At 50.1% G+C, this 57,671-nt stretch carries 55 protein-coding genes (2 of these 55 cut by a window edge); 22 read left to right on the forward strand and 33 right to left on the reverse strand.

Annotated features, from left to right (window positions below):
- Nucleotides 1-2,659 carry the 3' portion of a proline dehydrogenase family protein gene (locus PQG83_RS08195; RefSeq protein ID WP_312748412.1) on the forward strand. The gene continues 332 nt to the left of window position 1, outside the view, so 2,659 of the gene's 2,991 nt are visible here — the last part of the coding sequence; its start codon lies off the left edge, out of view; the stop codon is at nucleotides 2,657-2,659.
- On the opposite strand, the gene PQG83_RS08200 is transcribed toward PQG83_RS08195, so the two are convergent.
- Nucleotides 2,552-3,388, reverse strand: coding sequence for a hypothetical protein (locus PQG83_RS08200; protein WP_312748413.1), 837 nt, complete (start codon nucleotides 3,386-3,388; stop codon nucleotides 2,552-2,554). The genes PQG83_RS08195 and PQG83_RS08200 overlap by 108 nt on opposite strands.
- A 356-nt stretch (nucleotides 3,389-3,744) precedes the next feature.
- On the opposite strand from PQG83_RS08200, the gene PQG83_RS08205 reads away from it, so the two are divergent.
- Nucleotides 3,745-4,506: an SDR family NAD(P)-dependent oxidoreductase gene (locus PQG83_RS08205; RefSeq protein ID WP_312748414.1), complete on the forward strand. Its 762-nt coding sequence runs from the start codon at nucleotides 3,745-3,747 to the stop codon at nucleotides 4,504-4,506.
- 31 nt (nucleotides 4,507-4,537) lie between these two features.
- A complete protein-coding gene (gene bioD, locus PQG83_RS08210) occupies nucleotides 4,538-5,284 on the forward strand; it encodes a dethiobiotin synthase (protein WP_312748415.1) in 747 nt (248 codons plus the stop codon).
- Here bioD and thiE read toward each other — a convergent pair.
- From thiE to rpoD, 15 genes are all read right to left on the reverse strand, one after another.
- A complete protein-coding gene (gene thiE, locus PQG83_RS08215; protein ID WP_312748416.1) occupies nucleotides 5,265-5,918 on the reverse strand; it encodes a thiamine phosphate synthase in 654 nt (217 codons plus the stop codon). The genes bioD and thiE overlap by 20 nt on opposite strands.
- On the reverse strand, nucleotides 5,915-7,264 hold the full coding sequence (gene accC / locus PQG83_RS08220) for an acetyl-CoA carboxylase biotin carboxylase subunit (protein WP_312748417.1): 1,350 nt from the start codon (nucleotides 7,262-7,264) through the stop codon (nucleotides 5,915-5,917). Before accC ends, thiE begins: the two co-directional genes overlap by 4 nt.
- A 91-nt stretch (nucleotides 7,265-7,355) precedes the next feature.
- Nucleotides 7,356-7,820, reverse strand: coding sequence for an acetyl-CoA carboxylase biotin carboxyl carrier protein (gene accB, locus PQG83_RS08225; RefSeq protein WP_312748418.1), 465 nt, complete (start codon nucleotides 7,818-7,820; stop codon nucleotides 7,356-7,358).
- Nucleotides 7,821-7,862: 42 nt separating this feature from the next.
- Nucleotides 7,863-8,423 (reverse strand): elongation factor P, encoded by a 561-nt coding sequence (gene efp, locus PQG83_RS08230; RefSeq protein WP_312642446.1) that lies wholly within the window; start codon nucleotides 8,421-8,423, stop codon nucleotides 7,863-7,865.
- A 39-nt stretch (nucleotides 8,424-8,462) separates the two neighbouring features.
- Nucleotides 8,463-8,915 carry a type II 3-dehydroquinate dehydratase gene (aroQ, locus tag PQG83_RS08235; protein WP_312748419.1) on the reverse strand — a complete coding sequence of 151 codons (453 nt, stop codon included), beginning with the start codon at nucleotides 8,913-8,915 and terminating at the stop codon, nucleotides 8,463-8,465.
- Between the two features lie 149 nt (nucleotides 8,916-9,064).
- Nucleotides 9,065-10,639 carry a DUF2779 domain-containing protein gene (locus PQG83_RS08240; RefSeq protein ID WP_312748420.1) on the reverse strand — a complete coding sequence of 525 codons (1,575 nt, stop codon included), beginning with the start codon at nucleotides 10,637-10,639 and terminating at the stop codon, nucleotides 9,065-9,067.
- 512 nt (nucleotides 10,640-11,151) lie between these two features.
- Nucleotides 11,152-12,324 carry a radical SAM family heme chaperone HemW gene (gene hemW, locus PQG83_RS08245; protein ID WP_312748421.1) on the reverse strand — a complete coding sequence of 391 codons (1,173 nt, stop codon included), beginning with the start codon at nucleotides 12,322-12,324 and terminating at the stop codon, nucleotides 11,152-11,154.
- Nucleotides 12,325-12,474: 150 nt separating this feature from the next.
- Nucleotides 12,475-13,191, reverse strand: coding sequence for an FAD-binding oxidoreductase (locus PQG83_RS08250; protein WP_312748422.1), 717 nt, complete (start codon nucleotides 13,189-13,191; stop codon nucleotides 12,475-12,477).
- Nucleotides 13,192-13,375: 184 nt separating this feature from the next.
- The gene (locus PQG83_RS08255; protein ID WP_312748423.1) at nucleotides 13,376-15,457 is read right to left on the reverse strand and encodes a S9 family peptidase; all 2,082 of its coding nucleotides are present in this window, start codon (nucleotides 15,455-15,457) and stop codon (nucleotides 13,376-13,378) included.
- Nucleotides 15,458-15,489: 32 nt separating this feature from the next.
- A complete protein-coding gene (gene arfB / locus PQG83_RS08260; protein WP_312748424.1) occupies nucleotides 15,490-15,921 on the reverse strand; it encodes an alternative ribosome rescue aminoacyl-tRNA hydrolase ArfB in 432 nt (143 codons plus the stop codon).
- A complete protein-coding gene (locus PQG83_RS08265; RefSeq protein ID WP_312748425.1) occupies nucleotides 15,905-16,072 on the reverse strand; it encodes a hypothetical protein in 168 nt (55 codons plus the stop codon). Before PQG83_RS08265 ends, arfB begins: the two co-directional genes overlap by 17 nt.
- 165 nt (nucleotides 16,073-16,237) lie before the next feature.
- Nucleotides 16,238-17,494, reverse strand: a complete 1,257-nt coding sequence (locus PQG83_RS08270; RefSeq protein ID WP_312748426.1) for a sigma-70 family RNA polymerase sigma factor — start codon at nucleotides 17,492-17,494, stop codon at nucleotides 16,238-16,240.
- Nucleotides 17,495-17,735: 241 nt separating this feature from the next.
- Nucleotides 17,736-19,190 (reverse strand): sensor histidine kinase, encoded by a 1,455-nt coding sequence (locus tag PQG83_RS08275; RefSeq protein WP_312748427.1) that lies wholly within the window; start codon nucleotides 19,188-19,190, stop codon nucleotides 17,736-17,738.
- Nucleotides 19,187-19,861, reverse strand: coding sequence for a response regulator transcription factor (locus PQG83_RS08280; RefSeq protein ID WP_312642465.1), 675 nt, complete (start codon nucleotides 19,859-19,861; stop codon nucleotides 19,187-19,189). The genes PQG83_RS08275 and PQG83_RS08280 overlap by 4 nt, the downstream gene beginning before the upstream one ends.
- Before the next feature lie 139 nt (nucleotides 19,862-20,000).
- Entirely contained in the window at nucleotides 20,001-21,824 is a 1,824-nt protein-coding gene (rpoD, locus tag PQG83_RS08285; RefSeq protein WP_312748428.1) for an RNA polymerase sigma factor RpoD, read from the reverse strand.
- Nucleotides 21,825-22,449: 625 nt separating this feature from the next.
- On the opposite strand from rpoD, the gene PQG83_RS08290 reads away from it, so the two are divergent.
- Both PQG83_RS08290 and PQG83_RS08295 read left to right on the forward strand, forming a co-directional pair.
- Complete coding sequence (locus tag PQG83_RS08290) at nucleotides 22,450-24,132, forward strand: two-component system response regulator (protein ID WP_312748429.1); 1,683 nt, start codon at nucleotides 22,450-22,452, stop codon at nucleotides 24,130-24,132.
- A gap of 715 nt (nucleotides 24,133-24,847) precedes the next feature.
- Nucleotides 24,848-26,797: an ATP-binding response regulator gene (locus PQG83_RS08295; protein WP_312748430.1), complete on the forward strand. Its 1,950-nt coding sequence runs from the start codon at nucleotides 24,848-24,850 to the stop codon at nucleotides 26,795-26,797.
- A 252-nt stretch (nucleotides 26,798-27,049) separates the two neighbouring features.
- Here PQG83_RS08295 and PQG83_RS08300 read toward each other — a convergent pair whose 3' ends face one another.
- A complete protein-coding gene (locus PQG83_RS08300) occupies nucleotides 27,050-27,244 on the reverse strand; it encodes a hypothetical protein (protein ID WP_312748431.1) in 195 nt (64 codons plus the stop codon).
- A gap of 96 nt (nucleotides 27,245-27,340) precedes the next feature.
- On the opposite strand from PQG83_RS08300, the gene PQG83_RS08305 reads away from it, so the two are divergent.
- The 4 genes from PQG83_RS08305 (at nucleotide 27,341) to PQG83_RS08320 (ending at nucleotide 32,221) form a co-directional block, all read left to right on the forward strand.
- Entirely contained in the window at nucleotides 27,341-28,726 is a 1,386-nt protein-coding gene (locus PQG83_RS08305) for a dihydrolipoyl dehydrogenase family protein (protein WP_312748432.1), read from the forward strand.
- Nucleotides 28,727-29,005: 279 nt separating this feature from the next.
- Entirely contained in the window at nucleotides 29,006-29,743 is a 738-nt protein-coding gene (locus tag PQG83_RS08310; protein WP_312748433.1) for a TVP38/TMEM64 family protein, read from the forward strand.
- A 35-nt stretch (nucleotides 29,744-29,778) separates the two neighbouring features.
- Nucleotides 29,779-31,329 (forward strand): mercuric reductase, encoded by a 1,551-nt coding sequence (locus PQG83_RS08315; protein ID WP_312748434.1) that lies wholly within the window; start codon nucleotides 29,779-29,781, stop codon nucleotides 31,327-31,329.
- Between the two features lie 118 nt (nucleotides 31,330-31,447).
- Entirely contained in the window at nucleotides 31,448-32,221 is a 774-nt protein-coding gene (locus PQG83_RS08320; protein WP_312748435.1) for a DUF3047 domain-containing protein, read from the forward strand.
- 114 nt (nucleotides 32,222-32,335) lie between these two features.
- Here PQG83_RS08320 and PQG83_RS08325 read toward each other — a convergent pair whose 3' ends face one another.
- The 5 genes from PQG83_RS08325 to PQG83_RS08345 form a co-directional block, all read right to left on the reverse strand.
- A complete protein-coding gene (locus PQG83_RS08325; RefSeq protein ID WP_312748436.1) occupies nucleotides 32,336-32,911 on the reverse strand; it encodes a thioredoxin family protein in 576 nt (191 codons plus the stop codon).
- A 128-nt stretch (nucleotides 32,912-33,039) separates the two neighbouring features.
- On the reverse strand, nucleotides 33,040-33,351 hold the full coding sequence (locus tag PQG83_RS08330; RefSeq protein WP_312748437.1) for an anti-sigma factor family protein: 312 nt from the start codon (nucleotides 33,349-33,351) through the stop codon (nucleotides 33,040-33,042).
- 5 nt (nucleotides 33,352-33,356) lie between these two features.
- Complete coding sequence (locus PQG83_RS08335; RefSeq protein ID WP_312748438.1) at nucleotides 33,357-34,034, reverse strand: RNA polymerase sigma factor; 678 nt, start codon at nucleotides 34,032-34,034, stop codon at nucleotides 33,357-33,359.
- Between the two features lie 241 nt (nucleotides 34,035-34,275).
- Nucleotides 34,276-34,917 (reverse strand): helix-turn-helix transcriptional regulator, encoded by a 642-nt coding sequence (locus tag PQG83_RS08340; RefSeq protein ID WP_312748439.1) that lies wholly within the window; start codon nucleotides 34,915-34,917, stop codon nucleotides 34,276-34,278.
- A 464-nt stretch (nucleotides 34,918-35,381) separates the two neighbouring features.
- A complete protein-coding gene (locus tag PQG83_RS08345; RefSeq protein ID WP_312748440.1) occupies nucleotides 35,382-37,043 on the reverse strand; it encodes a tetratricopeptide repeat protein in 1,662 nt (553 codons plus the stop codon).
- 260 nt (nucleotides 37,044-37,303) lie between these two features.
- On the opposite strand from PQG83_RS08345, the gene PQG83_RS08350 reads away from it, so the two are divergent.
- The 6 genes from PQG83_RS08350 (at nucleotide 37,304) to PQG83_RS08375 (ending at nucleotide 41,849) form a co-directional block, all read left to right on the forward strand.
- Nucleotides 37,304-37,633: a DMT family transporter gene (locus PQG83_RS08350; protein WP_312748441.1), complete on the forward strand. Its 330-nt coding sequence runs from the start codon at nucleotides 37,304-37,306 to the stop codon at nucleotides 37,631-37,633.
- A gap of 272 nt (nucleotides 37,634-37,905) precedes the next feature.
- A complete protein-coding gene (locus tag PQG83_RS08355) occupies nucleotides 37,906-38,922 on the forward strand; it encodes a molybdopterin-dependent oxidoreductase (RefSeq protein WP_312748442.1) in 1,017 nt (338 codons plus the stop codon).
- Nucleotides 38,923-38,940: 18 nt separating this feature from the next.
- Nucleotides 38,941-39,759 (forward strand): DUF547 domain-containing protein, encoded by an 819-nt coding sequence (locus tag PQG83_RS08360; RefSeq protein WP_312748443.1) that lies wholly within the window; start codon nucleotides 38,941-38,943, stop codon nucleotides 39,757-39,759.
- A 197-nt stretch (nucleotides 39,760-39,956) separates the two neighbouring features.
- Nucleotides 39,957-40,640 carry a hypothetical protein gene (locus PQG83_RS08365; RefSeq protein ID WP_312748444.1) on the forward strand — a complete coding sequence of 228 codons (684 nt, stop codon included), beginning with the start codon at nucleotides 39,957-39,959 and terminating at the stop codon, nucleotides 40,638-40,640.
- Nucleotides 40,641-40,662: 22 nt separating this feature from the next.
- Complete coding sequence (locus PQG83_RS08370) at nucleotides 40,663-41,358, forward strand: TIGR04283 family arsenosugar biosynthesis glycosyltransferase (protein ID WP_312748446.1); 696 nt, start codon at nucleotides 40,663-40,665, stop codon at nucleotides 41,356-41,358.
- Nucleotides 41,359-41,456: 98 nt separating this feature from the next.
- Nucleotides 41,457-41,849: a hypothetical protein gene (locus tag PQG83_RS08375; RefSeq protein WP_312748448.1), complete on the forward strand. Its 393-nt coding sequence runs from the start codon at nucleotides 41,457-41,459 to the stop codon at nucleotides 41,847-41,849.
- A gap of 14 nt (nucleotides 41,850-41,863) precedes the next feature.
- On the opposite strand, the gene PQG83_RS08380 is transcribed toward PQG83_RS08375, so the two are convergent.
- Entirely contained in the window at nucleotides 41,864-42,124 is a 261-nt protein-coding gene (locus PQG83_RS08380; RefSeq protein WP_312748449.1) for an outer membrane protein assembly factor BamD, read from the reverse strand.
- 130 nt (nucleotides 42,125-42,254) lie between these two features.
- Here PQG83_RS08380 and PQG83_RS08385 point away from each other — a divergent pair, with 130 nt between their 5' ends.
- Complete coding sequence (locus PQG83_RS08385; RefSeq protein WP_312748451.1) at nucleotides 42,255-42,488, forward strand: hypothetical protein; 234 nt, start codon at nucleotides 42,255-42,257, stop codon at nucleotides 42,486-42,488.
- A gap of 129 nt (nucleotides 42,489-42,617) precedes the next feature.
- On the opposite strand, the gene glgA is transcribed toward PQG83_RS08385, so the two are convergent.
- On the reverse strand, nucleotides 42,618-43,826 hold the full coding sequence (gene glgA, locus PQG83_RS08390; protein WP_312748453.1) for a glycogen synthase: 1,209 nt from the start codon (nucleotides 43,824-43,826) through the stop codon (nucleotides 42,618-42,620).
- 348 nt (nucleotides 43,827-44,174) lie between these two features.
- Here glgA and PQG83_RS08395 point away from each other — a divergent pair, with 348 nt between their 5' ends.
- The 5 genes from PQG83_RS08395 (at nucleotide 44,175) to PQG83_RS08415 (ending at nucleotide 48,118) form a co-directional block, all read left to right on the forward strand.
- Nucleotides 44,175-45,845: a fumarate hydratase gene (locus tag PQG83_RS08395; RefSeq protein ID WP_376753556.1), complete on the forward strand. Its 1,671-nt coding sequence runs from the start codon at nucleotides 44,175-44,177 to the stop codon at nucleotides 45,843-45,845.
- 165 nt (nucleotides 45,846-46,010) lie between these two features.
- Nucleotides 46,011-46,403 carry an outer membrane protein assembly factor BamE domain-containing protein gene (gene bamE / locus PQG83_RS08400; RefSeq protein ID WP_312748457.1) on the forward strand — a complete coding sequence of 131 codons (393 nt, stop codon included), beginning with the start codon at nucleotides 46,011-46,013 and terminating at the stop codon, nucleotides 46,401-46,403.
- Nucleotides 46,378-46,995: a hypothetical protein gene (locus PQG83_RS08405; protein ID WP_312748458.1), complete on the forward strand. Its 618-nt coding sequence runs from the start codon at nucleotides 46,378-46,380 to the stop codon at nucleotides 46,993-46,995. Before bamE ends, PQG83_RS08405 begins: the two co-directional genes overlap by 26 nt.
- Nucleotides 46,996-47,005: 10 nt before the next feature.
- Nucleotides 47,006-47,443 carry a hypothetical protein gene (locus tag PQG83_RS08410; protein WP_312748459.1) on the forward strand — a complete coding sequence of 146 codons (438 nt, stop codon included), beginning with the start codon at nucleotides 47,006-47,008 and terminating at the stop codon, nucleotides 47,441-47,443.
- Between the two features lie 156 nt (nucleotides 47,444-47,599).
- Entirely contained in the window at nucleotides 47,600-48,118 is a 519-nt protein-coding gene (locus tag PQG83_RS08415; protein WP_312748460.1) for a hypothetical protein, read from the forward strand.
- Between the two features lie 349 nt (nucleotides 48,119-48,467).
- On the opposite strand, the gene PQG83_RS08420 is transcribed toward PQG83_RS08415, so the two are convergent.
- The 8 genes from PQG83_RS08420 to PQG83_RS08455 form a co-directional block, all read right to left on the reverse strand.
- A complete protein-coding gene (locus tag PQG83_RS08420; protein ID WP_312748461.1) occupies nucleotides 48,468-48,902 on the reverse strand; it encodes a YMGG-like glycine zipper-containing protein in 435 nt (144 codons plus the stop codon).
- 422 nt (nucleotides 48,903-49,324) lie between these two features.
- The gene (locus tag PQG83_RS08425; protein WP_312744567.1) at nucleotides 49,325-50,278 is read right to left on the reverse strand and encodes an IS110 family transposase; all 954 of its coding nucleotides are present in this window, start codon (nucleotides 50,276-50,278) and stop codon (nucleotides 49,325-49,327) included.
- Between the two features lie 371 nt (nucleotides 50,279-50,649).
- Nucleotides 50,650-51,507 (reverse strand): GNAT family N-acetyltransferase, encoded by an 858-nt coding sequence (locus tag PQG83_RS08430; RefSeq protein ID WP_312748462.1) that lies wholly within the window; start codon nucleotides 51,505-51,507, stop codon nucleotides 50,650-50,652.
- 29 nt (nucleotides 51,508-51,536) lie between these two features.
- The gene (locus tag PQG83_RS08435; protein WP_312748463.1) at nucleotides 51,537-51,755 is read right to left on the reverse strand and encodes a tautomerase family protein; all 219 of its coding nucleotides are present in this window, start codon (nucleotides 51,753-51,755) and stop codon (nucleotides 51,537-51,539) included.
- Between the two features lie 119 nt (nucleotides 51,756-51,874).
- A complete protein-coding gene (locus PQG83_RS08440; protein ID WP_312748464.1) occupies nucleotides 51,875-52,387 on the reverse strand; it encodes a dihydrofolate reductase family protein in 513 nt (170 codons plus the stop codon).
- A gap of 71 nt (nucleotides 52,388-52,458) precedes the next feature.
- Nucleotides 52,459-52,809 carry a TfoX/Sxy family protein gene (locus PQG83_RS08445; protein WP_312748465.1) on the reverse strand — a complete coding sequence of 117 codons (351 nt, stop codon included), beginning with the start codon at nucleotides 52,807-52,809 and terminating at the stop codon, nucleotides 52,459-52,461.
- A gap of 78 nt (nucleotides 52,810-52,887) precedes the next feature.
- Entirely contained in the window at nucleotides 52,888-54,273 is a 1,386-nt protein-coding gene (locus PQG83_RS08450) for an FAD-binding oxidoreductase (RefSeq protein ID WP_312748467.1), read from the reverse strand.
- A gap of 523 nt (nucleotides 54,274-54,796) precedes the next feature.
- Complete coding sequence (locus PQG83_RS08455) at nucleotides 54,797-55,753, reverse strand: maleate cis-trans isomerase family protein (protein ID WP_312748468.1); 957 nt, start codon at nucleotides 55,751-55,753, stop codon at nucleotides 54,797-54,799.
- Between the two features lie 455 nt (nucleotides 55,754-56,208).
- On the opposite strand from PQG83_RS08455, the gene PQG83_RS08460 reads away from it, so the two are divergent.
- Nucleotides 56,209-56,580: a hypothetical protein gene (locus PQG83_RS08460; protein WP_312748470.1), complete on the forward strand. Its 372-nt coding sequence runs from the start codon at nucleotides 56,209-56,211 to the stop codon at nucleotides 56,578-56,580.
- A gap of 301 nt (nucleotides 56,581-56,881) precedes the next feature.
- Here PQG83_RS08460 and PQG83_RS08465 read toward each other — a convergent pair whose 3' ends face one another.
- Nucleotides 56,882-57,671 carry the 3' portion of an NAD(P)-dependent alcohol dehydrogenase gene (locus tag PQG83_RS08465; RefSeq protein WP_312748471.1) on the reverse strand. It continues 344 nt past the right edge of the window, so only the last 790 of its 1,134 coding nucleotides appear in the window; the start codon falls outside the window, past its right edge; it ends in the stop codon at nucleotides 56,882-56,884.

Below are 57,671 nucleotides of genomic sequence, written 5' to 3' on the forward strand. Positions count from 1 at the left end.
GTTTCTGAAAATGGCGTACACATTTATGGCAGGGGAAACCGTCAGCCACGCTGTCCCCACGCTCACACAACTTTGGCATGCAGGAAGTGCGTGTTCTCTTGATTTGCTTGGAGAATCCACAGTCAGTGAAGAGGAGGCTGATCATTATCACACGCGGTGCCTTCAGACATTGACCCAATTACAGGAAGTCATCCCACATTGGAAACACCAGCCTCTATTAGAAACCGATCATCTCGGCTCTCTCCCCAGGATCAATCTTTCCATCAAACTCTCCGCCTTATATTCGCAATTAGACCCGATTGATCCGGAGGGCAGTTACGCAGGCCTTGCCCCCCGTCTACGATCAATCCTGGACCTTGCCCAGGTTTTGCCTGCCTCCCTCACATTTGACATGGAGCAGGCCGAATTGGAGCCCCTCACTCTTATGGTCTTTATGCGTGTATTTTCTGAACCGGCCTATCAACACTTTCCGCATGCAAGCATTGCCATTCAAGCCTATCTCAAACGCACTAACAACACGCTGGATACTCTTTTAGCATGGGGAAAAGAACGAGACACTCCCTTCGGTATTCGCCTCGTCAAAGGCGCCTACTGGGACTCTGAAGTGATTCGCTATCAACAACAAGGCTGGCCCATTCCGGTTTATCTAAAAAAAACGGACACCGATGCGAACTACGAATACCTTGCTCACCGGATCCTGGCCCATCGAGACTTCATTCGCCCGGCTTTTGGCTCGCACAATATTCGAACATTAGCCGTGGTTCGGGCGATGGGAGACTCGCTCAACCTTCCGCCGGGAACATTTGAATATCAGATGTTGTATGGCATGGCCGAACCTCTACGTGATGCCGTGGTGGGACAAGGGTTTCGGCTTAGGGTCTATGCCCCCATCGGGGAACTCCTCCCGGGTATGGCCTATCTCGTGCGTCGATTATTGGAAAATACCTCGAATGAAAGTTTCATTCGACGCCAATATGAAACTGCCGAGTCACTTGATCATCTGCTATTGTCACCCTCGAACGGGGACAGGAATGGAGAGGAGGCGATGTCTCTGGAAAGTCAGTCGGAAGTCACATTACTCGATGGAGACAGTCCTGACAGATTCGCCAATGAACCGCATTCGGATTTTTCTCAACAGAACATACAACAAGATTTCTCTCTCGGCCTCGCACACATCGCCCCTCTCCTGGGACAAATCCATTTCTATCCGCTTCCGACCCCCATGCCTTGGCTTGGGCCAGAGCTGATCTCGACTAATCCCAGTTTTCCCGACCAAATCATTGCCAAATTTCCAACTCTGTCTCCTGAACAAATCGATCCCATTGTCCAGCGCGCTTACGACCATATGAGCACCTGGGGAAAAGTCCCTTCGCACACCCGTGCGCGGATTTTATTTCATGCTGCCGGGCTCATGCGACAACGCAAGACTGAACTAGCCGCTTGGGAAATATTGGAAACCGGTAAGCCGTGGCGGGAAGCGGATGCGGACGTCGCTGAAGCCATTGATTTCCTGGAGTTTTATGGACGGGAAATGATTCGTCTGGGCACTCCGGAGCGGCTAGGAACAGAGCCAGGGGAACACAATCAACGGATTTTCCAACCACGAGGGTTGGCCGTGGTGATTTCGCCGTGGAATTTTTCGTTAGCCATCCCCACCGGTCTTGTTTCGGCGGCATTAGTGGCTGGAAATGTGGTCTTATTTAAACCATCAGAGCGTTCACCGATGATGGGGTATCACCTCTTCATGCTGCTCATGGAAGCAGGGTTACCTGAAGGCGCCTTGCAGTTTCTGCCCGGTGGACCTGATGTGGGTCAGACCCTTGTCCAACACCCCAAGGTACACCTCATCGCCTTTACAGGATCACAAACCGTCGGATTGAATATCATTCAAGAGGCCAGTCACGTGTCGGCCGGGCAACGACATATTAAACATGTCATTGCTGAAATGGGCGGAAAAAATGCCATCATTGTTGATGAAACGGCCGATTTGGATGAAGCCGTGGTTGGGGCGTTAGCCAGTGCAACAGGCTACCAAGGACAAAAATGCTCCGCCTGTTCTAGAATTCTTATTTTAAAGGACGTGTACCCACAATTTCTTGAACGGCTCAAACAGGCGGCTTCAAGCATTCCGATTGGTCCACCGGAACACCCTGGAAACCGTATGGGACCGCTTATTGATCGACGGGCATTGGAACGAGTTCGGCACTTTGTGCACCTTGGGAAAACGGAAGGCACCTGCATTCTTGATCGCCAACTTGAGGGACCTGGGTACTTTCAAGGGCCGGTAATACTGGCAAATCTGCCACCTTCCCACCCGGTCGTACAGGAAGAAATATTTGGGCCGGTTATGGTTGTATTGAAGGTTTCCACAATTTCAGAAGCATTGGAATTAGCCAATGATTCCCCCTATGCCCTGACTGGAGGGATATACTCACGCAGTCCTGCCAATATTCAACTGGCTCGTGACACCTTTGATGTGGGGAATTTATATATCAACCGACCGATTACCGGATCATTAGTGAGCAGGCAACCATTTGGAGGTCATCGATTATCAGGAATCGGACGGAAGGCCGGAGGAAGCGGATATCTTGAGCAATTCATGGTGGAAAAGGTGATTACGGAAAACACGCTTCGCCGTGGCTTCGCTCCGACTCAATAAGGCAACATCAGATGCCACGGTTACCTTTTCTAATTCCTCAATCACTTCGACCATGCGTTCATTCTGACTACGGACGGAAGGAATGGTTTGGCGTTCAATGTATTTGAGCAAACCCACTCCTCGAGCAAACCAGGCCGTCATCGTATCCGTTCCTTGAATCGACTCTCCGCTCTCAGACAAATGCACCTTCATGATCATTTTGGCTTCAAGACGAATGGCATCCTGATATATGCCGGCAGGTACGACCACGGTATCCTTCCCCTGAACGGAGACGGTTGCCACAATATCCACCGTTTCTTTTTCTCCATCACGATCCACATCCATGCCAAAATCCAACCCGGTCCGGTGAAATTGTTCAAAAGAGCTGGGTACCTCTAAGGGAAATCGAACGATTTGATAGGGCACCAGTTGGCGCTCCAACGTCGTGCCGGGTTTCGACCCATAATACCGGATCCCTGCAACATCCCGGAAATAATAACTATCCGACGGCCCTTGATTACCAGGATTGGTATCGTTGAAAACGGTGACCTTCACTCCTTCTATGACTTCCGTCCCTATAACTTTTGAAACATTCGTGAACCGGGAATTCTCGTTCTTAATCTGGACCATGCCCCCTTCGATCATCGTGCCCTGATACACCCATTCATTTCCTACTTGATCAGGAAAATACTCATGACTTTTATCTATCACAATTTTCGTGGAATCAGCAGAATAGACCGTTCCTGGCATGAACACCAGGAAAAGGCTAAGGAAAACGAGGGTTCCAGCTGTGGAGAAAATTCCACACGATGTAAATGAATTTTTCATAGGCAGAAAGTGATGTGAACCTACCATAGGATCATTAAAACCGGCAAGACATCAAACAAGATCAACCAATCCTGGCCGCATTCAACCTGAAAACCCTTCAATTTGCCTTGACAGACTATTCGAGGATTGACAATTTCTTTTCCCTATGCAGTACTAGAAAACAAGGAGAGCAATGACAATCAATGCAGGACGGCACCAAGTCGGTCAAATACACCCCCTCATGCCGCTTCTTCACGTTATAATATGATGTGATGGGAGTGACACGTGGGCGTCCACATATGAAGGAGCCTTGTTGCCAAACACCTGTGGGCAAGGAGAATACTCGTTCGAACGTCATGGTGTTTGGAGGATCAGGAATCATCGGTGGAGCCATTGCGACGGTGTTCGGACGCCAGGGTTGGAGGGTAGGTCTTCACTACCATCAACATCAAACTGTCGCAAAAGAAACCGCCGCCGCGATCACAAAGGCCGGAGGGGAAAGTTATCTGTATCAAGCCGACGTCACCAACAGCTCACAAATTCGGGCTATTCTGCAGGAGTTCATACAGTCCCATCATTCTCTGAATGTCATGGTGTGGGCCGTGGGGATGGGCTCTTCGAAGCTCCTAGTCAAAACCTCCCCAGAGGACTGGATGCGGATTCTTCACATCAACCTGACCGGTGCCTATACCGTCCTTAAAGCCATGGCCCCCGTCTTTGAACAACAAAATAATGGGTCCGTCATATTAGTAGGCTCTCTTTCCGGTGAACAAGGAGTAGCAGGACAAGCCGCCTACGCGGCGTCTAAGGCAGGACTGGTTGGATTGATGCACACAGTGGCAAAGGAGTGGGGGGCCTTCAATATTCGAGTGAATATGGTATTCCCAGGCTGGCACCTCTCACCCATATCAAAACCGGGATGGCATGCGGCCATGGAGGTCCGCAACCACACGCTCCACAGAACTCCTTCTCTACAAGATGTGGCCACGTCTATCTATCACATGGCCTTATCGCCGGATACGTCCGGACAAATATGGAATCTGGACAGCCGGATTTGGTGATCCTTTCCATTCGTCAACCTCTCCATGACCCATGAGCACTCACCCTGACCATCTCGCCATATTCATAACCGCGACCGACACCGGGGTCGGAAAAACAACGATCACAGCGGCTCTGGTTCTGGGGTTAAAAAAAAAAGGGTATCAAGTGGGTGTCATGAAGCCGGTCGAGACCGGAATCGATCCCCAACAGACAGAAACTTCCGACACAGTCCGTCTTCAAAGTCTACTGTCCCCTCCTCCTTCTTTCGCGTCAATCTGTCTCTATGCCTTTTCTCAGCCTGTTGCACCGTTAACTTGCGCGCGCGCGACTGGAACCACCATTGATCTCGCGCGAATTGCCACTGCCTTTCATCTCCTCAGGCAACAGCACACCGTGTGTCTCGTGGAAGGGGCTGGAGGTTTACTTACTCCACTCTCACCAACACGCACCATTCGAGACCTGATCGCGACCCTGAATCTTCCCGCTCTCGTAGTCGGCCGGACAAGCCTGGGGAGCGTGAACCACATGCTTCTGACTTTGGAAGCATTGAAGGGCGCCGGGATTAGGCCGTGTGGAATCGTTCTGAATGATCCTCTGTCTACAACGCAAACCGAGAGTGTCATTCAGCAGCGAAGCTCCACGATTCGCCTGATTCAAGAATGGTCGGAAGTGCCGGTCTTCGGCCCCTTGGAGTTTCAAAAATCCATGCACAGGGATTGGCGAACAGGAGTGGAAAACCTAGCCGACCATCCTGAAATTCAACGATTGGTCAGGCATATTATTGAAACTGAGCCATAAACTGCGCCAGGATTTTTGGCCGATCAACCGCATCGAGTATGGCCGAAGCCACCGCCACGCCATTGGCCCCTGCGCCTTGGAGTGCCGGAACGGAACCGGGAACAATCCCACCAATGGCAATGATGGGAAGATCGGTCAGACTTCGAACATCAGCCAGTCCTTGAATACCAACGACCGGCTCATGATCCGCTTTGGTTCGCGTGGAAAAAATAGGGCCAAAACCTAAATAATCCGCACCTTCCGCCGTGGCCAATCGCACCTGTTCAGAGTTGTGTGTCGAAACCCCAATCAACATTTTCTGTCCGACGACTTTCCGCGCAAGAGGCAGGGGAAGGTCGCCCTGACCGAGATGTACACCATCGGCCTCAAGAGCTAACGCCAAATCACATCGATCATTCACAATAAACGTCATCCCCCTTTCTGACGCCACCTTTCGAAGGGCAAGGGCCCCTTCATAGGCCTGTTTCATCGATCCGGTTTTATTGCGGTATTGCACCAGGTTGACCCCAGCTTCGCCAGCCTGTTGAAGGACCTCCAGCAATGAACATCGCGAGGCCCAGTGGTCATCTACAATGAGGTAGAATCGTGAAAAATTATCAGGAGGAAAAATGCGCGGAGTATGGACTGCGGTCATGGGGACTGTAAAGCCACAAGCCGGTCCAAAAATCGAGTCGACACTGGACCCTTCTGGAAATCAGGATGATCAAGAATCCGTCGATGGAGAGGAATGCTGGTTTTAATTCCGTCAATGACAAATTCATCTAACGCGCGTCTGGTTCGAGCTATGGCTTCATTTCGATCTCGCCCAAAAGCAATAAGCTTCGCAATCATCGAGTCATAATAGGGATGGACAATTCCGGTTGTATCCATGGCCGTATCGACGCGTATTCCTGGTCCACCCGGGGGACAAAATTTTGTGATGGGTCCGGGGCTAGGGGTAAATCGGTCCGGACATTCGGCATTGATTCGGCATTCGATGGCATGTCCGGTCAATTGAATATCCTTTTGTCGGTAGGACAGTTCCTCCCCGGCAGCAATGCGAATTTGCTCCTTAATCAGGTCAACTCCCGTCACCATTTCGGTGACCGGATGCTCAACTTGAATCCGCGTATTGACTTCCATGAAATAAAACTTTCCACTTTGATCCATGAGAAACTCAACAGTTCCGGCGTTTCGATATTTCACGGATTTGATGGCTTCGACAGCAACCTGTCCCATTTTTCGTCGTAACGTGTCGTCCAACGCTGGAGAGGGGGATTCCTCCAACACCTTTTGATAGCGCCGCTGTATGGAACAATCCCGTTCATGAAAATGCACAACATGCCCATGGTTATCCGCCATAATCTGAAATTCAATGTGTCGTGGATCTTCAAAAAAACGCTCGAGATACACGCCCCCGTGACCAAATGCTGTTTGCGCTTCTAATTGAGCGGACTCGATCGCTTGGGTCAACTCTTCTTCATGCCAGACCACCCGCATGCCACGCCCTCCGCCACCGGCTGAGGCTTTCACAATGACCGGGAACCCAAGCTTTTTGGCAATTGCGACGCACATTTTGGAATCGTCAATTTCACCATCGCTCCCGGGCAATACAGGGATCCCCCGCTTCTTCATGTGGGCTCTGGCTTTTGATTTATCGCTGAGTAAGGCAATATGCTCAGAGGTGGGCCCAATAAAGGTAATCCCAATCGATTCGCAGACTTCCGCAAAATGCGCATTTTCAGCTAAAAATCCGTACCCGGGGTGAATCGCATCGACTCCGGTAATTTCGGCGGCACTCAAGACATTCGGGATATTCCGATAGCTCAGTCCGCCTTCGGCAGGTCCGACGCACACATGCTCGTCTGCATAACGGACATGGAGTGATTGAGCATCAACGTCGGAATGAATCGCAACGGTGCGAATGCCTAACTCCCGGCACGCTCGATTCACCCGCAAGGCAATTTCTCCACGATTGGCAATCAATATTTTTTTAAACACGTCGTTTCCTTAGATAAAAAGGCTTGAGGAAAACATCTTTTTCCTCAAGAGCAACCGACTTTTTTGCATTCCCCTTCAAAAAAATCAGAGTTCAAGACCCGGACAATGGATCAATTAAATAGAGTGGTTGGCCGAACTCAACGGGAGTCGTACTTTCCACGAGAATTTTTACAACTTTCCCATCGGTTTCTGCCTCAATTTCATTCATCAGTTTCATGGCTTCGACAATACAGAGAACCTGTCCTTTTTTGACGATATCACCTTCTTCGACATAAGGATCCGTATCGGGAGAGGGGGAACGATAAAAGGTCCCCACAATGGGCGAGGTCACAGTCAAGAAATGTGCGGGTTCGGAGGAGAGGAGAGGAACCGGCTTGTCCTGGGAAGAACCAGCCTCTACGGTCCTGGATACGTCTACCTGGTGTGAAGAAGCCGGCACATGATCCCGCCTAATGCGTATTCGCACACCTTTTTTTTCGAATTCCAACTCGGTCAGGTGATACCGGTTTAACACTTCGACAAGGTCTTCGATTTCTCTTCTGGATGAATCAGCCATAATCTCCTATTTCGTGTATATCTGTAGGAAAGGAATCCCGGATTACCGAGCCCGTTCTACATAGGTGCGCGTCCTCGTATCAATTTTAATAACTTCTCCGGATTCCAGATAGAGAGGAACTTTCACCGAGGCGCCGGTCTCGACAGTCGCCAACTTAGTCCCACCGGATGCCGTATCTCCTCGTATGCCGGGATCCGTTTCCACGACTTTTAATTCCATAAACACGGGCAACTCTACCGCGATCGGCTCATCATGATACAATAAAATTTTGACGACGGTATTTTCTTTGAGCAAATCGACGTTTTCGCCCAATTGGTTTTTAAGATAGGTAAACTGCTCAAAACTACTGATGTCCATAAACGCATATTCTTCCCCAGCGTTATAGAGAAACTGCATGTCGCATTCCTCAAGATTGGGCTCGTCGAATTTTTCTCCGGAACGAAATGTACGATCAATAACATTCCCTGTTTTATAGCCTTTCAATTTTGTTCGAACAAAGGCTCCGCCTTTACCGGGTTTTACATGTTGAAATTCCACAATATAATAGGGTTGCCCATCAAGCTCCAAGCGAGCCCCATTTCGAAAATCTGCAGTCGTAATCACGGCATCAAACTCCTCATACTATAAACGTGAACAGAAATGTTAACGGTGTGCTGGGATAGTCCGCTGAAGCGCATCCACCAACGCTCTCAGTCCAAGCAGATAACTTTGTGGTCCAAATCCCGAAATTTGCCCAAGCGAAACCGGGGCAAGGTAGGACCGCCGACGAAAACTTTCCCGGCGATGGATATTCGATAAATGCACTTCGACCATAGGAATTCCCACGCCCACAACAGCATCTCGCAGGGCAATACTGGTATGGGTATAGGCAGCAGGATTAAACACCAACCCCTCAAATTGTGCGTTGGCCTCCTGGATCCAGGTGACCAATTCCCCTTCCAGATTGGATTGACGGCTCTCGACCGAGACCCCTAGGTCCGTTCCCAATTTTTTCAGTGACGCATTCACCTCATCCAAAGTGATAGTTCCATAGAGGGTCGGCTCGCGAGTTCCAAGTAAATTCAGATTAGGCCCATGTAATACCAATATATTCACTAGGTATTTTCCATAAATAAATGGCGTTGGCGAGGATTCAGAATATCTAGGACACAGACATCGTTGGACTGGTGGAGTTTGGGAAAGACGGAATGCGTGAAATTCTAGCAGCGACGGAGGAATGGGTCAACGGAATTTGACGCACTTTCTTAGGTTAAGCGACCTCCTGCACGATCCAGAAGGACCCGTCTCAGCTCAACCATTGCCCATGTGTCCCGGCCACAATATTCATGTAAGGCTTGGGCAATATGAGCACGCTCCATTAAATCCGTTTCATGAAAGACCATTTTCTGGTACATGACCGCAGCCACCGCACCATTTTGAATCGTTAAATCATCGTAAGCCAAGGCAGGCACCAAAGCTGGCAGGACGGTTTTAATGGAGTAGGATCCGTGAAAGTCCGGATGATAATAATGTTCCTGGATGACCGAAAGAAGATCCCACAACCGGCGAACCACCTTCGAGAGGACGGGCTTCAACTGAGGCAGCACATCACCCAGGGCAAAAAGCAGAAATCGTTCATACTCCGAATACACACAAATGGTCCCGGCATCTCCTACGCTTTCCAACAGACTCAAGGCCACTTCTTCGCGAGGGTCACGGCCATCAGTGCAGAGATAATGATGATGGACGATTGTGCCATCAGGATATTCAATATGGTTGGACCACTGAAAGGGGATCGGACGATACGGACGAGTATGGGGAAAGGCCGGGATCGCCGGCATAAAAGTCTCAAAATCCAAATGATGAACCGGAAACCTGACCGATTGTAGCCGAGGCCGAAGCAGAGGTGAGATCCATTCCACATTATCCTTCACTCGTTGCTGAGTTGCAGACAACTGAAAATGGTCGGGAATTTCATCAATAGATTCAATTCCCTCCTCCAGCAGGAGGGTTTGCAATTTCGAGCTGCCAGGAAGATGAAACACCCAACGCGGAGACTTCTCTTTCGTACAATGGTTCCAAAAGGGGCATTCATAGGGCTGATGGCAATGGCTATCAGGGACAACGGGAGGTGGCGTCGGCTGTTCCAATGTCATCCACATATTTTCAAGCTGTGCCTGAATCAATGGCCGACGTGCTTCCACTTCCTCGGTCTTATTTTCCAAAACAAACATTTCTTCTAAATTCAGGTCTCCGCCAAGAAATGAATACTGAGTATTCAGATGCATCAAAAAACACCCGCTGATTTCAATGCCCGCGCCGTCCAGCACTGCAGCTTGAATGGCCAGATCGTCTAGATGCGTGGCTTTCACCTTCGATGTCGCCTTCACTTCAATCAAGCGCCAGCGCGTGGCATCAATTCGTTCTAAGATGTCAACCCGAACCAAAATGCCTTGCCAGACAAAGGCTCCTTCAAAAAGGGACGAGATGCCTCCATCCCTCACGAGCTCACTGGTGCGAAGGAGCGCTGCAGGAATTTGACGGTGTGTGTGTTCAACCAGAACGCCATGAGGAAAACATTGACGGGCAACGACCCCAACGTCGGTGCCCATATCCATGATGGCCCGGCGATCCGGTGTAGGCGGCGTAGCTAATTCTGGTGAATGGATTTCCAAATACAGCCGCTTGGCACATTGCAAGCCCGCCAGAAAGCGGCTTTTGGATAAACGATGTGTTGAAACGGATCGGTTCGATTTTTCCGGGCCGGAAATGAGGGGGATAGGAGAAATTGGGTTCATGGGATTAACGACGGCACACCAGAATAATGCCGAATATTCCATTCTAAAACGTCATTTTTAAGCATTGTTTGCACCCATCCAGGTCGGGGCCATAGATGACAGCATACTGCTCAATTTTCTCCTCCCATGCAACATGCCTGGTTATTCATCCTCCCGATACATTGCAGAGTAAAAATTCGAACAGATTATCTTTATCCCCATATCCTGTGGAAAACACCATTTAGTAAACCCAATAAACAATACTTCTAAAGTAATCTCTGGCGTTTTATTTCACCATACAATCCCATAACTATTTGTTTATTATCACCTTTAACATTATTCTCGCCACATATTCCGTATGACTTTACAGCAGATAAACATTTAATTCATTGCAATTTAAAAAATTCAAGAGGGTATTTTATCCACAAAAGCTGTGGAAGAACTCTGCATAAATCTGTTTATAACCCGACCAAATCCGCCATCTACGCCCCTCTCAGCAAAACGCCTCAATAGCAGGCACTTTTTCTCAAGTCGAAACCTCCGTTCACGATTTCGATTCAAATTCCACCACGTTTTTACAACAGCCGCATGCCAACCGTATCAGCGAATCGCCGTCCCTTTTGCGTTAATTGCACACGGGTGTCCGTCTGAAAAAGATAATCCTCTTTCACCATAGCTTCAAAAGATGTTGCCCATACTTCGTCTTGAGATGCCTGTTGCACCCAATCAATTGGCACGCCCTCAATCAGACGCAATCCGAACACAATACGTTCTTTCTCTTGCTGAGCCCGTGACAACCGTTCCCGGTTGGCAATGGGCAACTGTCCGGCACCCAGGCGCTTGGAATACTGTTCGATACTGGGCACGTTGCCATAGCGGCTTTCTGAGACATACGATTGGGCACTCGGACCTAATCCTAAGTATTCCAATCCCCTCCAATATCGAAGATTATGTTGACAGGCACCCCCCGGCTTCGCCCAATTTGAAAGTTCGTATCGAGACAACTGCAGCGGCTCCAGTTGGGTTTCAGCCTGCTGCAGAAAACACGCCTCATGGTCGGGATCCATTACCTGAAATAGCCCGTGCCGGAATTCCGTATAAAATCGAGTCCCTTTTTCAAGCGAAAGCGCATACAAGGACAAATGAGAAGGATCCAGCTCCAGAGCCTGGGTCAAAGTCATTTCCCATGACAGCACTGTTTGGCTCGGGATCCCGTAGATGAGGTCAAGATTGATATTGGCGAATCCGGCCTGTTTCGCTATCTGTACGCCGGAAATGGCTTCCTCCATGGTTCCTGAAAGTCCCAACATCGTCCGTTCCTGTTGATCAAAGGATTGGACTCCTATACTCACACGGGTCACGCCTAACTGCTGAAGAAAATCAGCATACTGCTCCGCGAGAGATTCCGGTGTCGCTTCGACGGTAATTTCACACTGTTCCGAGAGTGAAAACCCGGATCTGATGCTGGAAAAGATTGCTGCCAACTGTCCAGGACGTAAGACTGTGGGCGTCCCCCCACCGATATACACCGTTGACACGGTTCGCTCACGCATTCCGGGTTGGCTCGCATACAGCGCAATTTCTCGTTCTATGGCCTCTAAAAATTGTTCCACCCGTTGCTGGTCATGGAGGACAAGATAAAAGGCACAAAAATGACATCGCTTCTTACAAAAGGGAACGTGCAGATAAATACCGAGATCGGCGGTAAGCCCATCATGTTCCCTTGATTGCTCACGTTTCTGTTCCATACCACTCATCTCATCTTGTACTCCATCTACCATTCAACCAATACCACCCGAGAATCATCGCCTGGAACAAGAAGGAGGGAGATACATACAGAACGCGAGTTCCAACCCGGAAAAGTGAAGAAATAAGTATGGCAATTAGACACCAACACCCTATTTTCCGTCATGATGGCGTTCTCGATAGACAGGACCCACCCCCTTGTACTGAAGAAGGCTGGTGACCTCCGCAACCATTTTTCGATTGCCACAGACATACACCGCCAGATGATCCACATGTGGAAACTCCTGGAGCAGGTGCGTCACGCGTCCTCTTTTCCCTTTCCAATGATGAGAAGGTTGAGACAGCGTCAGGATAAAGGAAAAATTTTTATAGCAATCGGCCCACTTTTGCAACTCGTCCAAATAGTAGATATCCGACTCACTCCGAAGTCCCCATAGTAAGGTCATGGACTGAGGACAAGATTGCTCCAAGAGACTGGACAGCATAGACCATAAGGGCGCAATGCCGGTTCCCGTTCCAACAAATAACAGATCTCGTTCAGGGTCTTCATGAAGGTGAAATGACCCGAAAGGACCGGAACAGTCAAGTTCTTCACCAACCGAATGCTCCAACGCAAACGTCGCGCCCTTTCCTTTTTCTCCGGCATTAAAGAGTAGTACGAGCTGATGAGAGAAACTGGGAAGCGAAGCCAGCGAATAGTATCTCAGGTATGAGAGACCCGACGATTCATCAGGGATGGTTACGGAAATGGATTGGCCCGGGAGAAACTCTAAGGTCGGGGGATCCATTAACTCCAAAATCAATTCTCGAACATCCTGAGTCAAATGCCGAACGCGAAGAACCTTGGCCCGGAATCGTCTGGGGGTCATGCCATGGAATGTAGAGAATCTTGCGTGATCTGGCAAGAGCCTGGCAGCGAGGGTTGCTCCATCTGGTCAGAGAAATCAACACGGAGATGGTCCTGACGCTCGTTTCGCCTCACTTGTGAAAATGTTGTCTGGGGCTTCAGAAGTATGTGCTGGTTAATGAGATCCCTGAAAAATGGTGGGGACCTCACAGGTCAACGGAACCGGCGAGATCCAATAAAAATGCATAGATCATCGCGGTTTCCTCATAACGTTTAAACCGGCCTGAGGCTCCGCTATGACCTGCCTCCATATTCGTTCTGAGCAAAAGACGTTGATTATCGGTCTTCAACGCACGCAGTTTCGCAACCCATTTTGCCGGTTCCCAAAATTGTACTTGTGAGTCGTGCAAACCTGAGGTCACCAAAAGGTGAGGATACGATCGGGGTTGAAGATTATCGTAAGGCGAATAGGAAAGCATGTACTCATAAAACTGTTGTTGGTTGGGATCCCCCCATTCATCATATTCTCCCGTCGTCAGTGGGATATCGGGATCTAACATCGTGGTCACCACATCTACAAAAGGAACCTGGGCCACCACACCATGAAACAATTCAGGCCGCATATTCATAATCGCCCCCATTAATAAACCACCAGCGCTTCCACCGAGAGAGAATATTTTCTGAGGTGCGGCGTACCCCTGCTGAATAAGAAATTCGGCGCAGGCGATAAAATCCGTGAAGGTATTCTTCTTGTATAAGAGCTTACCGTTTTCATACCATTGTCGGCCCAGTTCCTCCCCACCTCGAATGTGGGCTAACGCATAGACAAACCCACGATCAAGCAAACTGAGACGGGGGGAGCTAAAACTTGCATCCATACTCGCACCATAGGAACCATAGCCATACAATAACAGGGGATGCGTGCCATTCGGGACAAAACCTTTTCGGTAGACCAGGGATATAGGAATGGAGATACCATCTGATGCTGAAGCGAAAAGACGTTCCGTCTGGTAGTGGCTAATGTGAAAATTCCCGAGGACCGGCTCTTGCTTGAGAAGAATTTTTTCCCGTGTTTCCATGTGATAATCATAGATGGTCATGGGGGTGGTCATCGAGGTATATCCATACCGTAGATAGGAAGTATCGGCTTCTAAATTATCCCCCAAGGTTGCCAGGTAAGCCGGCTCTCCAAAATCCAGTTCATGCTCAAAGCCATCCGTGGTCCGAATCATTCGAAGGTGGATGAGCCCCTGTCTTCGTTCTTCCAGCACCAGGAAATTCTCAAATAGCTCGAATCCTTCCAAAAATACATCCGGGCGGTGAGGAATAACTTCCTGCCACTGCGTGAGGTTCGTCTTATTCGTTTCAGTCCGCATCAAGCGAAAATTTTTGGCCTCATCATTGGTTCGAATAAAGAAATGATCGCCAAGATGATCCACATCGTATTCATGTCCGCGTTTCCGTGCCTGGAATATTTGAAAATCGCTTTCCGGATGATCCGCATTCACATACCGGTACTCACTCGTGATGGACTGATGCGATCCGATCATCAGATACCGTTTGGATTTTGTTTTTTCGATAGCAACCGAAAATGTCTCATCCGTTTCTTCATAGACCAACGTATCCAGTTCCGGATTCGTCCCCAAACGATGACGAAGGATCTGGTTTGATCGCAACGTTTCAGGATCCTGTCGGGAATAAAGAAGTGTACGATTGTCATTCCCCCACTCCATATTCCCAGTCACCGAAGAAATGCATTCATCAATTGTCTCGCCCGTTGTCAGATTTTTAAATCCGATAGTAAATATACGCCGTCCTTGGGTATCAATGGCATAGGCCAGAATATCTTGGCCAGGACTTACCGCCCAATTCCCCAAAGAAAAATAATCATGCCCCCGAGCCAATTCGTTGCCATCGACCATGATGGATTCGGGATTTGTTAAGGATTTTTCTTTCCGGCAGTAGAGGGCATATTCCTTTCCCTCTTCATATCGAATGTAATACCAAAAATCTCCAAGACGAAACGGAACAGATAAATCCGTTGGTTGAATGCGGCCACAAATTTCTTCAAATAGGGTCTGCTCCAAATCTCTGGTATGGCTTCTCAACGTGGCGGCATACTCATTTTCAGCCTGTAAATAGGCCAAGACTTCAGGGTTCTCACGATCTCTGAGCCAATAATACTCGTCGGTTCGGACGTGACCGTGATGTTCTAGCCGGTGCGGGACCCGTTTAGCACGGGGTGGAGTGGGCATCAAGGGTCTGGACTGGGAGGGACGCATGATCATGAATTTTCCCTATCGTCAAAATTTTCAAATTGTTACGTTTCGTCAAAGTTTTTGGGGTTTTGTCGTACCCGCTTCACGCGAGTGCGAAGTCTTTTCTCTTCCAAACGCTTCTCACGCACCCGGTGCGGCACTCGGGTTGCAACCCGGGGTTTTTCGGGACGCAAGGCGTCCTGCAGAATTTTTACAAACCTTTCCAATAAATCAGCCCGATTGGCCGACTGGGTGCGATGCCGTTGAGCCTGCAACCTCAGAACCCCTTCTTGATTCATCCGTTGTCCTACCATTTCGCTAATTCTTCGTTTTTGATAGGAACTCAGAACGGTAGTATGCTTGACATCAAACTCTAAAATGACCCGACTATTCACCTTATTGACATGTTGACCACCAGGACCTGCGCTTCGGGCAGCCGAAAATCGCACATCAGAATCAGGAAGGCAAAGATGGGAATTAATCACAATTGGCATACTGGTTCCGGTAAAAACGAGTCGGTTTTTTTTCTTGTGTCTCGGTGAGGGAATATTCCCACAACACCGAGTCTCCCTGCTGATACCAATCAATAAGCCCTATGCCCTCAACCTTCACTGCCTTGAATATTTCCCCGCGAAATGATGGCACACCTCAATCACTCTCGAGAAACCAAAATGGGGAAGTCTTACCCAAAAAAAGAAAAGCAGGAACCTTAAGATTCCTGCCTTTCAAAATCTTCCACTTTTTGAACCTCTACGTCAATCTGTTAGCATGGGACTATCTCCTGTACAATTTGACCTTTTCCAAAATAACTCACTGAATTTCAGCCAGCATGGCCTTGACATGGGACTCTTTGAGCTTTTTTAATGCCACAACCTCGATTTGACGAATTCGTTCACGAGTCACGGACATGGACCGCCCTACCTGCTCTAAAGTCCAAGCTTCATCCACTCCAATACCAAAGCGCAAACGAATGACTTGTTGCTCGCGAGCAGTCAAAACCTGAAAAATCTGATTCAACCATTGGGCATTTGATTTACGGGACACTTCTTCGTCTGGAGATTGGCACGCCAGATCAGGGATTAATTCTCCTAATTCAGTCTCTCCATCAACGGATGGTGCATCTAGAGATATGGGTTCCTGAAACGCTTCAATCGTTTCTTTCACCCTATCGCCCGTCATATCCAGATGTTGGCCGATTTCTTCAAAGGTAGGTTCTCGATTCAATTGCTGCGCGAGACGCTGCGCAGTTTTGGCGATTTTGGTGGATGCCTCATTCGTATGCACCGGCACACGAATGGTCCGGCTTTGATCGGCAACCGCTCGCGAAATACCCTGACGAATCCACCACGTGGCATACGTACTGAATTTAAACCCACGGGTGTAGTCAAAGCGTTCCGCCGCTTTCATCAGTCCAATATTCCCTTCTTGCACGAGGTCCAGAAAATTCATCCCTCGCCCTAAGTATCGTTTCGCGACATCTACGACCAGACGAAGATTCCGTTGGACTAAGGCATCTTTTGGTTCTTCGATATCTACTCGGACTTCACCAATCGACCGACGGATTTCTCCAAACTGCCGACTGAGCTTTTGTCCTGCCTTGCCAGACATCGCTGAGAGAGACTCGATGGTAGACAAACACTCCAGGATGTTTTCCACCACCGGAGCCGAATACCCATTGAGCTCTTTGAATTTCGTCAATTCTTCTTGAAGCGACTCAACCTCAGGCTGTGGACTCAGCCCTTTGGAAAGCTCTAGAGCCTGCTGTAACAATACCCGAAGATCGGCCGTTCCCTGATAGAGTTGGGTGGCAAGCGCCAATTCCTCCTGAGCTTTCAAAAGTGGGCGAGAGCGAAACCCTCGAAAATACATGGATTCTAAATTTACGGATCCTGGTTCAGCAATGGATTTTGAACTCTCCTCCTGATCCTGATCCTGATCCATATCCATCTGGTTTATGGAATTTCGATACCTTACTGGAGTCCGCTTCTTCGATCGGCCCTTATGCAAAGTCGATGTGTGATTTTTCTGTGTTTCCGTGAATTGTGAAGCCGTTTGAAGTGTGATCATGAATTCCCCCTCCGAACATTACAGGGTTAGAGCCCAAGCCTTGGCCGGTACATGAATTTGTCCAGGCAGATCAACCAGGATGGGAAAGGATCCAGATGTGCCCTTCAATTCAACCAAGGACTCAATTTCTGGCAAAAGGAGTTTCACTTTCCGTCATGCCCGGTCAAATGTCGCCTCCCTTAAGATTTGCTAGTACAAGGGAAATGTACCACCCAGAGATGAAAGAGAAATTAGGGGAAAATTAAAAATTTTTAATAGAGCGAGAAGTGTTTGTGTCTTTCACTTTCGCCGCGGAGGGAGCCAAAGGCAGGAAAACCGTAAAACAGGAACCACCATGAACGACACTTTGAACCTCAATGGTCCCATGATGAACTTCCACAATCCACTTACATATCGCCAAACCCAATCCTGTCCCTTTTGCCGCATGAGCACGCGCTTCATCCGTCCGGTAAAACCGATCAAAAATTCTGCCATGATCCTCAGGGGCAAGACCAATACCGTGGTCTCGAACCACTAGTTTTCCCTGGTTTCCGGCAACAATTAAAGACAGCTCCACTGTTTGTCCTTCTTGAGAATATTTCACGGCATTGTCAACCAGATTTAAAAGTAATTCCCGCAAACGCAGATCGTCTCCCTGGACAACGACGGGCTCAATGGCTTCGAGCACCGTGTGAATATTCCGTTCTTGGCCCAATACCAAGGCCTGCTGCTGGATTTCTCGCACTAAATCGTCCAACTGGACTGGAAACATCTTGAGCTTAATTTCTCCAAGATCGGCGCGTGATAGAAATAAGAGCTCATCCACAATCCGGCTCATGCGGTCAATCTCTTCCAAATTACTCTCCAACACCGCCCGATAATCTTCTGCTTGACGCGGTCGCCGCAACGCCAACTCAGTCTCCCCTTTTGTAATGGTTAAGGGTGTTCGGAGTTCATGTGATGCATCCGCGCTAAACTGCCGGATTTGCCGGAACGACACTTCCAACCGTCCAATCATGTCATTAAAGGTCGAGGCTAATTGTCCGATTTCATCGTTGGAATGGGGAGTTTGAATTCGTTGGGTCCAATCCCCGGCCGCGATACGTTGAGCCGCTTGCGTAATAGCATGAACCGGACGCAACGCCCGTCCGGCCAAAAACCACCCTCCGACCAAAGATACTAGTAAGGCCAAAGGAGAGGCGATATAGAGACCGGCTAAGAGCCGATGCAACATTCGTTCTGTAGGATAAAGGGATGTCCCAACACGTAAGATATTCACCAATTGATCATCTTGACGAATAGGAACCGACAGCAATCGCAGTGGAACCCCTTTTTCAAATTGGACAGATTCAAACGTTGATTTTCCATCAAGAGAGGCACGGAACGATGTCTGACTCAATGGAATCTCTCGGCTTTGAATATTAGCCGACTGAATCGTCACTTGCCCCGCCGGACCAAAAATTTGAAAAAATTTATCCAAAAGGGCAATCTCAGGAAAGTCCTGAGATAAATCTTCAAAAATCAAGAACGGGCCAAACCGATGTTCCCCCAACGTTCGAATCGCCACAGCAGCAGCCTCATCCAACGAGGCATCCACCTGTTCCCGAAGTGCGCGGGACATCACCAAATATAAAGCCACGGCAAAAAGAACCAGAATGAGAGCTAATGCAGATCCATACCACAAAGTTAATCGAACTCGAATCGAGGTCGTTTTCACCCGTCCGACCTCATCATATATCCGCTCCCCCTAACCGTTTGAATTAAACTTCGTTCTCGTCCTTTATCGATTTTATTTCGCAAGTAGCTAATATACACATCAATCACATTTGTAAACGTATCAAAATCCAAGTCCCACACATGTTCCGTAATCATGGACCGCGTTAACACCCGCCCGGCATTTCGCATTAAATATTCTAAGAGCGCATACTCTTTAGTTGTGAACTCAAGTCGCTGGCCAGCACGAGTCACCTCTCGAGTAACAGGATTTAATATCACATCATCCACCTGAAGAATTCCGGTTGGTGCCCCTCCAGCTCGACGAAGGAGCGCTCGAGCTCTGGCGAGCAATTCTTCGATCGCAAAGGGCTTCGTTAAGTAATCGTCAGCCCCCGCATCTAGCCCCTTAACCCGTTGGTCTACTTCCGAACGAGCCGTTAAAATAAGCACCGGAGCTTTGACGCCTGCAGCCCTAGCACGTTTAAGCACTTCTAATCCAGGCAATCCCGGCAACATTAAATCCAAAACAATCAAGTCATAATTGACGGCTTGAGCCCAATCCAACCCTCCTGGTCCATCTGCGCATACATCGACCGCATAGCTTTCCTCCTCCAGCGCACGCCGGATAAAGGAAGCTACCTTTGGTTCATCTTCCACGACTAAAATTCGCATCTTAGGAAAAGCTTACCATCTCCATACCCGGACCGAGAAGGGGAACACAAAATGAGGGAAGCGAGAATAAAGGATATGGTAAAAAAAAAGGCCCCGTCATATCCATGACGGGGCCTTATCCATTTATCATTTACTCAAATTAAAGATGATCCACCAAACTCCGAAGCTTGTGACTGCAACTCGGGTGACGAAGCTTCTTTAAAGCTTTGGCCTCAATCTGGCGAATCCGCTCACGAGTCACGTCAAAATCTTGGCCAATTTCTTCCAACGTATGGTCGGTACTATCACCAATCCCAAACCGCTTTCGGATCACAGTCTCTTCGCGAGGGGTCAGCACGCCCAAGGCATTCGCAATCTGACGTTGCAGATCATAACGGTTTGCCGCATCCATGGGAGAGACTGCATTTTTATCTTCAATCAAATCCCCTAACTGACTATCCTCTTTTTCCCCGATCGGCGTTTCAAGAGAAATGGTTCCCTTGGAAATATCCAACATCATGCGGACCTTCTCAGGAGTTAAGCCCATCCGTTCGGCAATTTCCTCTGGGGTAGGTTCACGTCCTAATTGTTGCACCAACTGCCTTGCCGTCCGTGCTAATTTTGTATTGGCCTCAATCATATGTACCGGAATACGGATAGTACGGGCCTGATCCGCAATGGCACGTGTTACACCCTGTCGGATCCACCACGTTGCATAGGTGCTAAATTTATATCCGCGCTGATACTCAAACTTATCGACAGCCCGCATTAATCCAATATTGCCTTCTTGGATCAAATCGATAAACTGCAATCCTCGATTTGTATATTTTCGCGCAATACTGACCACCAATCGCAAATTAGCCTCGATCAATTGGGCCTTCCCTCGCTTCACCTTTTCCTCAGCGGTCTCCAGAATAGTCAGAGCAGCCGTAAATTCTTCCATCGGCATACCCAGCACCTCATTCTGAAGGCGCAAGAGAGTAGCTTTCCCCGCTTCAACTTCTTGTTTTAATTTTTCAATTTCTTCCGGGGTCAATTGTTGCTTGCGTCTCAGGGAACTTCCCTTTGTGGTAGCACGTGATTTTTTCCCAATCACCTGAATACCGTCCTGCCCAGCAAGCCCAAGCCTTTTCGTATGACGGGCAGTCATCATTTCAACTGATCGAATTTCCTGACCAATGTCTTTAACACGTCTTAACATTTGATCTTTAACCCGCTGATGCAGATTAAGGGCTTCGATTTGATCCACAAATTGATCGGCCAAACTCATCCGGCGCTTCTCAAGTTGTGCCTTTGAATTTTTCGTTGTTTGGCCGTCCCGATTTTGGGTGTAAAGGGAAAGCAACCCACGCCCAAGCTTTCGAACCGTTGCCAGACTCTCTAGCGTGCGGAATCTGAGCTCCTCATCCTCCTGTTCGCTGGCCATGGCCTCTTCTTCAACTTCCTCATCCTCCAGGGTCTCCTGTAAGAGCACAATATCTCGAACACGGATCTCCTCAAGCTTTAATTGGTCGTGGAGTGATTCCAGGTAATGGATATTTAACGGCATGCCATAGACGGCACATGCCAACTCACGCTTCCCTTCTTCGATGTGTTTCGCAAGTTCAATTTCGCCTTCACGGGTGAGCAATGGCACCCGTCCCATTTCTTTCAAATATAACCTGACCGGATCATCGATACGAGTAGGTTCACCTGGGGTCAAATCAATATCCAAGGAAGAATCCGTTTCTTCATCGGAATCATCTGAATCCTCTTGCCCCGCGTTCTTTTTTAAAGCTGCCAACTGGGAGGCCGTCCGCTTAGAAGGATCGATCACTTGAAGATTGACTTCGTGCAACTCACTTAAAATCGTATGTAATTGATCAGAAGTAATCTGATCGGCAGGGAGAATGTGCGTTAGGTCTTTTATGGTGACATGCCCTTTGGGCTTGCCAATCTCAATTAAACGCTGAATCACCTCCGGCAATGACGCTGTCTTCCCCATTAACATAGCTCCTTCAAAATTAATAGCTTAACCCAAATCATACCACTTTTATACTGAACCGATGGTATTCCTCTCAATAGGAGGAACCTATCGCTCTTCTCTCGTCCTTTTTCTCAATGGACCACATTAGCATCAGAATGCAGAATGGTGTGCTATCTTTAATAAAGATTTAGAGAGGAGTCGCACCTCAGTCCATAGACTAAGTACGTCATATCCTCTTTGAGGCGAAACCAGGAAAAAGACCTATTGTTAAAAAATTCGAAGGTAAAAAATACAAGGCGCAATTTGATAACACTATAAAAAATTTCCGACTATAAAGTAAAGTTAAAAATCTAAGTAAATAACAAATAACCTAGTATATAAGACTTACTTTATTATTACTTTATTATCTGGAAAATTCATTGAAAATTGCGCCCTCAAATCATGAGTAAATGGTTGTTTTTATTAAATTATTTTAACGATACGAGCAGGCAATCGAATACTGGCCCTAGCTCACTAGAATGGACAAAATATACAGAAACTATCAAGAAAATACTGTTATGTCCGACAAGATAACTTAGGACCCTCTTCTCCAATCTAAAAGTCTCTGGACGCAGGAATAAGCTGAAATGGGGACGCCGCAATCATGATTTCACTTTTGTTGGTTGAAGATAACCCAAAAGAAGCGTTGGTTATCAAAAATATGCTGAAAGAAGGACTCCAAAACCAATTTACCTTGAAGCATAGTCGTTCTCTTAGTGATGCTCTCGACCTTATTCAACAAAATCAGTTTCAAGCCATTATTCTGGACTCGCATCTTCCTGACGGCAAATCATTTGAATCCATTCCTCAATTCCTGCAGTTTTGCCCTGATGCCCCGATTCTGATTTTAAGCGGCGTGGAGGAAGAAGACCAGGCGATTCAAGCCGTGAAAAGTGGAGTCCAGGACTATTTAATCAAAGGCCAGACCAGCAGTTCGACTCTCTGCCGGGCCCTTCGCTATGCCATGGAACGCCAGAGAGCCACCCAACGCATTACCCAGTTGGCTCATTACGACCATCTGACAGGACTCGCAAATCGAGGCCTTTTTTATGAACGATTAAATTGTGCGGTGGCTCGCTGTCATCGGAACGATACGGCAATCGCTCTGATGTTTTTGGATCTGGACCATTTCAAAGACATCAATGACACGCTCGGCCATGATTGTGGGGATTCCTTACTCAAAACCGTGGCCGCACGCATCAAAAAATGTATCAGAGAAATCGACACAGGTGTCCGATTAGGAGGAGATGAATTTGCCGTCCTTCTGGAACAAATTGTGTCGATTGAGGATGTGGCATCTGTTGCACAACGTATTCTTCACCTACTGGCTCAACCCGTCATCATCAAGCAGCACCAACTGCATGTGACCGGAAGCCTCGGGATCACCATCTACCCGTGGGATAGCGCCAATCCCCAGGAACTTTTATCTCATGCCGATGCCGCAATGTATCGAGCCAAAGCCCAGGGAGGAAATACCCATCAATTTTACACCGCCGGCATGAAAACAGCTGGCCTCGATGGCTCCACGCTTGAGATGGAACTTAGTCGAGCTTTGGCCAAAGAAGAATTTCTCCTCCACTATCAACCACAAATGAATCTTTGCACCAAGCAAGTCATTGGCATGGAAGCTTTATTGCGCTGGCATCACCCCTACCAAGGCCTTATTGGGCCGAATCAGTTCATTCCCCAAGCCGAAGAAAATGGCATGATCATTCCCATTGGGGAGTGGGTTTTACGTACAGCCAGCAAACAAGCCAAATACTGGGAAAAGCAGGGGTTTCCGGCTCCTCATGTCGCCGTAAACCTCTCAGCCAGACAAATTCATCAGGGAAATCTCCCTGCACTCATGCAAGATATCCTCAACCATTCACATCTAGACCCGGAAAATCTCAAACTGGAACTGACAGAAACGTTTCTGATTCATGAAACAGAAGAAACCATCCAGACTCTCCGTGAACTCAAGGCCATGGGCATTCACCTGTACATTGATGATTTTGGAGCAGGGTATGCTTCGCTTCGATACCTGAAGTCATTTCCCATAGACGGCATCAAACTTGACCAAAGCCTCATTCAAAATCTCCCACACAGTACTAACGATGCCGCTATCGTCATGGCCGTCATCTCTCTAGCCAAAGCCCTGGGGCTACAAGTCATTGCCGAAGGAGTGGAATCACAAGAACAAGTCGATTTCCTGGAAGAATATGGATGCGATGCGATGCAAGGGTATTGGATCGCGCCGCCACTCCCCGCCAATGAAAGCACCCAGCACATGGTGCACATGTCATAAAGACAGTTGGCTCACACCTTCTCTCTCGGCCCTTAAAATTCGGGCATCCTTTCTCTGGTATTCCGTTTTCACTCTTCATTCTGAATTTCCCAATCGGTTGTTGTATATCAATTTCGTTCTGAATTCTCTCGTTTTTTGCAGATTTTCCTAATTGTCCTGATTGAGGGCTGATTTAAGAAGAGGGGTCAAGGCTTTCTAATATTCATGCCACCTCTCGGCGTTGGTATGGAGCGCTCAATTTTTTCGTGACCGAGGCCATCCTTATTGGGATCGTTACATCAGTATTACTCAGATCCAACCGCATTACTAATTTCGAAAATTGGAGCGATTGCACAGCCAATAAATTCGGAGCCAGAAATGGTCCCGGACTCACTATTGAAAAAAATGGTCAAACACCCTGGCGGAACGGCTCCCATGCGGATGATTATCCTCACCACGCTACCCATCTCACCGGACGAATGCGCCTTCGAAGTGTAGAATTAGGAAGAGGCCAACAGTTATATTGTGAAACCTTTTGAAAACGATTACCCATTTAAACCCATGGTAAAGATAAAAAATACCGGTTTACATTAGGCATCCACTCGAAACTGGGCAAAGAACACCAACTGAATAATCCCGCGGGGATGGAGGGCGGTGCTATTACCTGACGAATGCATTTTTGCATTTCCTCTCCATCTTAGTTGTTTCACTTTCATTCAGGGGATCGCCGTCAACCATGCCAAGCCGTGTTGAAAAACCTCAGCTCACCACTCTCCGAATTCTTATCGTCGATGATAGCCCAAGTGACCGATCCACCTATACTCAATGGATCCGGCGCACCGCCTCAATTCGCGTCGACATTCAAGAAATGGATACAGGAACCCAGGCATGGGAAGCCTGCAGGATCTCCCCCCCTCACTGTCTGCTTTTGGATGACCAATTGCCCGATATGACCGGATTAGAATTCTTGGCGAAAGTACGGGGACCGCACTCACAGTGGAAAACTCCCATCGTTTTTCTCACCGGATACGGTAACGACGAAATTGCAAGTCAGGCCATTCGATTTGGCGCACAAGAGTATTTCAACAAAAACACCCTAACGGAAAGATTCCTCTGGCATCATATAGAGCAAGCGATCGAGCAGGTCATCAGCATACCTCGCATACGCTCTCTTGAACGTCAGGCCAGCATCATTTTGCAATCATCCAGCGATGGGATCCTTGTTGTGGGACATGACGGACTGATCCGTTATTCCAATCCTGCAGCAGAACGGCTCTTCCAAAAGACATCCGAACAACTCACCCGATCCCCCTTTGGTTTCCCGATCTCTGCAAACCAGACGACGGAAATAGGCATCATGGGCGAATCCGGACAACCGACTCCTGTAGAAATGCGAGTTGTCCCTATTGAGTGGGATGAAGAACCCGCCTATTTGGCCTCCCTCAGGGATGTGACAGAACAGCGAAGGGCCGAAGACGAACGACGCCGTCATGAAATTGAACGCCAATATTCACAAAAACTGGAAAGTTTGGGAGTGCTCGCCGGAGGAATCGCTCATGATTTCAATAATCTCCTGATGACTATTGTAGCCCGCTCCGGCCTCGCTCTTCGCGCTCTTCCTCCCGACGCTCCGGCTCGGGAACACTTGGACTTCATTGAAAAAGCCGGTCTTCGGGGTGGGGAATTGGCCAATCAAATGTTGGCATTTGCCGGACAGACCCGCCTAAACTTTCAAGTCATCAATCTTCCAAAGCTCCTCGAGGACATGACTCCTTTCCTCCGGGCAACCCTTTCAAAACGATTAACGTTCGAATACGATCTTGCCCCCTCCCTTCCCCCCATTCGAGCCGATCAAGCTCAATTGCGCCAAATCATCATAAATATTGTGATAAACGCATCAGAAGCTTATGGAGAAGGAGATGGAGTCATCACCATCCGGACATTCGAATGGGAGCCTGCAATAGAGAATTTTCAGAGTTGGTATGTGATTGGAGAGCTCCCGGATAAGCGAAGTGTTGCCCTGACCATTCAGGACACCGGGTGCGGAATGACCTCGGAGACAATCCCAAAAATTTTTGACCCGTTTTTTTCGACCAAACTTCCTGGGCGAGGGCTTGGACTCGCAGCCCTTCTTGGACTCGCTCAGGCCCATGGCGCCACCATTGCCGTCCGAAGTCAACCAGATGTCGGAACAGAATTTACATTACTGTTCCCCGCCACCACCCCCGATACTTCAGCAAAGAAACGACCGGTCTTCTCATTTCCCACACAGGAAGCCTCACTGCAAAAAAAACCCATGGTGTTGGTGGTTGATGACGAAGAAGACGTTCGGGTGGCCTGTTCGATGATCTTTGAAGAAATGGGATTGCAAACATTAGTCGCCTCTGATGGACAAATCGGCATTCATGTCTTCGAGCAACATCAACACGAAATTATGGTCGTGCTCTTAGATCTCACTATGCCCAATATGGACGGTCAACAATTCCTCGAACACATCCAAGGGCTTAATGCAACCATTCCGGTTATTTTGTCAAGTGGATATTCCGAGGAAGAAGCGATGAAAAGATTTCTCAACCCGGACATGGCAGCGTTCATTCAAAAACCTTATCAAGTGGAAACTCTCATCGCCAAAGTCGAAGAGATCAGGCAGAAACAAATGACGTCCCCCAATAAGCCTGGCCTGTAGGGAGGCCCACCTCCAAGCTCCACCATCTTCCAGCTCGCATGACTACTAAAAAAGACAGCCTACGCTTTGGTGGCGTTCAAGGGTCGAGGACAGTTCCAGATGTTTTCAATACAAGACAGAATTGACCATTGCCGTATTCTGAAAATCCACCTCCCCTGCCTGTCGAAATTGTCGAGTCTCTTCCTCAAGTTGATCCGGCATATGCAGCGCTCATGGAGCATTAAACTGCCGCCTCCAAAAATCCGGTTCGATCTACAAGGATTGATCAATCGACTCAACGGTTTCCATCCAATCCAGACTGGTAGGATCAACGCGCGTCAAATTCACATGAGCGCCATGGGATGATCGAATTCGTAGGGAAGCCAGAAGAACGGAAGTCGCTACACAGCCATTTAATAAATAACGCCAGTCAATACCGAAGGACACGGAACGCAGGCCGTCCGACAACTGCCTTTCCTCCTTGAACCGTTCATGCTACAAACTCCTACTCGGAATTCGACCATGTGAATATGCTCAATTCATCCATCAAAACAAGGCTTCCACATGACCCATTCTCATGACCTCATCATTATTGGAGGGGGCTCGGCAGGCTATGCGGCCGCTCGCACCGCTCAGGCGGAAGGAGCCGATGTCGGCATTGTCGATCAAGGTCCGTTGGGTGGTCTCTGCATCTTACGAGGATGCATGCCCACCAAAGCCATTCTCCGCTCCTCCGATCTCGCGGCGCTCATCCGTCGAGCTTCGGAATTCGGGCTTCACTCAACGAACCTTCAAGTGAACCTCGCAGCCATCATTGAGCGAAAAAACCGGTTAATCAAGGAATTTGCTGAAGATCGCATTCAAGCACTCCAACACCCTCGATTTGCCCTCTACCAGGAACATGCACATTTTGTTTCGCCGACGACCATCCAAGCCGGCCCGCATCGGCTATCCGCGAAGGCCTACATCATCGCCACTGGATCTGTGGTGTCGCACATTCCTATTCCAGGATTGAAAGAAGCAGGATACCTTACCAGCGATGAGGCATTAGAACTTGAAACCCTGCCTGAATCGATGATTATTCTGGGCGGGGGGCCGGTCGCATTGGAATTCGCCCAATTTTTTTCCCGCATCGGAGTCATGGTATCTCTGATTCAACGAAGTGCCCACATTCTCTCGGACTCGGACGTAGACCTTGTTCGGCCGGTTGAAGCACACCTTCAGGCCGAAGGCATGAAAATGTATACCAACACGCAAATCCAATATCTCAGCACGTCCGGTGGACAGAAAACCCTTCACTTCCTCCATCAGGGACAAAAAAAAGAGGTCACCGCCACCTCAATCCTCCAGGCCCTCGGCCGCCGCCCAAATATCGACGGTCTCAATTTGGAAGCGGCTCAGGTTGCCCATCAACCGAATGCCATTTTAGTCAACAAGGACATGAGAACATCCCAACCACATATTTTTGCTATTGGAGATGTCAACGGCGGGTATGAAATTGTCCATATTGCCATCGAGGAGGGTGAAATCGCCGGATGGAACGCCGTTCATCCTAATCTCCCTCCTAAACACTTTGATTCCCGCCTCAAAACCCAGGTCGTCTTTACTGATCCCCAGCTGGCCAGCGTGGGACTGTCCGAACGGGAATGCCTGGACCGTCAGCTCCCCTATCTTGTCGCTTCTTACCCCTTTAACGACCATGGCAAGTCTCTCTGCCTGGGAGAAACGTATGGACACGTTAAAGTGCTCTGTGATCCTCAATCTGGTGAGATTCTCGGTGGCCATATTGTCGGACCCGAAGCCTCTGAACTTATCCATGAACTGATTGCCATCATGTATTTTCGTGGCACAGTCCACGATCTTCTCCGCATACCTCATTATCATCCCACTCTCGCTGAAATTCTTACCTATCCTGCTGAGGAGCTTATTGGAAAATTATCGCCCATGTAGAATGGCTTTGCACATTCTGGATCGCCCCTGTGTCGAAGATAAATCAAACGGGGACCAAACCAGAACGAAACGGCCCCCCTTTGCCCCTCGAAACTTCCTCGTAACAAAAAACCCCAAATCAGGACTACAACTCAATGTCGCCAAATACGCCGCGAGACAATTGGCCAATGAATCAAAAATCTCTATCCCTGACCAACGAGAATATTGGCGATACCTCGAACTCATTGCCGAAACTATGACTGGAGAATTGTCATGAAAACCCACATAATGGAGCCTCACATGTCCCATCCGTCTACCACCCCAGCCGACTCACCGAATTCATTGATGGGAAAGATGCTCATCGGGTGTATTCTGTTGGCGGGCATCGGTACATTTTTCTATTTTGACCTTAATCACTATCTCTCGCTCGAATCATTAAAGGAAAATCGAGACACCTTATTAGCCTACACCGCCTCACATTATGAAACCGCAGCCGCGGTATTTATTCTCGTGTATATTCTCCAAACAGCGTTCTCCCTTCCAGGCGGAGCGATCCTCACGTTGACAGGAGGATTCTTATTTGGAAGCCTGATGGGTACGCTATTCGTCAATGTCGGAGCCACCGCCGGAGCCACGCTCGCCTTTTTAGCCGCCCGCTATCTGCTCCACGATTGGGTGGAGCGCAAATTTGGCGACCGGCTCGGGACCATTCAAGAAGGATTTGCCAACAATGCGTTTAATTATCTCATGACGCTTCGACTTATTCCGGCCTTTCCATTTTTTCTCGTGAACCTGGTCTCCGGCCTCACCCGTGTCAACCTCGGCACCTATGTGCTGGCGACGTCCATTGGCATTATTCCGGGCAGTTTTGTTTTTGCCTTTGCGGGCCGCCAATTGGGCACAATCAATTCCTTGAGCGAAATTGCCAGCCCACCGGTCTTACTCGCCTTTACGCTCCTGGGCTTATTAGCCCTCATGCCGGTGGCCTATCAGAAATGGAAGAAGACTCAAAGCGGAACCATCAATCCTAAACCGTAAATGACTGAACCCCTTTACTAAACTAGAGGTCTCAGATGAACACCCCACAATCACCAACCCATAGCGGTTTAGTTCTTCCCCATGACGACTATAACCAGGAGTTGGTCAACAATGTGCATCCGCCCCAATGGGAGAATCCTAGGCCATCCGGACGATATAACCTCGTCATCATCGGGGCCGGCACTGCTGGGTTGGTCACCGCTGCCATTGCGTCAGCCCTCGGAGCCAAAGTGGCGCTAATTGAACGACACCTGATGGGCGGAGACTGCTTGAACGTAGGATGTGTGCCCTCCAAAGGCGTCATACGGGCGGCTAAAGCCTGGCACGCCGTCAGAGAGGCCGAACAATTCGGTGTGCATATTTCCGGTGAGGTCAAACAGGATTTCGGTGCAGCCATGGCCCGCATGCGAAAACTCAGGGCCCGGATCAGTCATGTCGACTCAGCGCATCGCTATACCAAACTTGGAGTGGATGTCTTTATCGGAAACGGCAGGTTCACCGGCTCAAGCACCATCGATGTGGATGGAACGACATTACAATTTGCCAAAGCGGTCGTCTGCACAGGAGCCCGCGCCACCGCCCCATCGATTCCAGGTTTGGCAGATACCAAATATCTCACCAACGAAACCATCTTTTCTCTGACGGAACTTCCTCAGAGACTGGGAGTGATTGGTGCCGGCCCCATTGGCTGTGAATTGGCCCAATCATTTGCCCGATTCGGCAGTCAGGTATATTTGGTGGAAGCTATGCATGGCATTCTTCCCAATGAAGACCGCGACGCGGCCGACATCGTGGAGCAATCGATGTTGCGGGACGGCGTGCAACTGCTCTGTTGCGGAAAAGACTTGAACATTCACTCGGCAAACGGCGCCAAACACCTCGTGGTGGATTCGCATGGCACACAGTATGACATCCCAGTTGATGAAATTCTGGTGGGCGTCGGTCGCAGTCCGAACATCGAAGGATTGGAGCTGGAGAGGGTCGGCGTCGAATTCGACAAAACCGGAGTCAAGGTCAACCACCGGCTTCAAACCAGCAACCCTAAGATTTTTGCGGCAGGAGATATCTGCTCTCCGTTCAAGTTCACCCATACGGCCGATGCCCAAGCACAGATCGTCATTCAGAACGCGTTGTTTCCTCACCCGTTCGGCCTCGGTTACGGCAGTACGGAACACCTGGTGATTCCCTGGGCGACCTATACCCAACCGGAAATTGCCCATGTCGGTCTCTATGAAAAGGATGCGAAGGACAAGGACATCCCGATCGACACCTTCACCTTTCCTCTTCATGAAGTCGATCGGGCTATTCTCGATGGAGAAGACCAAGGCTTTGCCAGAGTGCATGTAAAAAAAGGAACCGATACAATAGTTGGAGCCACCATCGTAGCCGCCCATGCGGGCGATATGATTAGTGAATTCACCCTAGCCATGAAGGGAGGCCTGGGACTCAACACCATCGCGGGCACCATTCACCCCTACCCGACCCAAGCGGAAGTCGTCAAAAAGTCGGCGAATGCCTGGCGGAAAACCACGCTGACGGAAGGAAAGAAACAGTTCCTCCGCAAACTCTTTGCGTGGACCCGGTAATGTCATGTCCCATCAATTACCTAATTCTAGTAGGTTGTGATCCTTTGCACTGCTTAGAGCGAACGGAATCGGTCAACAAATGATTCAAACAACACTCAGGGTTTATCGGCAAGCAGACATGACACGTATCACACCTCGACCCGCATTCTTCTCTGTCCTCACTCTCGTCTTCGGACTCTTGAGCCTGCCCCATTCGAATACGGGCATCGCCGCAAGCCCCGATCACCTCGTCGTCGGCAACTTTTCCATGGCTACTCCGGGAGAACCGTTTCCGCAAGGGTGGAAGCCGCTGACCTTTGACAACATCCCCGCACAGACTCAATATGATCTGGTCAAAGACGAACAGCAGGTGGTGGTCAAGGCCATCAGTCGTCAATCCTCCTCCGGCCTGACACGGGAGATTTCGATCGACCCAAAGGAATATCCGGTAATTGCGTGGCGATGGAAAGTCGAAAATATTCTTCAGAAAGGGGATGTCGCTCAAAAATCAGGAGATGACTATCCGGCACGGCTCTACATTACCTTCCAGTATGACAGCAGTCAGGTCGGGTTTTTTGAAAAGGCGAAATTAGAAACCATCAAATTGATTTATGGCCAATATCCCCCCATTGGAGCCATCAATTATATTTGGGAGAGTAAAAGTCCGGTGGGTACAATGGTTCCCAATCCTTATACGGACCGGGTCTACATGTTCGTCACGCAAAGCGGAAGTGCCAAATTGAACCAATGGGTAACCGAGGAACGCAATATCTATGAAGATTACAAGAAAGCATTCGGAGAAGATCCACCAAACATCTCAGGAGTCGCCATCATGACCGACACGGATAACACCAAAGAGTCGGCCGTCGCCTATTACGGGGATATTGTGTTCAAAAAATCCGGAAAAGAATGAGAGGAAAAGAGTGAAAAGAAGACATCAGGAGAAAAAATTCTGGATCAACCCACAGAAGGAAATCGTTGCGCTCTACTTCTCACGCATCCACGTTCCCTCCTCACACATTGCGAATCAATAATCCGGCTCATTCCCGATTTTCCATTTAATACTGCAACCCGCACTGGGCTTTTGCGCGACGAAAACAGGTTTCTTATCCAGAACGGCCTCCAGGGCCATGCGTAAATCCCACCCGGTCACGGGCTTCCCGTTTCCCGGCCGACTGTCATCCAATTGTCCCCGATACACCAGTTTGCGTTCTTCATTAAACACAAAAAAATCCGGTGTACAAGCCGCGGTCAAAGCCTTCGCCACCTCCTGAGATTCGTCATAACAATAGGGAAAATGAAACTCCAATTCCTCCGCCATTTCCTTCAGTCTTGTGGGAGAATCCTGAGGATAACGTTTCACATCATTACTACTGATCGCCACAATGCCAACATTTTTCTTTTGATAATCTCGACCGAGTTTGGCCAATTGCTCCTGCACATGAACGACATAAGGGCAATGTCGACAAATACACATCACCAGAATGGCCTGTTTCCCGACGAAACTTTCAGGGGACACCATATGACCTGTCCGAACATCCGGTAGTTCAAAGTGAGGCAAGGGCGTCCCCAACGGAAGCATCGTCGAATCTTTCAAGGCCATGGTTCACTCCTTTAGGCTAATCAATACTGATGGGTTCGTGCGAACCAGTACAGTCAAAAAATTTGAAGTCCTGTTTACCACATCGGATGGAAAGGGAGAAGGGGGCCACCGATCATCACTACGATGAACTAATCGACTTCAGAGTTGACAGAAGACTGAGGGGAGCGCTGCTTCCAGGCCCGAAACCGCTCAAGAAGCTCCTCTCTTACGTGTTGAGGGACGGGCTCCGGAGGCAATTGGCGTAGAGTCGCGATGGTGTATTTTATCTGACGTAAGAAATTACGGCAGGCAAAACACAGTCCCAAATGCATTTGAAATCGAATTCGCTCCGTCAGAGTCAGCGACCCATCCAGGTAATCGGTGATGAGTTGGGAGATTTCCTGGCAGGAAAAATTTCCCACCATATACCGCATAAGTTTGTGTTTCAGATTTATATCCATTGTCCTTAGGTGTTCTTTCCCTGAACATAGGGTTGAAGCTCTCGGCGCACCCTGATGCGCGCTCGGTGTAACAGCACCCGTTGATTGGTCTCACTGATCTCAAGGATGTTACAGACTTCCTCAGAGCTGACACCCTCGATATCGCGCAAGGTCATCACCTGCCGCTGCGTAGCCGGCAGGTTTTCAATGGCGGTTTCAATCGCTGCTCGGCATTCCTTTGACAGTAATACCCGTTCCGGTGTATCCGGTTCCCAGTCATGGGGTGGATCTTTCCAATGACCCATTCCGGAACCTTCTGCTATAAAAAGCGAGTCTTCCAAGGAAGGTCTCTCATCGGCATCCGGAGAAGAAGTGCTCAGCCCCGACGGCTCATAGCGACTCTCTCGTATTCCTCGTGTTTTGGCCCGATTCGTTAAAATCCGGAAAAGCCAGGTTTTAAAGGATGACCGGCTCTCAAACCGTTGAATGCCCTCAAATACCCCCATCCAGGTTTCCTGCACGACTTCTTCGGCTACAGCCCGGCTGGGGACATAGGACATGGCTAACCGCAATAACGAACCAGAATACCAATCCATCACGGACGCAAACACCTGCTCATCACCAGCTTGAAGAGCCCGCACCAACCCTGACTCATCAAGATTGAGCTTATCGAGCGCATGGTGAGGAGAGGGAGAAATGAGCAACCTCTGAAAATTTCAAGCGACGCCAAACGGGGACCAGAGGATTATCCTTAGCCTGACAGTCACAATCAAGGGCTTCCTTAAAAGAAATCTCGACCGGCAGATTCATCCCTCTCAGCAGACACGAGGAACCAATAGAGAAAATAGGCAGGCACTGCAGATTGACAGTCAAACGGATTATTCCATGATGGCAAGATTGAAGGGAAGAAGAGAGCAGGGCAGCCGGTCGGACCGCCTGGATGCGTTAGGTATCCTGAAAGATTTGGGCAAGAATACCTGTTCGAGTAGTGGTTTTCGTTTTCTTTAGAAGATGGCGAACATGCTCTTTTACCGTATGTTCACTAATCTCCAGATGTCGAGCAATTTCCTTATTGGTCCATCCCTCACTGATATATTTCACAATTTCTACTTCCCGACTGGTCAAACGATACTGCTCCTTAGCCTGATTAGACACCACCCGCCGTTCCCGTCCGATTTTCTCCATGATGATGAGCATACAGGCTTCATCTTTTTCTGTATGGGCCGCTAATGGAAAACCCCTCAGTAATACGGGCGATTTCACATCACCTGTCACTCGTCTCAACTCATGCTGGCCCTCCACCAACTGGTTCTCGGGATTGGCTAAAAGTATTCGAAGGGAGTCACATAACTCCAAGACATCGGCAGGCCACACACCTCGCGCCTCGGCATCATACGCGTCTCCCATGATTTGACGGCTTAACGTTTCTGCCTCGGCATTCATAAACAGCACGTCTCCGGATCCCGAAAAGAGCAACACACCGGGAATGGATCGTCGGTCGGCAATTTCCTGGAGCCGGGATAGACCATTTCCCTGAGTGGATTTTGGAACAGTCGTACAAGGAATGCCGATAGATCGTCGACTCAAGGTGTACTCCGTGGATCAGGTTATGCAGCGATGTAAAAATCCCCTACCAACAGCCTGCAAGGGAGCCACAACTCACGGTGCTTGATGCCCCGTTACCGCTACGAATGATCTTATTGAACTGTTTTCGGAGTGTGACAGAAGAAACTTAAATAAACAGAGGGGGAGGATGAAGAAAACTTCGAAGATGCGGCACAACGCAATGGAGCCATGAAGACTGAAGCCTTTCTTGCCTATGCCTCATGATGCAAGAAGGAAAACACAAGTCTCCTCATGAACAATCTTTTTTCAAGCCGGATTCCGGTTCGGAAAAATCTCCCGCGGGCTCACACAGCCCGTACGGAGCACCGCCCCTCTTCCGCAGAACCAAAATCAGGGAAGGGTCCACCTACTAACAATACCTAACTGAAACTCGGAAAAGGCGACAGAGTCCAACAGACGCTAACCGCTGCCCCCTCCTGATGGGCTTAAAACCGGGCAGAGGTCAAGATCACATCCGCATCGCTCCATACCTGGCGAAACGACTGAAGGACTTTTTCAGCCTCATCGGTTTTTCCCTGGGCGCGTAAACTCTGTTCCATTCCGAAAAGCGCCCACCCGTTTTGAGGATGATCCTGGAGATCCTCTCGAAATACGCGCTCAGCTTCGGCAGCTCTTCCGGCCTCCAGAAGCACCGAACCCAACACCTGGCGCGATGGCAGATACCAATCCTTCGGTTCCGTATAATTCAATCCGTCTTCAAGTTCGACTGCCCGTTGCAGCTGCCGAACCGCCTCCTCATAATTTCCGTGACCTGCCGCAATTTCTCCTGCCAGAACAGCCTCCGCAATGCCCAGGATATCGGCGATATTATTCAGATCAAGAATCGTCAGTTTAGCCACCGCAGGGTCACGGGCAATCTCCGCGAGTTTCATGAATTCCTGTTGGGCAGCCTCCAGTTTATTTTGACGCACCAAGGCGATTCCCCTTGCATAATGCCAAATAGCCGTGGGATACCGTAAATCCACTGGAGGCGAGGACTCAGCGAGAATGTTCGACCACTGCCCGAAGGCAATTTTGGTATAGAGGGGAATAATCCAAAAATGTTGAATGGTTCCGGCGATGCCGGGAGCGCGCATCATCTCTGGTTTGACGGATGCCGCGGTTTCAAGAGCCGCCTGCATCGCCAGCTGCTGTTGCCCGAGCTTCATCGCCGCCGCCCAGAGGAAATGTGAATTATGAGGAACATAGGCCGCGGTATACAGACTTTCCTCGTGAGCATGGTTCAAATAGTGCGCATCAACTTTCACAGCATGTTGATTGGCCAACACCGCATCTCGATACCGCCCGACTCGAATATAGATATGAGCAGGCATATGGACAAGATGTCCTGAGCCAGGGACAAGGGCTGGCAATCGTTCAGCACTGGGAAGAGCCTTCTCGGGATGGGATGAGGCTTCCATGATATGAATATACAGATGATTGGCCAAAGGATGGCTGGCGGATTGGTCTAACACGGACTCCAGCGTCGAGACAATTTCCGGTGTCCAGGGTTTAGGCTCTCCTCCTCTACTCCAAAAATCCCAGGGATGCAGGTCCATCAGCGCTTCAGCTAATAACGCGCCAATGGTCGGGTCGTCGGGAAACTGCTGTGCCACAGTTCGCATCGCCTCGGCATAGGCCACGTCGAGGGGGGAACGATCGGTCATCACCTTTTTGGAGTAACGCATCGCCAGCGCCTGAATGAGCGAGGCCTCTTTTTCCGTGGCCTGATCCTTCAGCGCGACCGCTTTCTCCATGGCTGCGAAAGCCTGAGGAACGACAGAAGGATCCATCGGCGCATTGATATTCGGACCGAGGACCAACGCCTCACCCCAATAACACATGGCGCAGTCGGGATCGCGCTTTTGAGATTCTCGGAAAGACCTGGCTGCTTCGGCATGATTAAAACCAAAAGACAGGATGAGACCTTGATCGAAATACCGCTGCACCATCGCTCCATTGGAGGAGATTGGAAAATGATGTTTCCCTAATCCCTCTTGAAGGAGGACGGACTCTGCATAGACATGATTGTGGGAAGGTATGTCAATTCCAACCAGAGCCAGAATACCCAGAACCAATGACATGTTTACATACCAATGGGGTTTCATATGTTTTCTCCTTGTCATCTACAGCGAAGAACTACAGTGCAGAGCAAATTCTGGTATACGCATTTTTACGCAAACGATAATTTTGTGCAACCGGTTTTTTCGGGCGACTTTTGCCGAACATCTTCATTTCTGATTGACTACGCTCCACGGTCTGTCCCATATAGTGTTTCAACAACATTTTTCGTTAGGCTCTACCCAGCCGGAAAATCTTCCGCCTTCACGAAAAAGAGCCATTTGCCGACATCGAAAGGATTGTAAGGATGACCTATTTGTATTTGTTTTTGGCTATTGTGGCAGAAGTGATTGCCACCAGTTCACTCAAAGCAGCCGAGGGTTTCACCAAATTAGGCCCGAGCCTGTTAGTTGTCATTGGATATTTCGCGGCATTTTATTTGTTAAGCCTCGTGTTGAGAAGCATGACGGTCGGAATCGCTTATGCCATTTGGTCAGGTGTTGGCATCGTTCTCCTGGCGCTCGTCGGTGCAGTCGCCTTTCGGGAAATTCCAGATACGCCGGCAGTCATTGGAATGGGGTTGATCATCGCGGGCGTGATTGTCATTCATGTCTTTTCCCACACCGTTCGGGTATAGAATGCCCGCCCCCCCTTAATTCCAATACTTCTATTCGAAAAGCCCCTAGCATGCCGATCGCGAGAACGAGCATGAGGCTCATCAAAAGCGGATAGCCCAAGGGCCATTCCAATTCCGGCATCATTTCGAAGTTCACCCATAGACCCCTACGATAAACGTCAATGGCCCCCCAGCCTACCCAAACACAAACAACACACAACCATTCTCCTGCTCTCTTCTCCGGCACGACTTCACTGTAACGTCTTCATTTAAAAATTGACTATATCTTCAACATGCGAAACTCCGACCAGACATGGTTGTCCCGCCGCCGGTTCCTCCAAATTAGCGGGACCCTGGCCATCACTCCTTTACTCCTGACAAAGGGATTCGCAAGGGCCGGTATGTGGAGCCAACTGTTCGGTTCCACCAAACGCACCACGAGTCCCATCACCTCAAACGATGAATTTTATATCACGTCGTACCGTACTCCTCCGTTTGTACCGGCTGATCGGTGGGCTCTGACAATCCGGGGAACGGTCATGTCCCCGTTTACCCTTACCTACCGGGACCTGCTCGCCCAACCGGCGATCACAGAAATCGTCACATTGGAATGTGTCGGCAATGGGGTCGCGGGAGAGGCGATCGGCACGGCTGAATGGCAGGGAGTCCGGCTCAAAGCGCTTCTGGACAAGGCCAGGGTCACATCACACACCCGAGACGCGGTCTTTCATGCCGCGGATGGATACTCCGACAGCCTCACCATTGAACGGGCCATGATGGATGACATCATGGTTGCCTATCGCATGAACGGGGTGCCCCTGCCCTTGGGACATGGATTTCCAGCCAGAATGATCGTACCCGGGCATTACGGCATGAAGCATGTCCAGTGGCTCACGGGAATCGAACTGGTGTCCTCGGATTACAAAGGCTATTACCAACGTAGAGACTGGTCGGATGAGGCCATCGTCAAAACCAAGTCTTGGATTACGGATCCGCAAACCGGAGATACCCTGCCAGCCCAAAAATTATTCACTATGCAGGGCTTTGCTTTTGCCGGATCCCGGGGGATTCGTCAGGTGGACATCAGCACCGATGGAGGGGAATCCTGGTCGGCCGCCACCCTGGCCCCGGCACTTTCTCCCTACTCATGGGTTATGTGGAGTTATCCCTGGGAACCGCAACGACCTGGTGACTTCTATATTCTGGCTCGAGCGACTGATGGAACAGGGGAACAACAACGGGCGCAAGAACATCCACCATTTCCCGACGGAGCGTCGGGATTGCAAGAAGTCATCGTTTCAGTTATTTAAGAAGAGGGCCCTGCCAACATGATGGAGTGGATCACGCGATTTTCAAGACCGGGGAAAGCACCCTTCATTCTTATCATCTCCTTCGCCCTTTCCATGGGCTGCTCGACTATTCCCCATACGTTTACTCCTTCTCATCCCGTTTCTCCGGAGGCTTTTAGCCATGAAAACTTTCATCAAGCACTCATGGCTCATGTGAAGAACGGCGTTGTGGACTATCCCCGATTCGCTCAAGATTCACGCTTCACTCGTTACCTTCACCTCCTTCAACATATCGCCCCCCAGCAACTTCCGACTCCCAATCATCGTCTGGCCTTTTGGATTAATGTCTATAATGCTTTTGTCATTAAAGGCATCATTGATGGATATGCTCCAACCTCGCTGACTGGACGATACACCTTTTTTATCGGCCGGACATACCAGGTGGGAGGGGAATTATTGAATCTGTATGACCTGGAACAGCACCTCCTGATTCCCGATTTCAAGGAACCCCGTATACATTTTGCTATAGTCTGTGCCTCACAATCCTGTCCAAAACTTCAATCGGCAGTCTACACTCCCGAGTCTCTTGACCAACAACTCACGGCAAGTGCCCGACAGTTTATTAACGATCCCACACGCAACCGGTTCGACCGACAACGCCGCATCGCCTATCTGTCCAAAATCTTCGATTGGTTTTCCGAGGATTTTATTAATCATTCAGGTTCATTGCTTGGCTATGTTGCACAATTCGTCACAGATCCGGATCTCGCGAACGACATCCGCCAGAACCCGTATACCATCGAATTTCTCGACTATGACTGGAGTCTCAATGGAATCCCTCCCCTTCCCCATTCATGAAAAATCTTGGTCCATTCTTATCCCGTTCCTTGGCCTTCTACCCTATGAAATTTTTTTGGTGGGCTTGTAACATCCCATACTCCTCGGAGACTGCCTATGTGAAGACGCGTTTCCTGATGAAAGAAAGAAAGCTCTAAACTGAGCCCTCATGCCCGTCTAAGTGTTGCAGGGCGCAAGAATTTGGAGAACATGTCGGTATGCTGGTGAAATCTGGCGAGCATGTCCACCTGGCGCAATTACTTCAATTTATGGTCCTGGGCGAACAATTGGCTCACGATTGTGCAAAAGCCCAGGCCACCTTGGTGAAGGAACCAGGTCTTCAGCGGTTTCTCGCCGGTCAGGCCAAGCAGGAGGGGCGACATGCAGTGATCTTTCAGTGGGCGATTCGCTGCCTGGCTCCACGGGGTCCACATTCTCTTGTCATTTCTCACCAGATGAATCAGTACCGCCGGCTCATCATGTCCGCCCTGACACGTGGGGACCTTGCGGAATCTCTTCTGGCGGAACAAATTATTCTAGAGGGATTAGGCCAAGCCATTTTACAAAGGCTGGAAACGGGTCTTCTCAAACGGGGCGCTCCGTTTCGAAAACTACGCCAAATACTCCTCCAACAGGAAGAGGCCCATCATGGTTTTGGAATTCGGACATTGCAGAGAATGTTGAACGACGGTCACACATCCATTGACCACCTGAGGGATTTAGCCCCCGCATACTTGGAATTGGGAAAAGCCCTTCTGTTTTCGGCACAGGACTCCTTCTATTTCATTCAGGAAGATCCTCACGAATATTGGAAGGACTTTCAACACGGCCTTCCGGAATGGTTACGAGAGCATCCTCATGGTAGCCCCTTCCTACCGAAAGATCTTTACGTGGCCCGGTAAACGGTGCGCACAGAAGAGTGTTATGATTTGGGTCATCATTCCCACCTATAACGAGGAGAAGGCCCTACCGCACACCATCAGGTCCGTGCTGTCTCAATCAACACCCTACCGGGTCATCGTCGTGGATGGAGGAAGTACCGACCGCACGCTTGAAATCCTTCGCCAGGATCCACAAATTTCATGGTGTATGGCCCACAAAGGGCGCGCATCACAAATGAATGCAGGCGCCCGAATGGTGGTTCAGATGCAGGCTTCCGCCGATGACTGGCTCCTGTTTCTCCATGCTGACACTCAACTCCCTCGAGGGGCCTTCCGGCAATTACACCAACTTGCTTCCGACCCTTCCTCCCAGGCGGGAGGATTCCGCCATCGCTTCTCTGGAAAGGATTGGCGGTTACGCATGATTTCCTGGTTGGATAATCTCCGATGCACACATTCACATATCGTTTATGGGGATCAGGCCTTATTCGTGAGACAAGGCCTGTTCACCCAATTAGGAGGATTCCCTCTGCAGGCCGTTCTGGAAGATGTCGTGTTTGGACAGACCCTCCTGACGAAAACGATTCCCAGACTTTTACCTTTGACGGTCATCACCGATTCCCGGAAATTCGTCAAAATGGGAATATGGCGAAGTTTTATTCGCGTCCTCATGATTATCCTGCATGTGGAATTCGGGCTGCCCACATTTTCTCCTGCCTTTTTCCGGGATGTCCGGTAAACCCCGTCGCTTGGCTCATTCTGTGGGATTTCCATAATGTTGTCATGGGGACAAGGAATCTTCTCCGCGCAGAAACTAACGCTCAGGAATTGGACACAATGAACACGTACTCACTGGGCAGCATGCTTCGATGGCAGAAGCCCCATCGGATTTTTGAAGAAATCCTCCCGAAAACCTCAAGGGTTCAGGGGGCCCGCACCGATATGTTTTACATAAGAGATTCCACCATGAGCCATCGCCACGAACCCATGCCTCATACTGAAGATTTACCGAACTTTCTTCGGGAATTCGACGACGGTGATTTGCAGCGCTATACCTGTTTTTCCAGCGAATTCCGCGATCAACGAATGGAAGCCGGCGCCATGGCCGAAGCCGGCTTTTGGAATGCCGTCGTGAACCTGTGTATCGATGAACGATTGCGGCGGGACCAGGATATTAAGCGATTAGAATATATGTATCGAACCGGCGTGGACCCGGAACACCACTCCTGAACGATTCACACCCATCACGTTCCCTCTTCCGGATTCTCTGTCTTCCAAGCCTCTAATCGCTTCCGGGCTTTTTCGGCAAATTCACTCTCAGGATGTTGCTGAATAATCTTTTCGTATAATTCTTGAGCATGGGCGCGATTATGCTGTTGCTCCTCGAACTGAGCCGTTTCAAATATTTGTTGAGGATCTTCCCCACAACCCCATACTACGACACACATTACCCCAATCCCGATCCACCGATAGCAGGCGTTCATACTGAATGACATGTGTTTCATCGAGAAATTTCCTCCCAAGAATTCTTCTCACACTAAGGAACGCGCAAAGAACCGCCGATACACTTTCTCATGCTCGCTGTGACCAATAATCATTATGTACATCTCCAACTTCAGGAAGGCCGGTTGACTTATGCATGCTGAAGACGAACTGCTTGAATCGCTCAAAAGTTTTAACGATTGCGAAATTCGAGTGTATACCCGTTTTGCGACGGAATGGCGAGACCAACGGTTAAGCGACGGGTCACAGGCTGAAGTCTCCTTTTGGAATTCCGTGATCTCCATGCTGGTGGAGGAGCGTCACCGCCGCAAAGAGGAAGTGCAGCGACTTGAGGCCATGTTTCAAACCGGTCAGGATCCCGGGTAAAAGACCCGGGTTCACGCCCCTCACACGTGCACGTGAAATATCTATTCGCCCAAGCTTCCTGCTCAACTTCCAACACCAGGCCCCGGTTCATATGCCCCTCCACATGGATCCCTCTCACAGCCCCGCACCCTAGCTCTCCCCGAGAACGGTTTCGTACAACGCCTTCGTGCGTTTAGCAATTTTGTCCCAGCCAAAAAATTCTTCCGCCCGTCGTCTCCCGGCTTGCCCCATTGGCGCCCGTAATTCAGGATCCCGCATGAGTTGATTTAAGCGATCGGCCAGGTCCTGGGCAAACCGCTCGGGATCTTTCGGACTAAAGGGAGCTTCTTCCAATTGGTCAACCGGCACCAAAAATCCCGTCTCATCCTCCACAACGACCTCAGGAATGCCGCCGACGGCAGAAGCCACCACAGGCACCTCACAAGCCATGGCCTCTAAATTAATGATCCCGAATGGTTCATAAATAGACGGACAACAAAAAACCCCGGCATGAGAATACAATTCAATGAGACTCGGTTTGTCGAGGATATCCGGTATCCAATAAATATGCTTTCGATGGGCCGAAATCTGGTCGAGCGCCTCTTTCATTTCTGCGGCCATGGCCGGTGTATCAGGAGAGCTGGCACACAAGACTACGGGAAACTCCTCATCCAAATAGGAGAGAGCCTGAATCAAATAGGTAATACCCTTCTGCCGGGTCATTCTCCCCACAAACAACACATAGGGTTGTCCGGCAGGAATCCCATAACGGGTTAACACATCCTGGCTTTGGACATTCCGAAATTCCTGAAGGTCGATCCCGTTATGTATGACATGAATCCGCTCTTCAGGAACCTGAAACAATTTAAGAATGTCTTTCTTGGTTCCTTCGGAAACGGCGATAATGGCATCAGCCATCTCCAGGGCGGTTTTCTCAACCCATAGAGAAAAATCATACCCGCCGGCTAACTGCTCTCGTTTCCAGGGCCGGAGGGGCTCTAATGAATGCGTGGTGATGACCAGCGGAATACCGTAATTGAGCTTGGCCATGATGCCGCCAAAATGGGTATACCAGGTATGGCAATGAATCAGGTCCGCGCCCAACCCCTCGGCATTCATTTGCCAGGAGCGCTGCACCGCGCCAAGGACCGAATGCAAGGGCTTGGGAGCTGTAAACGGAGTGTCTCCTAGAGGAATCCCATGCACCTTCAAATTGCCTTGATCCAGGCGTTGATCACCAAAACAGCGGACTTCGATGGGAAGAAGATGTGATAATTCCCGACTCAAATACTCCACGTGCGCCCCGGCGCCCCCATAGGTGTATGGGGGAAATTCATTGGTGAACATCAAGACTTTCATGGGCAGCGACACTCCATTATGATCGTGAAGACTTCCAGCAGCCTGCTACATTAAAAGATTATTCATACGAAGTCACCTTCCTTTCAAAAAAACGTACGGAGAAAAATGGCAGGACCTGATCCAGACAACGCGCTACCGGATTGACTGAGGGCTGTCACCCTCACAGGTTCCATTCAAAATCACGGAGGGATCTTCTAAAGTACGGAAGACCAAAAACTCGAGACTCACTTGAAGTTTTAAGGAAAGAAAACGCACAATCAAGAATCAAATGGACACGAGATTGCCAAGCAGACCTGACAGCGATTTGGACCAACCATCAGATCTTTAAGGTTATAGACGAAAAGGGGAATGAGAAACATGGGCGAATTCCAGTACCAGGAAATATTTGAACATCAGGCAGATACGACCAGCTATCGAAAACTCACGTCGGACTATGTCTCTACCACGACCTGTGACGGCCAGGAACTCCTCAAGGTCCACCCCGAGGCCCTCACACTTCTGGCCAGAGAAGCCATGGATGACATCGCCCACTTATTGCGACCAAGCCACCTCGCGCAGTTGGCCAAAATCCTGAAAGACCCCGAGGCTTCCGACAATGACCGGTTTGTCGCGTTAGAACTACTCAAAAATGCCAACATTGCGTCCGCCCGGGTGCTACCAGGCTGCCAGGATACCGGAACGGCCATCGCCATGGGATATAAAGGGCAACAGGTTCTCACCACCGGCGATGATGCCGAAGCCCTCTCCCGCGGTATCTTCGAAGCCTACGATACGCGCAACCTGCGGTACTCACAAATGGCGCCACTCGACATGTACACCGAAAAAAATACCGGCACGAATCTTCCAGCACAGATCGACCTCTATGCCAAACCGGGATCGGAGTATCATTTTTTATTCATTGCCAAAGGCGGCGGCTCCGCGAACAAAACCTTTCTCTATCAAGAAACCAAAGCTCTTTTAAATCCCAAATCCCTGCTTGCGTTTGTGGCGGAAAAGATTCGCACCCTGGGCACCTCGGCCTGCCCGCCCTATCATCTGGCCTTTGTCGTGGGCGGCCTATCCGCAGAATTCACATTGAAGACCGTGAAACTGGCCAGTTGTCATTATCTGGATGATCTGCCTACCTCAGGCAACACGCAGGGGCGTGCCTTTCGCGACCTCGACCTGGAAAAGCAGATTCTTCAACTTTGCGCGGAAACCGGCATCGGCGCCCAATTCGGCGGAAAATACTTCGCCCACGACGTACGAGTCATCCGCTTGCCACGACACGGGGCTTCCTGCCCGGTCGGTTTGGGCGTCTCCTGTTCAGCCGATCGACAAATCCTTGGAAAAATCACCAAGGAGGGCGTCTTTCTGGAACAGCTCGAAACCAACCCTGCGAAATACCTCCCCGATGTGACAGAAGAAGACCTGGAAGGGCATGTCGTCAAGATCGACCTTAACCAGCCGATGCCGGAAATTCTGGCTGAGTTGCGCAAGCATCCCGTGGCCACACGTCTTTCCCTCACCGGTCCCATCGTCGTAGCACGGGATATTGCGCATGCCCGACTCAAAGAACAATTAGATGCTGGAAAAGGATTGCCCCAATATCTGAAAGATCATGTGGTCTATTACGCCGGACCGGCCAAAAAACCCCAGGGCCATGCATCGGGATCGTTCGGCCCCACCACGGCCGGACGTATGGATTCATACGTCGATCAGTTTCAAGAGGCTGGCGGCAGCATGGTGATGCTTGCCAAAGGCAATCGTTCCAAACAAGTGCGCGAGGCCTGCGGAAAACATGGAGGGTTTTATCTCGGCTCCATCGGCGGCCCCGCCGCACGGCTGGCCGAGCATAGCATTAAAAAAGTGGAGGTTCTGGAATTCGAAGATCTCGGGATGGAAGCGGTGTGGAAAATTGAAGTGGAAGATTTCCCGGCTTTCATCGTCATTAACCACGAAGGCAAAGACTTTTATGCCGATTTGGTTTCTCAACGTCCTCCGGCTTTGGTTCAGCCAGACGACAAGATGAAAAAATAGAAACCTATCGACAGGTGAATGATGGGCGTTCGGATCTCATCAGAACGGTAAATTTTAGAGATCGAAAAGGAAGTAGTCTTCCTATAGAATGTTTCAAGGCATGCTCGGCATGTTGAGAGAAACGTTCTTGCCAAGATATGGTTAACTTTGAAAAGGAGCACACACATGAAAACCATGCCAATAATCATAGGGATGTGCCTCGCACTGGGATTATCGGGTTGTGGAAGCAACAAGGCGGAAATTCCCGATGAGCGCCTGACGGTGGGGAAAGTCCAGGGGGAAATTAAAACGGGAATGAGTGCCGCGCAAGTGGCCGAAATTTTGGGATCTCCCAATATTGTGACGACAGATGACAAACGGCGGGAAGTGTGGATTTACGATAAGGTCTCCACGGATAGAGTGAACACGAGTTCATCCTCCTACGGGACCCTCATCATTCTGGGCGCAAACTCTAAAGACAGTTCCAGCTCCTCCCGCCAACGAACCCTCACCATTATCATCAAGTATGACGAAGAGAAAAAGGTGCGGGACTTTGCCTACAACTCGACGCAATTCTGAACACCCCGCCATGCCAAAACCGTTGAGATGGGTGATAGGTGGGACATTCCTTGGTCTTCTGGCCCTCAACAACGGTTGTACCACGCCGACCCAACCCGCAGAGCTCCTTCAATTGTCGCCTGAAAGTCCGAAAAACCGGGCGATGCAAATTCGTGTCTTTGAAACGTCAAATGAGCATGAACTCCTGTCCGCGTCGGCTGCCGTCTTGCAGGATCTGGGGCTTCAGATTGAGGAAAGCGTGCGGCAAATGGGATTTCTGCGCGCCACCAAAGAACGAAGTGCCCGGGAATATGGGCAAGACCTCAACCGGTTTTTTATGGGGCTCCTGTCCTTAGGAAACTTCAGGATGCCGGTAGATCTCCATCAAAAAATCGCGGCGGTTCTTATCGCCCGTCCCATCAACCAGGAGGGCACCAAACATGAGGTGCGAATCATGTTCTATCGGGTGGTATGGCAGGGAGACGGACAAGCCGATCGGCAGTATATTCCTCCGGGGGAACAAAAAATGGAGATGATCCGGGATCCCCTGATTTACCAGCAATTTTTCTTTAAGCTCTCCAAAGCCGTCTTTTTGGAAGCGTTCACCATTTAAACAAGGACATATGCCACACACGCAAGCTGTCTGGATTGCACTCCTTTTAAGCGGGGGCTTGTTTCTTCAGGCATGTGCACCGCCACAACCCGGGCCGGATTTATTAGCTCCAACCGCGGCGCAAATGAAACTGCGCAGCTATCAATCACGTTCATTTGAGGTCACGGATCCTTCCCAAGCCATGCGCGGGGTGGTTGCCGCACTCCAAGATCTTGGGTTCATCATCGAGCGCGCCAACGAACCCATGGGGCTCGTCACTGCGGCCCGTTTTGCGGAACCCAATTATACTGACGTCCTGGGGATAACGGTCACCGTGCGACCCCAGACCGAAGGACACATGATGATCCGGGCGAATGCCATCTACAACAACAAACCGATTGAGGATCCAAAAGTTTACCAGAACTTTTTCGCGACCTTGGAGCGTTCGCTGTTCATTTCCAAAGAATAGTCAGGAGCAGGTATCTCAATGCATGGCCATCTGAAACATCTTACGAAGGCCCTACCGGTCGGTTGCCTCCTTAGTGTAGGACTGTTTCTTGGAGGTTGCCTCTCCCCGTATGAGTCGCGACATGAAAATCAGTGGGATGCGAAAGAACAAATCTGGATGTCTGAGGCCAGTCAGGTCAAATTGCGAGCGGCCCAAAGCCGGATATTCGACATGACCGATCGTCGCACCATACTCAGAGCCATCCTGTCCACGATGCAGGATCTGAATTTTCAGTTGGAGGTTCTTGATGAGGAACTCGGTATTGTGTCCGGCAAATATTTTGCCCCGCTTGAACGACCCGAATATGGCTATGACCCTCTCTACCACCTCTACGACGACCAAAGTCTTCTCATTTTCAGTAAAACCTATCTCTCGTGGGGACCGTTCTGGCATCGCAATGATGTGGTTCGACTCACGGTCACCGTCCGGCCCCGTAACGAAAAACAATTAGTCGTGCGGGCAAGCGCTCAGTTTTATTTGCGGGCCGTCGAGGATCCCGAACCCTATCAGAAATTTTTTCGGTCACTGGAACAAACTCTGTTTTTAGAGACCGCGTTGGCACAGGAACACCCAGAGGACCAACCGGCCCCTACCCAATCGTCTGAACAACAAACACCACCAGGGGTTCCCCCTTGAACCGGGTACGTTCCTCTTAATTCCCTGTCGTTTGCCCAATTGTGTGAAGCACATCTATTCAGAGCTATTTTAGATGGCCGTTTCCAGATTCATGGACACGGGGGATTGATGACGCAGTTGCGTCAAAGGTCTCAAGCGCGTCATCCAGTCAAGACAGTTCAACGGCCAAAACACTATGGGAAAAAACATGTGCTTTCAAAAATCATTTAAAACCGGGGTGATTCGAAATCCTGCAAAGGATCACTCATGAAAACGAGTCTTTCAACCCCTTGCTCTCCTATTTTAGACAGTGAAGGATTGATTGCGGCAGATAACCGGTAACATCTCAAAGGTTTCCAGCTAGTCAAGCTTATCCGGTTGGTTCGTACCCTGCCTCCTTGAGACATCGGTTCACAAAATTTTGATACGCGGGGTTTGGTTCGGAACTGGCTGCTCCCAAAAGCCCTCGTACCAGCCCCTGTGCCGCTCCAGCGGCAGCGCCAAAAGCCGCGCCAATTCCTGCATCACCCGTAAGGAGCCCTATCACTGCACCCCCGGCCGCCCCGATGGCCGCGCCAATTGCCGTTTGCCCAACAACGTGTTCCCCGGCATTGGAGTGAGGGACGTGTTCTTCAGCGAGTTTTTCACAGGCGACAATGTCCTTCTCCGCCTGTTCTTCACCAACTTCCTGGAAATGAACATTGGGAGAGACCTTCGTCCTGCTACTGGAGCACCCTGCCAGGACCGTTAGGAAAATAATAAGGAATATCAACGCCACCATGAAGTGATCCTGCCGGTTTTTCATAATGTTCTCTCCGATCAAGTCTGTTGATGATCCAGTGTATGATGACAAAAAAGGATACAGATTCATAACATTTTCCCGTAAGGATTGAATGGACGTAATCTAAGTTACTCAAGGTCTATGCCAAAGGGCATCATTGGAAAAATTCCCTGGTTTTTCATGGCTGAAACCTCTTGTTTTCATTTACGACAAGGGAAATTCTTTTTTTATCAGGCATCCCAGTGTCTTAGGATGAAACACAAAAGTGTGCCTAAGTTGTTCCAACAGAATTTACGTCCCTTGAACAGAAGGACCTGAAGGACAGGGGACTTGTGAAAGGGGAGTGTTGAATAATAAGGATGTTCAAGGGCAAATTTGCCCAGGATTTGATTACTCATCAAAGGCTCCGGGTCGGTTCAAAAAAGCATGCCCTGAGATTCTATGGTTCATGTCAAGCATTGTGTGATCCGTTCCGGATTAAAGGTTGTGCGGTAATGATGAATAGACCAAGCGGCCCGGGCGATTTTGCGAGCGATGATCACCAACGAGGCCGTCGTACTCCAACCTTGGGTGCGGTAATGGTCGTAGAGCGGTTTCCACACGGTGGTTTTGATCGCGGACATGGCGGCGTTATACAGTAACCGACGTAATTCAGCGGGCCCACGTTTCGACAAACGCCTTCGACCGGCTTTGCGCCCCGAGTCATTCGCGCGAGGATCCAACCCGGTGAAGGCGACGAACGCATCCGCTTTGCCGAATGATACGCGCTCCAACGTATTGGTCAGGGCCATACCCACCAACGGGCCGACTCCTACAATGGTTTCCACCCGGTGTTGCGATTCTTGGTGTTGAGGTGAGCGGGCAGCCAGCGCGGACATGGTCGCATCAATCTTGGCAATCAAGATCTCCAGCTTGCTCACCACGGCCTTGAGTTCGGCGGCAAAGCCGCCCAGATTGTGCATGGTCAGCTTGAGCGTGCCTTTGAGGCGGACGATCGTGGCGCGTCGCCGAATCAGTCGATCCAGCTTGCGTTGAGTGGCTGTCGGGGGCGTGTAGGGGCGCAAGCGCCTATGCTCTCGTGCGATGAGTCGGGCAATCAATTCCGCATCGACTCGGTCGGTTTTGGCCCGATTCCCCATGGCCTTGGCGTAGTGCCGAGTGTCCGAGGGGTTGAGCAGGAAGACGGTATGGCCTTGAGCCTGCGCCAGATCCGCCAGTAATTCATGATAGGCGCCGGTGGATTCCAAGCCGATGCGGCTGCCGGCCGGCAGCGATTTCAACCAAGCCCGCAACGAACCACGCTGATTGGGAACACTCTGGACCGGAAAACATGGCTCGGCGCAGGCGGCCACGACGGCATCTTTGGCCACATCCACGCCGACATTCAGACAGGTATGCATGATGATACCCTCCAAAAAGTAAAGGAACGAGGCTGGGGTGGCACACACCGACGTGAACTTGCGGATAAATCGGCGGTCAGAATTTCTGCCGCGAGATTCTTCATCGACGTTTGGGGTGTGGGTGGGAGAGTTCTCAGGAAGTCTGTCCGCTGTGCAGCAGATGTTTCTCGATGTCCCTCCACCCCAGTTTTCCTTAGCTTCTCAAAAAAGTGAGCTGTAGACACCATACAAGGCCCCTCGAAGGAAAGGCCGCAAATTGCCTGCCGTGTCCCGAAGGGCACAACTTTTGTTTTGCGCGCAGAGCGTACTTCCAGTACGTGAGCACGGAAAAATGGAGAGAACGCCGCTGGCGACTTTTTTCAACAGCCCCTTTAATACACCACAGAAGGCAGAAAGGCCCCGTCAGGTTCGTTATAGAGACCTATACTCATCAGGGTCATTGGCTGAACCACGCGCAGCCCTTTCTCCAAACACCAGCGAAGCAACTCACTATTGCGCGTGGGGAGTAGGAAGCCCGGACCGGGAAAAGCGGGAGCCGCCCCGATGAGCGCCTTCAGATCTTTGTTGTCCTCGGCGACCGCATGGCCGAAAAAACCAACCACAGTGGCATAACCGGTAATGCGGCCCTCGCATTCGACCACCGTGGCCGTCTGTTGCTTGATGGCGTCCAACAGCTCGGATTTCCGATCATGGCCATGGACCTGAATACACAGCCGGTTGCAGCCCGGCACATCCCCTTCCACCGCCCGACGGACGGCATGGCCGGGTATCCCGATTCCAAGAACCGGTCCTTGAATCGTCGAAAGCGGTTCACGGGCGTTGAAACCCAACTTGGTATAGAGAGACAGGGAGCGATTATGATACGCCGCTTGCACCAGCCGGATGCCGGCAAAACGAATCTCCCCCGCCCGTTCCAACACATGTTCCATCAAACGTCTGCCCACAGTCCCATTCTGGACTGTCGGATCCACGGTGATCGGACCGACCCCGGCAATGACGGAATTCTCCCAGAGAAAATTGCTCCCGATGACTCGCCCGTCCATTTCGGCCACAACGGAATGGATATCAGGACGGGAGAACAGGTGAGAAAAAAATTGAACGGCCACCTCCGGGGCGGGAAAATCAGGAGGAAAATTATGCTGTCTGGCTATAGCCGTAAACGCGTCGAAGCAGATCGAGCCGCATGTTTCAGCATCTGCAGGACCACCATTTCGTAATTTGAGATTCATCGCTTTCATTACCCCCACATGGTCAATTGTCATTCGCTCGAGGACGACCGGCCCTGTTGTTGTTTCCATTCATCAGTCAGCAGTCCGGAAAATCCCCAGTTTTCCTCATTAATCTCTTGAATCACCACATGGATGTGGTCGGGGTTTTTTCCCAACACGCGAACCAGGGAATCCGTGACGTCTTTCACCAATTCCACCTTCTGCTTTCTGGAAACACCCTTCGTCACTTGAATATTCACATATGGCATAAGGCATCCTTAGTGTGAGTCAAATCTTTGCATGACATATTACACACCTTGGCAGACAACAAAAAACTATCCTACCGAGGTGCCGAGTGGCTGGCTGCAACCCACCCGGAAGAAGCCCCCTAATCGGCACCATGCCGTCGGACCTCATAGTGGCTTTGCACCAAACCATTCGCAAACGGTCGTGTCTCAAGATGCTGCAAGTGGATCTCGCGAGAAAGCGGCCCGAACAGCGGAATGCCCGTCCCGAGAAGAATCGGAACCGTCGTAATAATCAGCCGATGAATCAGGTTTTCGCGAAAGAATCCTTGAATGGTCTTGCCCCCGTCAATATAGAGATGGCTCCATCCACGTCCGGCCAGGCGTTGCACCACCTCATGCGGTGGTGCATCTATGGACTCGACCGTACTTGCGATGTCTTGACCAATAGCTACCGTTCGACTGCTGAGAACCACCACGGGCTTTTTTCCATACGGCCAGGGCGCGAAGGATAATACCATCTCATAGGAGTTTCGCCCCATAACAATTGCATCAATGGAATCAATAAATTCGTGATATCCGTAATCCTCCGTTCCGGCCTCTCCCACCCCCGGGAAGCCAGTCGATTCCGCCATCGCCGCGGGCAATAAATCCATCGAGGCTTGTGGCAATAAAGACCGTGCCGATCATCTCCCCAGCTCTTTGATTCCCCGTGTCCATAAGACCATCAGCTTCTCTTCTTCGCTCTCTTTCCCGGCTTTTTTGCACGCAAGGCCGCCTCATACGATCGAAGAGCCCAGCCCTTAGCCTCCGCAGGATCCTCAAAGATCTCCTCCGGGGCCATATAGTAGGACATCTTAAACGTCTTCCCCTGTTTTTCGTACTGGAATGGTTCTAATCCCCGTTTTTCAAAAAATGGAGCCAAGGTCTCGTCGGCTTTCAGATACAACACATCATCCGCCACCAGCCCGAACATCAATCCTTTGTGAAAGAGGCCATAGCCACCGAACATTCGTCGGGGATGAATGGGTCCGAACTCCTCGAACACCTCTTCAAGAAATGTAACGTATTCACTCATCTGAATGGTATTTTTCAGAAAAAAACTGTTCTTCCGCTGTAAAGGCAAGGAGATAATACTACGACAGAACCCTGATGGTCAGCTTCCTCTGAAGTCGCAATGAAAACGTCCATCAGGGTCGTAGGTACGGCGGAGGGCCTGAAGCCGTTGCCAGTTGGCAGGCGCAAATGACCGTTCGGCTCGTGCCGGTTCCTCGACAATGTCCGACTCCCCCACATAATATCCCACGGCAAACCGGTTTAGTTCCGCAATTGTCTTACGATGCCAGTCGGCATTCACATCGTCATCCTCCGGCCGTTCCCAGATGGCATAGCTTAGTAGTAAGGTGGAGGCTGTCATCGAGAAGGCCGCGTCGGGTCGTGCAGCCACACGCCCCCCCACTCCGGTGGAAAATGCACACAGCGCGAGTGACTTAGGTGAGGGTGCCTGCAGAAAGGCATCGCCCACGGCCGCCAGTTGTTGCTCCGGTGGCGAGTTTGACCAAACCGTATCAGCCAAACAGCGATGCAGCTCCGGCCAGAACCGGCCGCCCAAGTCAAGCAAGGCCTCCATTGTGGCGGGATGGTTCACATCCTTTCGAAGGCATTCAGAGATAACGGGGCAGGTCTCCAGAAGACTCAATGTACCGACGGCTTCATCGTGTGTATCGAAGAACCCGGTTGCGCTCAGAATACAGATAAAGCCGTTGCTGGATCGACAGTGCTCGTCGAAAGCAGGGGGCGCCTGCGCGCAGAAAATCGCCAGCTCTATTTCTTGCGGCAACTGTCCGGCAATACCCCCTGCCCATGCGCCAACTTCTTCCATGCGTTCCAACGGGTAAAAATAGGTGCTGGTCGTGATGGCACGCGGCATCGGATACAGCTTGAGAAGATATTGTGTGACGACGCCAAAGAAACCGGGCCCCCCTCCTCGGATCGCCCAGAGCAGGTCGGCATGCTGTTCCTGATTGGCAACGACGAGACTACCATCAGCCAACACGACATGGGCGGCTTCGACACTAAAGCACGCCGGCCCCCATGCGTTCCAGTTCCAGCCCAGCCCGCCATTCAGCAGATAGCCGCTCAAGGGAACCGACTGGCAATGCCCGACAGGAAATGAGAGCCCGTGCGGAGCCAACTGTTGGTTGAGTGCCTGCCCGGTGACCGCCGGCTGAACCACCGCCGTGCGAGTCTGATAATCAATCGAAATCCGTTTAAGCCGTCCGAGATCAATCAACAGGCTTTCGTTGCACAGAGAAAACCCCACCCAACTATGCCCCCCGCCTCGCACGGCAATTGTCATGTTCTGCGTGCAGGCAAACCGGACGGCCTCAATGACATCCTGCTCACTCGCCACTTGCACTACCACCTGCGGGTAACGCATCGGCGTCAATTGATTCCAAATGAGCGAGCGCCTGAGGTCTTCGTACCCGGCGTCGGTTGCCAAAGTCACTTTGCCCTCAATACGGCTCTGTAGCGCTTTCACATCCATCCTGACATTCTACCCTCTTCGAAGGCCGGCAGGCAGTATTCATATTATGCGGGTGGACACATCCTGGAGTTATTCACCTACTCGCTCCTAAGGATTGTCCCTGTAATTTTTTATGGTTCTTCCGAGTTTTCTGTGTGTGCACCCATTACCCTCTGAGATTTTTGCTAGAGGGTGCTTCCTCGTGATTCCTCCCCTTTGTAAGGGGAGGCTAGGTGGGGTAGAGTCTCTGAAAAATCTAGAAGCATTGATGTTTTCCACCACCACTTCCAGGCGATGATGCTACCTCCCCTCCGCCCCTCCATACAAAGGAGGGGGACTTAAGAACGATCAGCCTCGATTTTTACCCCTGCTATTTTCGGAACAACGTTTTTATAGAACTAGATAGAATCCGTGGCTGAGGGGCAGACCGGAGGCACTTCGGTTCCAATTGAAAGCGTGGCTCATGAAACTAGGGACTGACACAAACACTCAGATTGCTGTTCGGCTGCAGGGGATTGTCATGCGGCTCCAGGCCCGATCAGAACTCTTGCAATAATCTTCCCCCACCCGCCAACGGCCCTTCGAACCCGTTTTCCCGTAGCGCATACCAGAACGTCACCGCGTTAATCCCCAGGATAGGAATCCCTAGCACCGGCTCCAATTTCTCCGTCACGTTGATCAAGCTCATGTTCGTTCCACACTGGACGACGGCATCCAAGGCATGTTCCTCAGTTGCCAACAATTCCAAAATGACCTTTTCCTTGGCCGAGTCCGGAACATGCGCGATATGCAGCGCGTTCGCGCAGGAAAATCCCACGCTCGACACCACCTCGTATCCCAGGTCTTCGAACATGTGTGTCGCAGACTCATTCCCTTTCTTGTCGAACGGCGTCAGGAGTCCGATCCGCTTCGCGCCAAACTTTCCCAGCGCCGCGTGAACGGCATCATGCCAGGTGGCCCAGGAGAGGCCGGAGTATTCTTCAATCTCCTCCATCGGGCCTCGAATGGCTTCGATGCCGCCAATGATATGCTCCAGGCTCATGCCCATGATCATGTATTGGGGCTCCGCCAACAGCGCCACGTCCACCGCTGCCCGGAGTCCGCCCAGGAACTGCTTCTTATACGCCCGCAAATCTTCTTCCGTTTCCAATCTCGGTCTCGGCGTCATGACGGTGGCCGTGTGAAGACCGACCCCACGTAGGCCGTCCGGTCCCTGGTTCATAACAATAATGCTCCACAGTTCGTGCTCCATACTGGTATTGGTGGCGGGAATGATCAGCCCGAACTTTCTTCTGAAACTCCTCACATCGGGATATCCGATGGACGAATCGATCTCGTCGAAGTTCTCCGCTTTGGTGCCATTGTGAATCACGCCGGGAGGTGCCAGAGCAGGCATCGGCGGGACATTGACATCGGGAATGGTGATTGATTTCCCGGACAGTTTGCCAATAATTATCTGGTTTCCGCGAGGATTGGGGTTCGGTTGGTCGGGCATAGGATCATCCTTTATCTATGTCTAAGAGTCCACATTAGACGACGTCTCATCGGCTTTAGAATACAGCGTAGGATCTCCTATCAGCAAAAACCCTTTATTGGTGTCTCATAGTTTCCGCTCTGTCTGGAAGTGCCGGGTTTCGGCCCGGCAGCCGACCCACTTTTGTTTCGGCAAAAGTGGGCAAAACCAGTGACGCCCCGTCCGGGCTCATTGGATTGATCGGACGCGCAGAGGCGGAAGATGGGCTAACTCGCGGGGCTCGAACAAGCCCGTCAGGAACAAGAGCGCCCGATCATGGGGCCGGACGGCAGGCGTCGAATTATGGGCATAACTTCAAACCTCAACCCATTAGTCTTAGCTTCAGGTGTGGTATCAGCGTGATATTTTGTGTTGCCGGGTTTCGGCCCGGCAGCCGAGGTTTTGCCTGATGCGTCTCGAGGAGCGCAATCTCTATTGTGGAGGCAAAGGTTGGCAAAACCATGGACGCCCCGTCCGGCCTCATTGGATTGCTCGGACGCGAAGCAGGGAGACGGGCTACCTCGCGGGGCTCAAACAAGCCCGTCCAGGACAAGAGCGTCCGATCATGGGGCCGACCGGCAGGCGTCGCAGAAACCCGCGGAGTCTATCCGGAGCAATGCCGAGGGGCTCAAACAATGCGCGCCTTTCCTCCGGGGTCGGCTGCACTGCTCGGTCACACCACAAGGCACGGAAAGCCTGCCGAAACTCTGAGGCCTTTAATTTCAGAGGACCAACTCGCGGAATCTACCCTGAGCTATGTCGAACGACTCAGACAAGGCTCCCCGGCTGATAAGAGCATCCGCGCATGAGACCGGGCGGCAGGCGTCGAGCAGGAAAGCAAAGAATCTTCAAAGCACGTTAGTTCCTGGAACCAAAAAAAACGCTTTAGGCTTTACTCAATTATCCCGGATCGGACCATCCACTGTATCATTACAAGAAAGCAGAAATACGTCATTGCATTTACATCCCGTGATTGATGTTATATTGACGAATTCTTTTAATCTCAATCCCCCATGTTCACGGCCATATAAGTATCGACAGTTTTTTATCCTCTTCCGTTACTTTTTCTTGGGGCTGTGCCAGAGTTTTTTCCTTTTCTTTTATGAAAAGCTATGCTGATTTGCGATTTACAACGTCCCCGCGTGTGGGTCGATCGAGCTCGGTTGCAGAATTTTTTATGTCATTGATTTTACTATGCAGAGACTCCATATCAATGACATGCCTGAAATCTGCATCATTTCCATTTTCTAATGTTTTGAGAACATCATTGATTTCGTCCATTTGGATCATTTTAATGCTTGGTTTAATGTCATGCTTTGCACATAACTCCAGAACCTCTTGGGTCTCTTTTATACCGCCGATAAGTGACCCTGCCAGCTGTATGCGATTGAAAACCATAGGGCCCGGTGAGAATTCCGGGAACTTGATCATATTACCAACAATAACAATTGTTGAATCCGTCTTCATAAGATCAATGTACGGAGCAATATCGTGAGGCACTGGGATTGTATTAATGAGAAGGTTAAGGCTTTGGGCAGCTTCTTTCATCTCATCTTCATCTTTTGAGATGACAACTTTATCCGCACCCATTTTTAATATTTCGTCTCTTTTATCTTCGCTGCGGGTGAAAGCGATAACTTCAGCGCCAAGGGCTTTACCAAGTTTAATGGCCATATTGCCTAATCCACCAATCCCGGCCACGCCAAGGGTTTGGCCTTCTTCCAAATTCCAATGAATCATCGGAGAATAAACGGTAATTCCGGCACACATAATAGGGCCGACATATTTGGGATCCAAATTATCAGGGATCGTAAGGCCAAATTCCTCGCGCACAACCATGTTGGTTGTATAGCCACCGTAAGAATTTGTACCATCCGGATTTTTAGGGCCGTTATAAGTC

It is taken from the genome of Candidatus Nitrospira neomarina, from assembly GCF_032051675.1.
Lineage (GTDB): Bacteria > Nitrospirota > Nitrospiria > Nitrospirales > UBA8639 > Nitrospira_E > Nitrospira_E neomarina.

Excerpts from the sequence above, each read along its gene's own strand:
- PQG83_RS08200 (WP_312748413.1), bottom strand. The coding sequence starts at position 3,388 with ATGCCAGGAACGGTCTATTCTGCTGATTCCACGAAAATTGTGATAGAT.
- PQG83_RS08205 (WP_312748414.1), top strand. The coding sequence starts at position 3,745 with ATGAAGGAGCCTTGTTGCCAAACACCTGTGGGCAAGGAGAATACTCGT.
- bioD (WP_312748415.1), top strand. The coding sequence starts at position 4,538 with ATGAGCACTCACCCTGACCATCTCGCCATATTCATAACCGCGACCGAC.
- thiE (WP_312748416.1), bottom strand. The coding sequence starts at position 5,918 with ATGACCGCAGTCCATACTCCGCGCATTTTTCCTCCTGATAATTTTTCA.
- accB (WP_312748418.1), bottom strand. The coding sequence starts at position 7,820 with ATGGCTGATTCATCCAGAAGAGAAATCGAAGACCTTGTCGAAGTGTTA.
- PQG83_RS08240 (WP_312748420.1), bottom strand. The coding sequence starts at position 10,639 with ATGGAATATTCGGCATTATTCTGGTGTGCCGTCGTTAATCCCATGAAC.
- hemW (WP_312748421.1), bottom strand. The coding sequence starts at position 12,324 with ATGGAACAGAAACGTGAGCAATCAAGGGAACATGATGGGCTTACCGCC.
- PQG83_RS08250 (WP_312748422.1), bottom strand. The coding sequence starts at position 13,191 with ATGACCCCCAGACGATTCCGGGCCAAGGTTCTTCGCGTTCGGCATTTG.
- PQG83_RS08255 (WP_312748423.1), bottom strand. The coding sequence starts at position 15,457 with ATGATCATGCGTCCCTCCCAGTCCAGACCCTTGATGCCCACTCCACCC.
- arfB (WP_312748424.1), bottom strand. The coding sequence starts at position 15,921 with ATGCCAATTGTGATTAATTCCCATCTTTGCCTTCCTGATTCTGATGTG.
- PQG83_RS08270 (WP_312748426.1), bottom strand. The coding sequence starts at position 17,494 with ATGATCACACTTCAAACGGCTTCACAATTCACGGAAACACAGAAAAAT.
- PQG83_RS08280 (WP_312642465.1), bottom strand. The coding sequence starts at position 19,861 with ATGCGAATTTTAGTCGTGGAAGATGAACCAAAGGTAGCTTCCTTTATC.
- rpoD (WP_312748428.1), bottom strand. The coding sequence starts at position 21,824 with ATGGGGAAGACAGCGTCATTGCCGGAGGTGATTCAGCGTTTAATTGAG.
- PQG83_RS08290 (WP_312748429.1), top strand. The coding sequence starts at position 22,450 with ATGATTTCACTTTTGTTGGTTGAAGATAACCCAAAAGAAGCGTTGGTT.
- PQG83_RS08295 (WP_312748430.1), top strand. The coding sequence starts at position 24,848 with ATGCCAAGCCGTGTTGAAAAACCTCAGCTCACCACTCTCCGAATTCTT.
- PQG83_RS08305 (WP_312748432.1), top strand. The coding sequence starts at position 27,341 with ATGACCCATTCTCATGACCTCATCATTATTGGAGGGGGCTCGGCAGGC.
- PQG83_RS08310 (WP_312748433.1), top strand. The coding sequence starts at position 29,006 with ATGTCCCATCCGTCTACCACCCCAGCCGACTCACCGAATTCATTGATG.
- PQG83_RS08315 (WP_312748434.1), top strand. The coding sequence starts at position 29,779 with ATGAACACCCCACAATCACCAACCCATAGCGGTTTAGTTCTTCCCCAT.
- PQG83_RS08320 (WP_312748435.1), top strand. The coding sequence starts at position 31,448 with ATGACACGTATCACACCTCGACCCGCATTCTTCTCTGTCCTCACTCTC.
- PQG83_RS08325 (WP_312748436.1), bottom strand. The coding sequence starts at position 32,911 with ATGGCCTTGAAAGATTCGACGATGCTTCCGTTGGGGACGCCCTTGCCT.
- PQG83_RS08330 (WP_312748437.1), bottom strand. The coding sequence starts at position 33,351 with ATGGATATAAATCTGAAACACAAACTTATGCGGTATATGGTGGGAAAT.
- PQG83_RS08345 (WP_312748440.1), bottom strand. The coding sequence starts at position 37,043 with ATGAAACCCCATTGGTATGTAAACATGTCATTGGTTCTGGGTATTCTG.
- PQG83_RS08350 (WP_312748441.1), top strand. The coding sequence starts at position 37,304 with ATGACCTATTTGTATTTGTTTTTGGCTATTGTGGCAGAAGTGATTGCC.
- PQG83_RS08355 (WP_312748442.1), top strand. The coding sequence starts at position 37,906 with ATGCGAAACTCCGACCAGACATGGTTGTCCCGCCGCCGGTTCCTCCAA.
- PQG83_RS08360 (WP_312748443.1), top strand. The coding sequence starts at position 38,941 with ATGATGGAGTGGATCACGCGATTTTCAAGACCGGGGAAAGCACCCTTC.
- PQG83_RS08365 (WP_312748444.1), top strand. The coding sequence starts at position 39,957 with ATGCTGGTGAAATCTGGCGAGCATGTCCACCTGGCGCAATTACTTCAA.
- PQG83_RS08370 (WP_312748446.1), top strand. The coding sequence starts at position 40,663 with ATGATTTGGGTCATCATTCCCACCTATAACGAGGAGAAGGCCCTACCG.
- PQG83_RS08375 (WP_312748448.1), top strand. The coding sequence starts at position 41,457 with ATGAACACGTACTCACTGGGCAGCATGCTTCGATGGCAGAAGCCCCAT.
- PQG83_RS08380 (WP_312748449.1), bottom strand. The coding sequence starts at position 42,124 with ATGAAACACATGTCATTCAGTATGAACGCCTGCTATCGGTGGATCGGG.
- PQG83_RS08385 (WP_312748451.1), top strand. The coding sequence starts at position 42,255 with ATGCATGCTGAAGACGAACTGCTTGAATCGCTCAAAAGTTTTAACGAT.
- glgA (WP_312748453.1), bottom strand. The coding sequence starts at position 43,826 with ATGAAAGTCTTGATGTTCACCAATGAATTTCCCCCATACACCTATGGG.
- PQG83_RS08395 (WP_376753556.1), top strand. The coding sequence starts at position 44,175 with ATGAGAAACATGGGCGAATTCCAGTACCAGGAAATATTTGAACATCAG.
- bamE (WP_312748457.1), top strand. The coding sequence starts at position 46,011 with ATGAAAACCATGCCAATAATCATAGGGATGTGCCTCGCACTGGGATTA.
- PQG83_RS08410 (WP_312748459.1), top strand. The coding sequence starts at position 47,006 with ATGCCACACACGCAAGCTGTCTGGATTGCACTCCTTTTAAGCGGGGGC.
- PQG83_RS08415 (WP_312748460.1), top strand. The coding sequence starts at position 47,600 with ATGTCTGAGGCCAGTCAGGTCAAATTGCGAGCGGCCCAAAGCCGGATA.
- PQG83_RS08420 (WP_312748461.1), bottom strand. The coding sequence starts at position 48,902 with ATGAAAAACCGGCAGGATCACTTCATGGTGGCGTTGATATTCCTTATT.
- PQG83_RS08425 (WP_312744567.1), bottom strand. The coding sequence starts at position 50,278 with ATGCATACCTGTCTGAATGTCGGCGTGGATGTGGCCAAAGATGCCGTC.
- PQG83_RS08430 (WP_312748462.1), bottom strand. The coding sequence starts at position 51,507 with ATGAATCTCAAATTACGAAATGGTGGTCCTGCAGATGCTGAAACATGC.
- PQG83_RS08435 (WP_312748463.1), bottom strand. The coding sequence starts at position 51,755 with ATGCCATATGTGAATATTCAAGTGACGAAGGGTGTTTCCAGAAAGCAG.
- PQG83_RS08440 (WP_312748464.1), bottom strand. The coding sequence starts at position 52,387 with ATGGATTTATTGCCCGCGGCGATGGCGGAATCGACTGGCTTCCCGGGG.
- PQG83_RS08445 (WP_312748465.1), bottom strand. The coding sequence starts at position 52,809 with ATGAGTGAATACGTTACATTTCTTGAAGAGGTGTTCGAGGAGTTCGGA.
- PQG83_RS08455 (WP_312748468.1), bottom strand. The coding sequence starts at position 55,753 with ATGCCCGACCAACCGAACCCCAATCCTCGCGGAAACCAGATAATTATT.